The 57,671-nt window shown below is 39.4% G+C and carries 42 protein-coding genes, 6 tRNA genes and 1 pseudogene (2 of these 49 running past the window's edge); 14 read left to right on the top strand and 35 right to left on the bottom strand.

Annotated features, from left to right (window positions below):
- The 6 genes from D9O48_RS14025 to D9O48_RS14000 all read left to right on the top strand — a co-directional run.
- A protein-coding gene (locus tag D9O48_RS14025) for a TonB-dependent receptor plug domain-containing protein (protein ID WP_126973602.1) crosses the window boundary here: on the top strand, positions 1–425 show its 3' end. The gene continues 1,642 nt to the left of window position 1, outside the view; the window shows 425 of its 2,067 coding nt (coding positions 1,643–2,067); its start codon lies beyond the left edge, outside the window; it ends in the stop codon at positions 423–425.
- Positions 422–1,576, top strand: coding sequence for a YncE family protein (locus D9O48_RS14020; RefSeq protein WP_126973601.1), 1,155 nt, complete (start codon positions 422–424; stop codon positions 1,574–1,576). The genes D9O48_RS14025 and D9O48_RS14020 overlap by 4 nt, the downstream gene beginning before the upstream one ends.
- 37 nt (positions 1,577–1,613) lie before the next feature.
- Complete coding sequence (locus tag D9O48_RS14015; RefSeq protein WP_126973600.1) at positions 1,614–3,086, top strand: PKD-like domain-containing protein; 1,473 nt, start codon at positions 1,614–1,616, stop codon at positions 3,084–3,086.
- 46 nt (positions 3,087–3,132) lie between these two features.
- The gene (locus D9O48_RS14010) at positions 3,133–4,068 is read left to right on the top strand and encodes a DUF4465 domain-containing protein (protein ID WP_126973599.1); all 936 of its coding nucleotides are present in this window, start codon (positions 3,133–3,135) and stop codon (positions 4,066–4,068) included.
- 76 nt (positions 4,069–4,144) lie between these two features.
- Positions 4,145–5,662, top strand: coding sequence for a hypothetical protein (locus tag D9O48_RS14005; RefSeq protein ID WP_126973598.1), 1,518 nt, complete (start codon positions 4,145–4,147; stop codon positions 5,660–5,662).
- Positions 5,663–5,743: 81 nt separating this feature from the next.
- Positions 5,744–7,090, top strand: coding sequence for a DUF5074 domain-containing protein (locus D9O48_RS14000; RefSeq protein ID WP_126973597.1), 1,347 nt, complete (start codon positions 5,744–5,746; stop codon positions 7,088–7,090).
- Positions 7,091–7,212: 122 nt separating this feature from the next.
- Here the strand turns inward: D9O48_RS14000 and D9O48_RS13995 are convergent, their stop codons facing one another.
- The 4 genes and pseudogenes from D9O48_RS13995 to D9O48_RS13980 form a co-directional block, all read right to left on the bottom strand.
- A complete protein-coding gene (locus D9O48_RS13995) occupies positions 7,213–7,515 on the bottom strand; it encodes a hypothetical protein (RefSeq protein ID WP_126973596.1) in 303 nt (100 codons plus the stop codon).
- Between the two features lie 95 nt (positions 7,516–7,610).
- Complete coding sequence (locus tag D9O48_RS13990) at positions 7,611–8,681, bottom strand: serine hydrolase domain-containing protein (protein ID WP_126973595.1); 1,071 nt, start codon at positions 8,679–8,681, stop codon at positions 7,611–7,613.
- Positions 8,682–9,251: 570 nt separating this feature from the next.
- Positions 9,252–9,440: pseudogene (locus D9O48_RS18970) on the bottom strand (transposase); the annotation flags it as partial.
- A 314-nt stretch (positions 9,441–9,754) separates the two neighbouring features.
- Positions 9,755–9,828 (bottom strand) — tRNA-Asp (locus tag D9O48_RS13980).
- 251 nt (positions 9,829–10,079) lie between these two features.
- Here D9O48_RS13980 and D9O48_RS13975 point away from each other — a divergent pair.
- Positions 10,080–11,057 (top strand): acetyl-CoA carboxylase carboxyltransferase subunit alpha, encoded by a 978-nt coding sequence (locus D9O48_RS13975; protein WP_126973594.1) that lies wholly within the window; start codon positions 10,080–10,082, stop codon positions 11,055–11,057.
- Between the two features lie 312 nt (positions 11,058–11,369).
- Positions 11,370–12,260, top strand: coding sequence for a 4-hydroxy-tetrahydrodipicolinate synthase (dapA, locus tag D9O48_RS13970; RefSeq protein ID WP_126973593.1), 891 nt, complete (start codon positions 11,370–11,372; stop codon positions 12,258–12,260).
- 111 nt (positions 12,261–12,371) lie between these two features.
- Here the strand turns inward: dapA and D9O48_RS13965 are convergent, their stop codons facing one another.
- The 15 genes from D9O48_RS13965 to rplK all read right to left on the bottom strand — a co-directional run bounded on the left by D9O48_RS13965 (position 12,372) and on the right by rplK (position 37,462).
- Positions 12,372–13,277 (bottom strand): ribonuclease Z, encoded by a 906-nt coding sequence (locus D9O48_RS13965; protein WP_126973592.1) that lies wholly within the window; start codon positions 13,275–13,277, stop codon positions 12,372–12,374.
- 59 nt (positions 13,278–13,336) lie between these two features.
- Positions 13,337–14,170 carry a fructosamine kinase family protein gene (locus D9O48_RS13960; protein WP_158624900.1) on the bottom strand — a complete coding sequence of 278 codons (834 nt, stop codon included), beginning with the start codon at positions 14,168–14,170 and terminating at the stop codon, positions 13,337–13,339.
- Between the two features lie 205 nt (positions 14,171–14,375).
- A complete protein-coding gene (locus D9O48_RS13955) occupies positions 14,376–15,371 on the bottom strand; it encodes a bifunctional heptose 7-phosphate kinase/heptose 1-phosphate adenyltransferase (protein ID WP_126973590.1) in 996 nt (331 codons plus the stop codon).
- A gap of 1 nt (position 15,372) precedes the next feature.
- Entirely contained in the window at positions 15,373–16,812 is a 1,440-nt protein-coding gene (locus tag D9O48_RS13950; protein ID WP_126973589.1) for an APC family permease, read from the bottom strand.
- Positions 16,813–17,063: 251 nt separating this feature from the next.
- Positions 17,064–17,657 (bottom strand): OmpH family outer membrane protein, encoded by a 594-nt coding sequence (locus D9O48_RS13945; RefSeq protein ID WP_126973588.1) that lies wholly within the window; start codon positions 17,655–17,657, stop codon positions 17,064–17,066.
- A gap of 104 nt (positions 17,658–17,761) precedes the next feature.
- Positions 17,762–22,054, bottom strand: a complete 4,293-nt coding sequence (gene rpoC, locus D9O48_RS13940) for a DNA-directed RNA polymerase subunit beta' (protein WP_126973587.1) — start codon at positions 22,052–22,054, stop codon at positions 17,762–17,764.
- A gap of 134 nt (positions 22,055–22,188) precedes the next feature.
- The gene (rpoB, locus tag D9O48_RS13935) at positions 22,189–25,992 is read right to left on the bottom strand and encodes a DNA-directed RNA polymerase subunit beta (RefSeq protein ID WP_126973586.1); all 3,804 of its coding nucleotides are present in this window, start codon (positions 25,990–25,992) and stop codon (positions 22,189–22,191) included.
- 257 nt (positions 25,993–26,249) lie between these two features.
- Positions 26,250–27,263 carry a LacI family DNA-binding transcriptional regulator gene (locus D9O48_RS13930; protein WP_126973585.1) on the bottom strand — a complete coding sequence of 338 codons (1,014 nt, stop codon included), beginning with the start codon at positions 27,261–27,263 and terminating at the stop codon, positions 26,250–26,252.
- A gap of 75 nt (positions 27,264–27,338) precedes the next feature.
- Entirely contained in the window at positions 27,339–29,630 is a 2,292-nt protein-coding gene (locus D9O48_RS13925) for a GH92 family glycosyl hydrolase (protein ID WP_199750580.1), read from the bottom strand.
- Positions 29,631–29,687: 57 nt separating this feature from the next.
- A complete protein-coding gene (locus D9O48_RS13920) occupies positions 29,688–31,307 on the bottom strand; it encodes a RagB/SusD family nutrient uptake outer membrane protein (protein ID WP_126973583.1) in 1,620 nt (539 codons plus the stop codon).
- A 28-nt stretch (positions 31,308–31,335) separates the two neighbouring features.
- Positions 31,336–34,335 (bottom strand): SusC/RagA family TonB-linked outer membrane protein, encoded by a 3,000-nt coding sequence (locus D9O48_RS13915; protein ID WP_233589248.1) that lies wholly within the window; start codon positions 34,333–34,335, stop codon positions 31,336–31,338.
- Between the two features lie 848 nt (positions 34,336–35,183).
- Positions 35,184–35,558, bottom strand: a complete 375-nt coding sequence (rplL, locus tag D9O48_RS13910; RefSeq protein ID WP_126973582.1) for a 50S ribosomal protein L7/L12 — start codon at positions 35,556–35,558, stop codon at positions 35,184–35,186.
- Positions 35,559–35,687: 129 nt separating this feature from the next.
- Entirely contained in the window at positions 35,688–36,218 is a 531-nt protein-coding gene (gene rplJ, locus D9O48_RS13905) for a 50S ribosomal protein L10 (RefSeq protein WP_126973581.1), read from the bottom strand.
- A 64-nt stretch (positions 36,219–36,282) separates the two neighbouring features.
- The gene (gene rplA, locus D9O48_RS13900; RefSeq protein ID WP_126973580.1) at positions 36,283–36,975 is read right to left on the bottom strand and encodes a 50S ribosomal protein L1; all 693 of its coding nucleotides are present in this window, start codon (positions 36,973–36,975) and stop codon (positions 36,283–36,285) included.
- 43 nt (positions 36,976–37,018) lie between these two features.
- Positions 37,019–37,462: a 50S ribosomal protein L11 gene (gene rplK / locus D9O48_RS13895; RefSeq protein ID WP_126973579.1), complete on the bottom strand. Its 444-nt coding sequence runs from the start codon at positions 37,460–37,462 to the stop codon at positions 37,019–37,021.
- 342 nt (positions 37,463–37,804) lie between these two features.
- Here rplK and D9O48_RS18775 point away from each other — a divergent pair, with 342 nt between their 5' ends.
- Positions 37,805–38,815, top strand: a complete 1,011-nt coding sequence (locus tag D9O48_RS18775) for a histone protein (RefSeq protein ID WP_158624899.1) — start codon at positions 37,805–37,807, stop codon at positions 38,813–38,815.
- A 171-nt stretch (positions 38,816–38,986) separates the two neighbouring features.
- On the opposite strand, the gene D9O48_RS13880 is transcribed toward D9O48_RS18775, so the two are convergent.
- From D9O48_RS13880 to D9O48_RS13865, 4 genes are all read right to left on the bottom strand, one after another.
- The gene (locus D9O48_RS13880) at positions 38,987–40,462 is read right to left on the bottom strand and encodes a SusD/RagB family nutrient-binding outer membrane lipoprotein (RefSeq protein ID WP_126973578.1); all 1,476 of its coding nucleotides are present in this window, start codon (positions 40,460–40,462) and stop codon (positions 38,987–38,989) included.
- 41 nt (positions 40,463–40,503) lie between these two features.
- Positions 40,504–43,737, bottom strand: a complete 3,234-nt coding sequence (locus D9O48_RS13875) for a SusC/RagA family TonB-linked outer membrane protein (RefSeq protein ID WP_126973577.1) — start codon at positions 43,735–43,737, stop codon at positions 40,504–40,506.
- A 46-nt stretch (positions 43,738–43,783) separates the two neighbouring features.
- Entirely contained in the window at positions 43,784–44,857 is a 1,074-nt protein-coding gene (locus D9O48_RS13870) for a FecR family protein (RefSeq protein WP_126973576.1), read from the bottom strand.
- Positions 44,858–44,920: 63 nt separating this feature from the next.
- A complete protein-coding gene (locus D9O48_RS13865) occupies positions 44,921–45,463 on the bottom strand; it encodes an RNA polymerase sigma factor (RefSeq protein ID WP_126973575.1) in 543 nt (180 codons plus the stop codon).
- A 300-nt stretch (positions 45,464–45,763) separates the two neighbouring features.
- On the opposite strand from D9O48_RS13865, the gene D9O48_RS13860 reads away from it, so the two are divergent.
- From D9O48_RS13860 to D9O48_RS13850, 3 genes are read left to right on the top strand one after another with little or no spacing between them, the layout of a single operon-like run.
- Positions 45,764–46,636: a TraB/GumN family protein gene (locus tag D9O48_RS13860; protein WP_126973574.1), complete on the top strand. Its 873-nt coding sequence runs from the start codon at positions 45,764–45,766 to the stop codon at positions 46,634–46,636.
- Between the two features lie 20 nt (positions 46,637–46,656).
- Complete coding sequence (locus tag D9O48_RS13855; protein WP_126973573.1) at positions 46,657–47,163, top strand: RNA polymerase sigma factor; 507 nt, start codon at positions 46,657–46,659, stop codon at positions 47,161–47,163.
- Positions 47,153–47,767, top strand: a complete 615-nt coding sequence (locus tag D9O48_RS13850) for a hypothetical protein (protein ID WP_126973572.1) — start codon at positions 47,153–47,155, stop codon at positions 47,765–47,767. Before D9O48_RS13855 ends, D9O48_RS13850 begins: the two co-directional genes overlap by 11 nt.
- A gap of 128 nt (positions 47,768–47,895) precedes the next feature.
- Here the strand turns inward: D9O48_RS13850 and nusG are convergent, their stop codons facing one another.
- The 11 genes from nusG to rpsU all read right to left on the bottom strand — a co-directional run bounded on the left by nusG (position 47,896) and on the right by rpsU (position 52,905).
- Complete coding sequence (gene nusG / locus D9O48_RS13845) at positions 47,896–48,462, bottom strand: transcription termination/antitermination protein NusG (RefSeq protein ID WP_126973571.1); 567 nt, start codon at positions 48,460–48,462, stop codon at positions 47,896–47,898.
- Positions 48,463–48,468: 6 nt separating this feature from the next.
- Positions 48,469–48,657: a preprotein translocase subunit SecE gene (secE, locus tag D9O48_RS13840; RefSeq protein ID WP_126973570.1), complete on the bottom strand. Its 189-nt coding sequence runs from the start codon at positions 48,655–48,657 to the stop codon at positions 48,469–48,471.
- Positions 48,658–48,756: 99 nt separating this feature from the next.
- Positions 48,757–48,827: transfer RNA gene (locus tag D9O48_RS13835), tRNA-Trp, on the bottom strand.
- Positions 48,828–48,893: 66 nt separating this feature from the next.
- Entirely contained in the window at positions 48,894–50,081 is a 1,188-nt protein-coding gene (gene tuf, locus D9O48_RS13830; protein ID WP_126973569.1) for an elongation factor Tu, read from the bottom strand.
- 315 nt (positions 50,082–50,396) lie between these two features.
- Positions 50,397–50,468 (bottom strand) — tRNA-Thr (locus D9O48_RS13825).
- A 70-nt stretch (positions 50,469–50,538) separates the two neighbouring features.
- Positions 50,539–50,611 (bottom strand) — tRNA-Gly (locus D9O48_RS13820).
- Positions 50,612–50,689: 78 nt separating this feature from the next.
- A tRNA-Tyr gene (locus D9O48_RS13815) sits at positions 50,690–50,772 on the bottom strand.
- 32 nt (positions 50,773–50,804) lie between these two features.
- A tRNA-Thr gene (locus D9O48_RS13810) sits at positions 50,805–50,877 on the bottom strand.
- Between the two features lie 405 nt (positions 50,878–51,282).
- The gene (locus D9O48_RS13805; protein ID WP_126973568.1) at positions 51,283–51,582 is read right to left on the bottom strand and encodes an HPF/RaiA family ribosome-associated protein; all 300 of its coding nucleotides are present in this window, start codon (positions 51,580–51,582) and stop codon (positions 51,283–51,285) included.
- 150 nt (positions 51,583–51,732) lie between these two features.
- Entirely contained in the window at positions 51,733–52,638 is a 906-nt protein-coding gene (locus D9O48_RS13800; protein WP_126973567.1) for a tyrosine-type recombinase/integrase, read from the bottom strand.
- Between the two features lie 75 nt (positions 52,639–52,713).
- Positions 52,714–52,905 carry a 30S ribosomal protein S21 gene (rpsU, locus tag D9O48_RS13795; RefSeq protein WP_126973566.1) on the bottom strand — a complete coding sequence of 64 codons (192 nt, stop codon included), beginning with the start codon at positions 52,903–52,905 and terminating at the stop codon, positions 52,714–52,716.
- A 100-nt stretch (positions 52,906–53,005) separates the two neighbouring features.
- Here rpsU and D9O48_RS13790 point away from each other — a divergent pair, with 100 nt between their 5' ends.
- Positions 53,006–53,593, top strand: a complete 588-nt coding sequence (locus tag D9O48_RS13790) for a riboflavin synthase (RefSeq protein ID WP_126973565.1) — start codon at positions 53,006–53,008, stop codon at positions 53,591–53,593.
- A gap of 21 nt (positions 53,594–53,614) precedes the next feature.
- The gene (locus D9O48_RS13785) at positions 53,615–54,724 is read left to right on the top strand and encodes a glycosyltransferase family 39 protein (protein WP_126973564.1); all 1,110 of its coding nucleotides are present in this window, start codon (positions 53,615–53,617) and stop codon (positions 54,722–54,724) included.
- A gap of 25 nt (positions 54,725–54,749) precedes the next feature.
- On the opposite strand, the gene porU2 is transcribed toward D9O48_RS13785, so the two are convergent.
- A protein-coding gene (gene porU2 / locus D9O48_RS13780) for a putative type IX secretion system sortase PorU2 (RefSeq protein ID WP_126973563.1) crosses the window boundary here: on the bottom strand, positions 54,750–57,671 show its 3' portion. The gene runs 2,190 nt beyond the window's last position; the window shows 2,922 of its 5,112 coding nt (coding positions 2,191–5,112); the start codon falls outside the window, past its right edge; the stop codon is at positions 54,750–54,752.

The following is a 57,671-nucleotide window of genomic DNA, read 5'->3' as shown; positions in this document are numbered from 1 at the left end:
ACGTATTTGCTTTTTCATCTGATCTGTTGCTGAACCTTCGACTTGCTTATACCTATCAGCAGGCACAGGATTTTACAAAACGCAGAAATCCGGAACTACAAAAAGTTACTTATGGAGGACAGATCCCATATATCCCCTGGCATAGCGGTTCAATCATTTCAAGCATACAATACCGGTCATTGCGTTTCAACTACAGTTTTATTTATGTAGGTGAACGTTACCATAATTCAGCCAATATACCGGAAAATTATGAACAACCCTGGTATACCAGTGATGTTTCCGTTTCAAAAGAGATTCAACTCAAAAAATTCCGTTTTAAAATTTCGGGAGAGTTGAACAATGTTTTTAGCCAGGATTATGAAGTAGTGATGAACTATCCGATGCCGAAAAGAAATTACAAAATCATTTTATCTGTTGAACTATGAGAAAATATTTTTTATTCTTCATAGTGCCGTCATTATTGGCTTTGCTGATAACTTCCTGCCGGAAAGATGTAGAAGTTTTTGTTAACGAAGATATTTCTCTGGAGTCCCCTTCCGATGACGGCTTCTTTGGCTTCTATCTGTTAAATGAGGGAAATATGGGAAGCAATAAAAGCACATTGGATTATTTCAATTATGCTACCGGTACTTTTCAAAGAAATATTTATGCAATTACTAATCCAACTGTTCCAAAAGAATTGGGCGACGTAGGAAATGACCTCGCCATTTATGGCAGCAGGCTCTATGCTGTCATAAACGCTTCCAATAAGGTAGAAGTAATGGAGGCGAAAACAGCACGAAGAATCGGTCAGATTGAAATTCCCAACTGCCGCTATATAAAATTTCATAACGGATTTGCTTATATCACTTCTTATGCCGGCCCTATTAAAATTAACCCAAACTATACACAGAAAGGATATGTAGCTAAAGTAGACACGGTAACATTAACAATTGTTGATCAGTGTATCGTCGGTTTTCAACCGGATGAACTGGAAATATCAAACGGAAAAATATATGTAGCCAATTCAGGTGGTTATATGGGGGCGGGAAATACGGAAAATTATGAAAGAACTGTTTCTGTAATTGACCTAGCTTCTTTTAAAGAAGAAAAGCGTATTGATGTTGCTTACAACCTGCATCACATAAAAGCTGATCAACGCGGAAATTTATGGGTCACCTCAAGAGGAGATTATAAACAACTTCCTTCAAGACTTTATTTTATTGACAAAGACCAACAGAAAGTTACAGACACACTACCGCTTGCTGTGAGTAATTTTTTTCTGGACGGCGATTCACTTTATACCTACAGCACTGAATGGAGTTATGTTACTTACTCGAATATTATCACCTATGGTATTGTGAATACATTAACCCGTGAAATCGTTAGCCGCTCATTTATTACAGACGGTACCGATAAAGAAATTGAAATTCCGTATGGAATTCTGGTACATCCTGTTACCAAAGACATTTATGTTACCGATGCAGGTAATTATGTATCTCCGGGAATGTTATACTGTTTTAATAAAAACGGAAAAAAGAAATGGAGTGTACGAACAGGTGATATTCCGGCTCACTTTGCCCTAATACCATACTAAAACAAAACATCCTTCAACAACTCAGAATACAAAACATATGAAAAAAAGCATTTTGCTGCAACTGCTGACTGTTCTACTCTTCTTTTCTTCCGCTTGCAGAAAAGAACAATACCTGGCTCCGAATATTTCAGGAGTCGGAGATGATAAAATCATTTTAAACATTGGAGATAAGATGGTTCTTGCACCCAGCATCACCAATCTGAAAGGGAATAGTTATACCTGGCTGATAAACGGAAAAGAAAGTGCATCCGATCAGATTCATTATACTTTTGAAGCCAAACAGCCGGGTGATTTTGAAGTCACTTTTAAAGTCACCAACAAAGGGGGTACTGACCAGCAGTCTTTCAAAATTTTCGTAGAAGATCCGATTCTGATTTCAATAGCTGATCACCTGCAGGTATCAATGTCGAATGTACTTGAAATTACTCCTGTCATTACCGGTCCTGACCGTGATGATTATCAATATGAATGGTTAGTTGAAGATTCAGTGATCGGAAAAAAACTTAACCATAGTTTTATTTCACCTCTTCCGGGAACTTATGAACTCACACTCCGCGCAACTGCCGGCAAACAAACTGCCACCGCTTCGCGTATGATCACTGTAAAAGAAGAGCAGTACGTTAAAAATGCCTATACATTATTAGAATATGCGCCGTCACCTGCAACGAATCATAACTGGTCTATTATAGGATATGCAGAATCATGGAAGTATGGAGGAGAATACGCCCTTCCTTACAATGATTTTTTAGTGAAAGCTGCCGAAGTAAGAAAAGAAGACTTTACAGCGGCCCTGGTAATCGGCTCATGGGGCGGATCAGCTACTTTTAAATTTGACCACACCGTTGCCAACGTACCCGGTAAAACAGACATTGAGCTTTCTGCTACTTACTCTAACCGTGACTTACCGGCCGTTTTTGTGGCATATGACCGTAACAAAAACGGTATTGCCGACGAAGACGAATGGTATGAAATTAAAAACGGTGATTTCGGATTAGAAGATATGCCGGAATATGAAATGACGTTCACTCACATTAAAACGGAAACAGACGACAGAAGGATATACACTCACTTCACCTGGAAAGATAACCAGGAAGAACCGGCACAAGGTGAAGTAAACATCAATAAAACTTTCACAAGTGCTCAGACCACCGCCGGTGTAATTTCTACCAGAGGATTATTCCCCGGTATTAACATGATTGATTTTAGTACTAAAGAAATCGCCTTATTACAAGGATGGTCAAACTCTTTTTCACGCAAAGGAAAAAGAATCACCAGAAATCTCTCCGGAGCGCCCGCTTTTTCTCAAAAGTTGAATATTGATATTGGTTTGGCAGTGAATGAAAAAGGAGAAAGTATTCAATTACCGGGGATCGATTTTATAAAAATTCAAAAGGTAATCTATCCTTTTCACCAGGATCTGAGTACCGGAGGAATACTAACAGACTACAACATGGATGAGAAACGAATGTTACACGTTTCTTCAATAATTGATAAGCACCTCCCCAATTAAACGAAAAGCCGGGTAAACGAATTTAACTAACCAAAAAATCAGACTAATGAAAAGAACACTTTTTAGTAAAACGCTAATGGTCGCTGTCATTTGTCTTCTTGCGGCAGCTTCATGTTCCCGACAAAATGATTTGTTGTCAGATCCGTATTCACAGATGGATATGTTGAAAGACGGACAATCAGCTAACAAAATGTTAGCCACCTACACCATCACTTTTGAAGGTATAGGACGTAGTTATATGGCTGATACAACTTCGTATGCAGACAATGCTTATGCTGCTTACGGCGGTACACAAATTCTACCCTACGTTCATTCTCCAAGCAACCTGAGATTCGCCATCAAAGGTGCCGGCAGTGGTCCCGCTTATAATTATTGGGATGGAGGTTTTATTATTTCAGACTGGAATTACAAATCAAACATTCCCGGAGAAACCGGAGACTGGTGGTATTCTTATCTTAACCAGGCCAGCGTTTATTCAGGTACTGACGGAGCAAAAAACGGTGGTTACGATAGCAGCAATAATTTTGCTGTGATGTTTGGCTACGTAGATGATTACAATTCATTTTATGCTACACGTCCGACCCTCAACTTTACTTCAGGAAGCGGAGTGGTAGAAAGCATGTATGTATGTCTTTCTTCCTATACCTACGGAGTAATTGAGTATGGTAATACATTCGGCCCATTGGGTGTAGCAACTCCACTCAAAAATATCGACAACGGTAAAGGATATTTAAAACTGCTGGCTTATGGCTTCAACGGCAGCACCCCTACAAACGGTGGTGATCCTGTTGAAATAGACCTTGCCAGATATTTTAATTATTTACCTGTAGTGGCGCCTTTAACCACATGGACTCTTTTCGACTTGTCAGACTTAGGTACAGTGACACGCATTGAGTTCAATTTTGAAGGTAACGATACCGGCGACTACGGTCTCAATACACCGGCTTACGTATGTATTGATAACGTTACGGTAACCCTGTAGGGTATTATCAATTTCGTACCCGGCTTTTCTTATTTCACAGCTATTCACCAATAATAGCACTAATTAATTTGATAACATGAACAACAGATATCACCTTCTCACTTACTTAACCGGTATTATATTTTTAATTGCCAGCTGTAAAAAAGATGCGGAGCAACCCGATGCTGCACCAGTTATTTCAGGACTGGAAACTGAATATTATGTATTGGTACGGGAAGCATTAGTGTTTAATCCTACCATTGAAAATAAGGTAGACTCTCTTGTTTGGATCATTAACGGCCAAAGAGTAGCCAATGCTTTACAATACACATTTCAGGCACCGGCCGACCCCGGAAATTACAGCATGATCATTATGGCCTATAATGCCGGTAATATTTTTCAAAAAGTGGTACAAATCACAACAGGCCGATACGTTAACTGGTCAACTACCACAAATACTATTTTAACGATCGAAGCCTCAGATAAATTTACCAACAATACAGATTTACATTGGGAAGTATTATCCGCTCCATCTGAACTTTACAGGCTTTCCGCAAGCAATAGCCAGGCTGCATTTGCGGCTGTTGATCGTGGTACTTATCAGGTAAAAGTATCTTCCGGTAACCTGGTGGATACCTTATTGATCACTGTCAGAAGACCAGACCATCTGCAATCTCCTTATATAGCAAAAGTTTTTGATTACCTGCCGGCGCCGGGTCAGTTTGTGAACGAACTACCTAAATATACGGCAGGCGATACCTACGAAACAATGATTGCCAAAGTGAGTAAAGAACTCGTAGGTGAAGATGCCAATATGATCACCTTAGGTGGTTGGGGAGGTTATGTGGTAGTAGGATTCGATCACACAATTGTAAATGTACCGGGCAGACGTGATTTTCGTATTCAGGGAAATGCCTTCGGAGCCAATGCCAACCCACGTCCGAACGCACCTTTTGGAGGCAGTTGTGAGCCGGGTGTGGTAATGGTTGCTTACGACAAAAACAAAAACGGTCAGCCCGATGAAGATGAATGGTATGAAATAAAAGGAAGCGGTAACTTTTCTGCTGAAAACGAACTCTGGTATAGTGTTGCTGTAGATAAGAACAACGACGTGCGTACCTTTCGTGATTATGAAATGATTTATCATCGCCCTGTAACAGAAATACCTGTCGGCGATCCGCAAAACCATATCAGTATCAGTAATTATATCCGCTGGACCGATAACCAGGGTCAGGAAGGATACAAGATCAAAAACACCTTCCATTCACAAAGCTATTATCCGGCATGGATAAAAGATGATAAAATTACTTACAAAGGAATTCGTTTGGCCGCTAATGGCGTGGAAGAAAGCGGACAAGGAACTTATTTCGTGCTCTATGCATTCAGATATGGTTATGTAGATAATTATCCGAATGCACACGATAATTCAGGCATTGACATCGACTGGGCAATTGATAAAAACGGTAACAAAGTAAATCTTCCGGGAATTGACTTTGTAAAAGTGTATAATGGAATCGATCAGGAAAACGGTTGGTTAGGAGAATCTTCTACAGAAGTCAGCCGTGGCGAAAATCTCCACTTATTAGGAACAAAAATAGAAACAATCAATCCTTAATCAATATTAAATAGCTTCATTGGCAACCAATAACAAAGTGAAGCATTCATTTGAAATAGTAATTCAATCAGTACTACAGTTATGAAAAAAAGTGTTTTAGTAATTGGGGCGTTTATTGTCCTTGCAGCAGTATCCTGCTCAAAAAAAGATACCATTGAACCCGCCGGGCCTGAAGTAGAAATCTTTAATGAACTTGCGCAGAATAGTATCATGCAGGAAGATACTTTAGTATTCAAAGTAAAAGCAACACCGGGCAGCAGTTTTACCTGGGCTGTAAATGGTAAAGATGCGGGCGCTACAGACAGCATTTTTAAATTTGTTTCAAAGAATGTGGGTGAATATACGATTGCCGTAACAGCACTTTTGAATGATCAAAAAGCATCTTCAGAAGCCACCATAACCGTATATGGAAAATACAAGTATGGTACTTTTATACTGAATGAAGGCAATATGACATCAGAGAACGGAAGTTTAGTTTTCATAAGCCCTAAAGGAGTTATTACCGACAGTGTTTATTTTAAAGTAAACGGAACAGAGCTGGGAAACGTTACGCAGGACTTATTTATCCGTAACAACAAAATGTATATCATCGCGCAGAACGGCAATACTAATGCGGTGGGAGAAACATTCAGCAATGACGGTATGCTGGTAGTGGCAAATGCAGAAACATTACAAAAAGAAGCATCCTATAATGCTGAACTGACAACACTTAGCTGGCCTACCCATATAGCTGTACTCAATGACGAAAATGTGATTATCCGTGATAACAAAGGCTTGTATCGATTTAATACGATTACAAAAAACCTGACTTTTATTAAGGGATCCGGTAGCGCAGAGAAGCTGACAATGGCCGTTTCAAATAACAAGATATTTGCTGCTGCCGGTAAAAAAGTTTATGTGATAGAAGCCAATAAAGACACACTCACTTATGCTTTGGAGATGGAAGCAACTGTGAGTGGTGTAGTAAAAGCAAGTGATGGCAATATATGGGTTTCTACAACCGGAGCTCCACATAAAATTTCTAAAATCAACCAAAGTGATTATAGCGTCGTTCAGACTAACTCTATTAGTGCAGGCAGTGTAAGTTCGGGTTGGGGAGCTACGCCAGGTATTACTGCAAAAGGCGACACCCTGTATTTTAGCGGTGCAGGTACTAATATTTACAGACATATATTCACAACCGGAGCCACAGAATTTATGCTAGATGCAAAAACAAAAGTTCAGGATGCTAATATTGTTTATAATAATATAACAGTTCATCCGCTAACGGGGGAGGTTTATATGAATACAATAAAAGGTTACGGAACCAATTATCTGATTAACAACCTGAGTGTATTTAATTTTGATGAAGAAGCCAAATTAAGTGCTAATTATCAGAATCACACCAGCTTTCCTGCGGGGATTTTCTTTACATATAGTTTTGAGTAATTTCAATATAAGTACTTATAATAAAGGTTGCCGAAAAGCAGCCTTTATTTTTTTATAAATAAAAAAACTTCCCTCCTATTTATAAAAAAGTTCTAAATAATATTTACGAGTTCAATATATTCTTAATAATTGTCACCACTCACATCAACCCAGGTACCCACAAATTCTTTTGATAATTTCTTATTCAATGCAATTGTTACGGGGTTTTCTGACACTATCTCAATTATCAGCGGTTCATTACCTAATAGGTTGTCATGTTCCAGAATATACATTTCTCCATCTTCTATAATTTTATACTGGGTGCGTGTTTCCAAATTGTTATTAACCATAAGCGTGGTATCTCCTACAAACCTGTAGTAAATACCTTCATCCGTTGATCTAAAAGTTTTATTTCTTATCAATTCTATTATCCTGGATAAACTCATATTTTTAAAATTTAAGTATTTACATAAATTATTAATTTAGTTCTGTATAAGAAAGTCAGGCAGATTTATTGTTACTTCATTAAACTTCTTCTCGTTTAATTTTCAATACTGGTATATTTACTTAGAACTATAGGAATAACATATTTCAACAATATTTCAAAAGGAAGTTTGCCTCTCCAGTTTCCATAATTGCTGCCTGTAAAAACAACCGTCAGATCATACGCCGGCAGGTACATCATATATTGGCCGCCATTTCCTGAAGCAAAGAGCACTTCAGTATCAATGTTTTTATATCTGAACCGTTCTTTATACCAGAAGAATCCATAACGTGCGCTTTCATATTCCGCATCCGGTATTCTCGTATATCGTGCAAAGGAGAAATCAATTACGATCTTACAATCGGTGGATTGTTCAACCCATTTCCTGCTCACCACCTGTTTTCCTTTCCAATTACCTTTATTCTTCACCAGATTAATGATCTTTAGCATATCCTCTGGCCGCATATAAAAAGAACCGGCTGTCATGCCCTGGCCTTTCGGAGAGATCGTCCATTTATAATCAGTGATTCCCAATGGCTGAAAAAGATTTTTTTTTGCAAAGTCCATCACGCTCATTCCGCTAGCACGTGCTATTATTTCTCCCACGAGCATGGGTTCATTCGAATTGTACGACCAATTTACGCCTGGTTTTCTGATCAGGTCAACTCCTAAACAGAAAGCCACCCAATCGTCAGTTTCAACCATTGCATCTTCACATACAGGACCAATATCATAAAATTCTTCACAAGCCAGTCCGGATCGCATTTCTAACAAATTCCGTACTGTGATACGTCGTTTGCCTTCGTGTTTTAACTCAGGAAAAAAACGCCCCAGTGTATCATTCAGTGAAATCAATTGTTGATCCACTGCAATTCCGGCCAGAAGGCTGGTGATTGATTTGAAAGAAGAGCGGGTATCGTGTGTTGTATTCTTTTTAAATCCGTTGAAATATTCTTCCAGAATAATTTTATCAGCTTGCTGCACTAAAATACCATCAATTCTGGGATAGGTTTTATCCGCAATTTTTGATCTCAGCTCTTTTATCAGGAATGATTCAACGACCTGTGCCTGACAGCCGGTAATAAAGAATGTTGTTATGCACAAAAGTATGGTTCTGATTAATTGCATGTTACCAATATACACAATAATATTATCGATGCAAGAGTGATAGCTTCTTTCAGGCCTCTTTAGAAAAATTTATTCGTTTCTAGAAAATTTCATTCAACGTTGACATACTTATATCTAATTCATCTTATCCGGGTGAGCAGGTATACGCATAACCGGAAGCGTATTATCAGACGATTTTTTAAAATTTCTCTTACAGCCTTATATGCTTATAATCAGAAGAGATGATATCCGCATCGACAAGATCTATCATCTTATATCTGAACCCACCATACTTTAAAATGTTTCTCAATAAACTTATTTTACCGGCTATATCCATTTGAATTTAATCCCGAAGGTGGCCAACACTTACTGATCATATGCTCCATAACCTCTAATCCCGAAGGGATTAAACATTTATAAAAGATCATCAAATAGATACTCTTCTTTATAGTCAATCTGATACTCTTTCAGAACACTCTTATACTCCTGTTTGAATGATTCTTTTTGATGGTGTTCTTTTTGATTTTTTATATAACGGATTACATTATTTAAAGCAGAATGGCTGTAAGAAAACGCTCCATACCCCTGTTGTCATTGAAATTTACCTTTTGCAAAACCTTGCTCTTTAATATAAGAATCAGATGATTTTTTGATTTCTCTAACAAGGTCACACAAACAGCAATTTGGTTTCATTCCAATTAAAAAATGAATATGATCAGGCATACCATTAATTGCTAACATCTTCTGCCCTTTGTTGCTGACAATACCCGTAATATATTTATATAATTCATTTTCTCATGTGGCATGTATTAATGCCTTTCTGTTTTTAACTGCAAAAACCACCTGAATATAAATTTGTGAAAATGTTCCTGCCATGTTTTTATTTTATACGTCTATAAATGTTGGACCTCTTCGAGGTCCGGGGAGAGGAGTAATTACTGATTTATTATTATACGTAAATCAGCATAGGATTAGATGAACTTGCAGTAAAAAGATTATCCGGACAATGGGCTATGTTTTAATGAATCAGGGATATCCGGGCTGCAGAAAAATAATAAAACAAAAAGCCCCAAGCGTTTAGCTTGGGGCTTTTGCGGACCGGACGGGACTCGAACCCGCGACCTCCGCCGTGACAGGGCGGCATTCTAACCAACTGAACTACCGATCCAATATGAGTCTTTCGACCCTGAACCGTCAACACTATTACCGTGTTTTGGGATTGCAAAGATAGAGAAAAAATGATTCCTACCAAATAATCTTCAATATTTTTTTCGCTAAGTATTGATTTTCTAATAGATGTAAAAGTTGAAAGTTATTACTACTTTTACCGCCCGAAAATAAGAAGCACTGATTTTTCAAGTTTTTTGGGTAAAAAACCCCGTGATCCTTATTTTTACAAACTTATTCATTTTATTGACTATGCCGCAAGATAAAAACCGTCAATTCCTTGAGTTTGAAAAACCTATTAAAGACCTTTTCGAACATATTGAGGAATTTAAGACCAAGGCCGAGAAAAGCAAGGTGGATCTTTCTGACACCATCCGGGAACTGGAGCAAAGAGTGATTGAAACCCGTCGTGATATTACGTTAAACCTGACCCCTTGGCAAAAAGTACAATTAAGCAGACATCCTGATCGTCCTTATACACTCAAGTACATTGAGAAAATGACCACAGATTTTGTGGAACTGTACGGAGACCGTAATGTAAAGGATGATAAAGCAATGGTGGGAGGTTTCGCTAATTTAGACGGAATGTCTGTGATGTTTATCGGCCAGCAAAAAGGGATCAACACCAAGGCCCGTCAAATGAGAAACTTCGGGATGGCCAATCCGGAAGGCTATAGAAAAGCACTTCGTTTGATGAAACTTGCCGAAAAGTTCAACAAACCGATCGTTACACTTATTGATACGCCGGGCGCTTATCCTGGTCTGGAAGCAGAAGAACGCGGACAAGGCGAAGCCATCGCCCGTAACATTTATGAAATGATGCGCTTAAAGGTTCCTGTAATTTGTGTAATCATCGGTGAAGGTGCTTCAGGTGGCGCATTAGGAATCGGCGTTGGAGACAGAGTATTCATGTTACAAAATGCATGGTACACCGTTATTTCTCCCGAAAACTGCTCTTCTATCCTTTGGAGAAGCTGGGCTCAGAAAGAAATTGCTGCCGAGCAATTAAAACTGACTTCCGACTATATGAAAGATTTCGGGCTGATCGATGAAGTGGTTCCAGAACCGCTGGGCGGCGCACACTGGGATTACCAGGAAGCTGCTGATAACCTGAAATCATACCTGATAAAAACACTCAGAGATTTACAACAAATCCCTGCCGACCAAAGAGTCGGGCAAAGAATCGAAAAGTACAACAAAATGGGATTCTGGGACGAAGTAAACGCTTAACATATTCTAACCCCGACATTTACTCTGTCGGGGTTATTTTTGTACGTTTCTACTCATTCGTCCTCTTTTTGCAAGATTCTGCATCCACCCCCACTCAAAAAATATTTTTCTTTTTTTTTGGTTGCAAAAAAAATGATAATTAATTTCGTCGCATGACAATGATAAAGAAATACAACAAGGTATCTAAGAAGCGTTCCATATTGCAGGAAGGTTAAGAACTTTGTATGTGTTTCCAAATCACATAAACTTATTGAGACCTTCCCAGTGTGGAAGGTCTTTTTTTTATTTCACCATACTAAATTAAAAAAACAAATGTCGCTCAGACAAACGCTTAGAGGAACAGGTGTAGCACTGGTAACACCATTTGATTCAACCGGAAATATTGATTACCCGGCATTGGATCAATTAATTCAGGAAGTTATTTCTAATGGAGTAGAATACGTAGTAACGCTCGGAACTACCGGCGAAACCCCTACTCTTTCTAAACAGGAAAAGAGCGATATCATTCTATTTACCTATAAAGCCGTGAATCATCGCGTACCCGTTGTTGTAGGAGTAGGCGGATTTAATACCCAAGCGGTTATTGAAGAATTAAATTCATTACCACTTGACCAGGCTACAGCAATTTTAAGCGCAAGCCCTTACTATAACAAACCATCACAGGAAGGAATTTATCAACACTATGCAGCGATTGCTGATGCTTCTCCTAAACCGGTTTTATTATACAACGTACCCGGAAGAACAGGAAGAAACATGACAGCTGCTACCACCTTACGTCTGGCTAACCACGCCAATATCGCCGGTATCAAAGAAGCCAGTGATAATATGATGCAGGCGCTCGCTATCCTGAAAGACCGTGCCGATGATTTTCTGGTTGTAAGCGGCGATGACGGACTCTGCTTACCTCAAATTCTATGTGGTATGGATGGAGTCATTACCGTTGCAGGCAATGCTTTTCCTAAACAATTCAGCGATATGGTTCGGGCTGCCCTTGAAGGAAATGCAACACAGGCATTACAGTTAAACAATCCACTTTTAGAAGCTTACGATTTGATGTTTGAAGAAAATAATCCGGCAGGTATCAAAGCATTCTTATTCGAGCAGGGAATTTTGCAAAATGAATTAAGATTGCCGATGGTTCCTTTAAGCGAAGGTGTGCATCAAAGAATTAAAGCTTACCTGGAAGTGCATCAACCGGCATAAAAGAAGATGGTGAAATAGATCCGTATAACTGTTCATTCAATAGTACGGTTATACGGTTTTTCTACCGTTTGACACTGAATGATTACTAAGGAAAAAGAGAAAAGGGTATTGTTATTTTACAGAAAACACAGCTCCTTCACGAGCAATTTCCGTTTGTTCAAATACTTCCCGCGCTTCTGCTTCAAATGGTTCCAGCTCTGTATATTTAGAACTGAAATGCCCGATAATTAATTTACCGACATTTGCTTTCAAAGCAATTTGTGCCGCTTCGTGTGTGGTAGAATGAAATCTTGAACGGGCTCTTTCCGATAAATCTTTCAGATAAGTGGTTTCATGATACAGAATATCCACTCCCTGAATATGTTGAATTAACTCTTCGTCATATAATGTATCAGCAGTATAGGCATATGATTTTGGAGCCGTACCGGGAAAAGTTACTGTTTCATTTTTGATCACCTCACCTGATTTGGTCGTATAATCTTCTCCCATTACCAACTTACTGTAATAGGCAGCCGGAATTCCTTTTGCAATGGCTGCTTCCGGATTTAATTTCCGCGGTGCTTTCACTTCTTCGAAACAAAATCCCCAACAGGGAATTCTATGTTTGGTAGGAAAACATTTTACGATAAATTTTTCTGTTCTTAACAACTCACCGGCATGTTCAATCGCATGAAAGTGTAACGGAAATGGTAAGATGGTATTTCCCGCTTCGAGAATAAGATCCAGAATCGGCTTTAAAGTGGCCGGAGCGTAAATATGTAAAGGTGTTTCGCGTTGAAACAAGCCCATTGAATTAATGAGACCCGGTAAACCGAAATAGTGGTCACCGTGAAGATGAGAAATAAAAATATAGTTGATCTTACTCCAACGGATTTTATACCTGGTTAGTTGAACCTGTGTGTTTTCACCGCAGTCAATTAAAATTTGCTGTTCACCAATATTCAATACCTGCGCCGTCGGATGACGATCGTGTGTGGGTATAGCACTATTATTTCCTAAAATCGTGATAGACAGCATATTCAAATAAAATCAGGCTATAATATTAAGACATTTTTCGAACTTATTCTTTGTAAACGTTAAACAAAGCTGTGAATTGTATCGGCGATGCCGGAATAATACGATTTTCCGAATAAGTTTAAATGCATTAACAATGGATAAAGATTTGCTATTTCCCATTGTTCACGATAATTAGGTGCTACGTCCGCTTCACTGGTATAAACATCATAAAATCTTGAATCAACTCCTCCGAACAGCTGTGTCAGGCCTAAATCTGCCGCAGCATGCCCATAATGAATAGCAGGGTCAATCAGCACCGGATCTCCTTTCAGGTCAAAAAGGATGTTCCCATGCCATAGATCGCCGTGAACGAGCTGTGGTTGCGTGTGAGGATAGATATCAGGCAAACGGTTGAACAGCCGCTGTAAACCTAACAAGTCTTTTTTCTCTAACAAATCCTGGTCATACCCGATTTTCATCTGAGGCACTAACCGGCATTCAATAAAAAAATTCGACCACGTACTCATCTGCTGATTACGCTGTTCCATATTACCCATATAATTATCTTCGAACCAACCGAAATTCGGGAACGTACAATTGTGTAAGCCCGCCAGCTGAAGGGCCAGCTTTTCCCAACTCAGCCCGGTGGGCGTTGTCGTATCTATCCACTCCATCAAAAAAATCTGATGAGTTTCCGTATATAACACATCAATTATTGCAGGTACCCGGATTTTTTTTGTCATGGAAATATACTCCAGCCCTTTCGCTTCTTTTCTGAAAAGATCAGGCAAAGTATCCCGGTCATTTATTTTACAAAAAAACCTATCCTTTCCATATTGTATTCCGTACGCATCGTTAATCGAACCTCCTCTTACCGGTATTACCTGAAACGGATAATAATGTTTTGTATACATACATAGATACTGCGATATCGTATGTTGTAATGCACTGTTCATATATTTTCTATATCCAAGAGAATGCCAATTAATAAAAAAGTGGCCCCCAACTTTGTCAGAGGCCACTTTTTTAATCTCTCTATCTATAAAATATACGATATTTTTCCATTCTGCTCAATCACCTGAATAAACTGTTAATTTTCAACTCATAACACTTTACCTGTTAAGCTAATAACAATTTACATTCTTCTAACAAAACAGATTTTTTTATCGCTGCCGTGCCTACTTCCTCACAAACTAATCCTCCGGCGATATTAGCCATTTTAGCCATCAACAACTCATTTCTGGTGGTAGCATATACTAATGATGCTACTGCAATCACTGTATCTCCGGCACCTGATACATCTGCAATGTTTCTGATATGCGAAGGAATCAGGGCACTTTTATCAGGGCATTGATAGAACACGCCTTTTTCTGAAAGTGTGATAAACGAAATCTGATGATTCAATTTATCTCTTAACTGTTCATGTACCGTTTCCATCGATGGTAAATCAATTTTGTCAAGTGCAATATTCAAGCCTTCCTTCACCTCTTTCAGATTCGGTTTGAAAATGGTTACATCCTGATAACTGAAGAAGTTTTTCTTTTTAGGATCCACAGCAGTCAGTACATCATATTTTTTGCACAATGAAATGGTTGACTCAATCACTTTCTGTGTTAGTACTCCTTTATTATAATCTTCAAAAATCAGAACGTGCGGTTGAACGGTCTGCAGATATTGTTCTATTTTTTCGAGAAACAATAACTCAAGTTCGGCAGAAAGATCATTCGTTATTTCGGTATCAAGGCGCATCATCTGCTGATTTCTGCTGATCACTCTCATTTTATTGGTCGTGAGTCTGTTTTCATCTTTCAATGAAAAAGAAGTATCAATATGATTGTCGTCGAACAACTTTGCTAATGTCTTAGCATCATCATCATTACCGGTAACAGTTATCATGTTTACCTGTGCGCCTAATGCCGCCAGGTTCAAAGCAACGTTTCCGGCACCACCGATTCTGAATTCTCTTCCTGTAATAGCTACAATAGGCACGGGCGCTTCCGGTGAAATTCTTTCAACATTTCCCCAGCAATAGGTATCTAACATCACATCACCCACCACACCAACTTTGATGGAGGTAAACTGTTCAAATAATTGATCTAGTTCGAAGCCTTTCATTTTAAGAATTACTTTTCTTTTTGTTTGCTAACACACCATAATAGATCGGAATTCCTAATAACATAATTCCTAGTCCCCAAATGGTATATTTTGTTTTAAAGATCAAAAGTAAGACACAAAAACTAATTCCCATCAAGATATAAATAGCAGGTAATACCGGATAACCGAATGCTTTATACGGGCGATGCATATCCGGGCGTTTTTTACGAAGAATAAAGATACCTATGATCGTTAAAACGTAGAATACGACTACCACAAATGAAATCATATCAAGTAAATTACCGTAACTACCGCTTAAGCATAATATAGACGCTACCACACACTGTACCCAAAGGCTCCAGGCCGGTACTGTATTTTTATTTAATTCGCCGGCTTTTCTGAAGAATAAACCATCTTTCGCCATGGTATAATATACTCTTGATCCGGCAAGAATCAATCCGTTATTACAACCGAAAGTGGCTACCATAATTAACACGGCGATAAAGTATTTTCCAAAATCACCACCAAACATTCGTTCCGCAGCGGCCATCGCCAGGCGATCATCCTGTGGATAAGCAATTTCATTAAACGGTACTACGTAGATATACATTAAATTGGCAGCGATATAAATAATGGTGACCATTAAAGTTCCGAGAAATAATGCCAACCCGATATTTCGCTGAGGGTTTTTGATTTCACCTGCAATGAAAGTCACATTATTCCAGGCATCTGAGCTGAATAACGAACCTGTCATCGCTGCAGCAATTGCACCCACCAGTGTAATACCTGCAATTTCTGTCCAGTCAGTCGGAATTTTTCCCGCTCCACCCACGCCTAAGTCCTGACGGGCAGCAAATCCTAATTGCCAGTTTTCAGACCAGAAACTGGTTTCTACAAGAAAGTAACCAAGTATTGTTAAGCCGAAGAGGGCAACTAATTTAGAAACAGTAAAGGTTGATTGGATTATTTTTCCTTCTTTCACCCCTTTTGTATTGATAAAAGTTAGCAATACGATCGAGCTGATGGCAAAAACCTGTGCAGCTGATATATTCAGTTTTCCTACACTAAAGAGGATATTAGATTCGGAGAGGGAGGGGAAAATATAAGCGGAGTAACGGGCAAAGGCAACACCTACTGCTGCGATTGTGGCTGTTTGAATAACGGAGAAAAAGCTCCAGCCATATAAAAAGCCCATTAACGGATTATATGATTCTCTAAGATAAACATACTGGCCACCTGCTTTAGGGAACATTCCGCTCAGCTCACCATAGCTTACTGCGGCTACAATCGTCATTATACCGGTAATCAGCCAAACCAGTAAAAGCAGTCCCGGAGAACCTACATTACGGCCTATATCGGCACTTACGATAAATATACCGGAGCCAATCATCGAACCTGCTACAATCATGGTAGCATCAAATAAACCTAACTGGGGTTTAAATGTTTTTGAATTATCATTCATATGGATGTAAAAAAGGGTGTTAAGCCTTGAAGATACATATTTTTTGAAGAGAACAAAACAGTGTCAGGATAAGCGGAATAAAAAAACAGGCGGGCTTCTGACACATTAAAAATAGATTGATTGTGTTGATTTTATAAGTTGCAACACTACTCTGAAATTGTTTTCAAGATGCAATGGAGGGTTGGAGGCAGCGCATAAAAAAAACAGTCCTCAACACTTGTTGAGGACTGTTTTAATTGAGTATCTTAAAATTATTTTTTCGGTTTAGCCGGATACTTCGTGTTCAAACCTTTAACCAAATCGCTGGTGATATCGTAAACGCTATCTTTATAATAAACGATGTAGCCTGGTTCGTATGAAATGATGTAAGCGAATTTTTTGTCTTTATTATATTCCGCTAAATACGCTTCAATCTGTGTACGAAGTTCTTTCATAATTTCAACCTGCTCGCCTTGTAATTTTTCCATTAACTGAGACTCGCGGGTTCTGTAGCTTTGATCCATCTGAGCTACTTCTCTTTGGGCAGCTTCGCCCTCAGCGTAGGTCATGGTGTTCGCTTTATCCTGCAATTGTTTAATACGGCGTTGATAACGGTTTTTCAGATCCTGTAACTCGTTAGCAGCAACAGTTTCTTTGTCTTTCATTTCTTCTAAAGAAGATTTGTAATACTCATAATGAGCTTGTAAAGAATCTATATCAAAATGAGCAATTCTGAAACCGGCACCATCTCCCTCCACTACACTTGCTACTTTATTTAACTCTTGTTTATTGGTAAAATGTAATACTAATAACACAATTCCTAACGCTAATGCGATCGTTGCTATAATTGTAGAGATATTTTTCATGCAGAGCGAAAACTAATATGTTAAAAAAAAATATATTTTAATGATTCAAATGAAAAAGTAGGAAGGGCTACTTCCTACTTTTCTTTTCGCGGATAAGCGAAATATTATTCATCGTCATCGAAGCTCATTGCTTCGCGAGTGGTTTGTAATAATTCGTATTCTTCTTTACTACCTACAACCATATTCTCAAAATCTCTCAAACCTGTACCTGCAGGAATTGGGTGACCGGTAATAACGTTTTCTTTCAATCCGAGCATATCATCAGATTTACCCATGATAGCAGCTGAAGATAATACTTTAGTAGTTTCCTGGAACGATGCAGCTGAGATCCAGCTTTGCGTACCTAAAGATGCTTTGGTAATACCCAATAATACCGGTTGAGAGGTAGCAGGATTGGCATCTCTGAATTCTACTAATGCTTTATCAGAACGGCGTAATACGGAGTTTTCTTCACGAATTTCGCGCACGCTTACGATCTGACCGGCACGAAGTTTAGTACTTTCTCCGGCTTCAGTAATCACTTTCTTGTCGAAGATCCAATCGTTCTCTTCGTTAAAGTCGAAACGATCTACTAAATCTTCTTCTAAGAAACGTGTATCACCCGGATCAACGATCTCCACTTTTTTCATCATCTGACGAACGATTACTTCAATGTGTTTATCGTTAATTTTTACCCCTTGCAAGCGGTAAACCTCTTGAATTTCATTTACTACATACTCCTGAACGGCGAATGCACCTTTAATTGATAAGATATCGCTTGGAGCAATCTGGCCATCAGATAACGGAGCACCGGCTTTGATAAAGTCACCGTCTTGTACGAGGATCTGGCGGGTAAGAGGAACTAAATATTTCTTCACTACGCCGTCTTTAGCCTCAACGATGATTTCTCTGTTACCGCGTTTAATGCTACCGAAGGCAACAACACCATCGATTTCACAAACCACGGCCGGGTTACCCGGGTTACGAGCTTCAAACAACTCGGTAACTCTTGGAAGACCCCCGGTAATATCTCGTTGGATACGAAGGTTACGAGGAATTTTTACTAATACCTGACCGGCTTTAACTTCGTCAGTTTCATCAACTGCGATGTGTGAACCTACCGGTAAGTTGTAAATTTTCACTTCTTTACCTTCTACCAACATTGTTGGAATTTTGTTTTTATCTTTTGTTTCGATAACCACTTTTTCGCGGTGACCGGTTTGTTCGTCGGCCTCTTCACGGTAAGTGATACCATCGATTACGTTTTCGAAACGGATAGAACCAGGAATCTCAGCGATGATTACGTTGTTAAACGGATCCCATGTACAGATCACATCTCCTTTCTTCACTTCCTGACCGTCTTTTACGATCAAAGTAGAACCGTAAGGAATGTTGATTACGTTTAACAAGCGATCATTTTTCAGATCCATATTTCTGATCTCACCTGTACGACCGATTACCACCTGGATTTTTTCACCTTCGTTGTTTTCAGCAGTTACAGTACGCAGACCGTCGAATTGTAATGTACCATCGAATTTAGCGTAGAGAGCTGATTCTACTGAAGCAGAACCGGCCACACCACCCACGTGGAAGGTACGAAGTGTTAACTGAGTACCAGGCTCACCGATTGATTGTGCAGCGATAATACCTACTGCATCCCCTTTCTGTGTTAAGTAACCTGATGCTAAGTTTTTACCGTAACATTTCACACACACACCGCGTTTGCTTTCGCAGGTTAATACCGAACGAATTTCAACGGTTTCAATACCTGCGTTTTCGATTTCTTTACCGAGATCTTCGGTGATTAATCCGCCGGCAGCGATGATTAATTCTTCAGTGTGCGGATGATATACATCATGTAATGAGGTACGTCCGATGATACGATCATATAATGGTTCAACGATGTCTTCGTTGTCTTTTAATGCACTGGTTGCAATACCACGTAAGGTTCCACAATCTTCTTCTGTGATTACCACGTCTTGTGCCACGTCTACTAAACGACGGGTTAAGTAACCCGCATCGGCTGTTTTTAACGCGGTATCCGCAAGACCTTTACGGGCACCGTGGGTAGAGATGAAGTAATCCAATACGTTCAGCCCACCTTTAAAGTTCGATAAGATCGGATTTTCAACGATCTCAGAACCTGTAGATCCTGATTTTCTTGGTTTAGCCATCAGACCTCTGATACCACAAAGCTGTTTGATCTGCTGTTTAGAACCACGCGCTCCAGAGTCAAGCATCATATAAACAGAGTTAAACCCTTGCTTATCTGTACTCAATTCACGGATCAGCGTTTCAGTGATTCTGGTATCGACTCTCGACCAGATATCAACGATCTGATTATAACGCTCGTTGTTGGTAATAAGACCCATGTTATAGTTGTCCCATACCTCAGCAACTTCACCTTTCGCGTTTTCCAGTACTGATTCTTTAATAGAAGGAATGATCAGGTCATTAATAGAGAATGACAAACCTCCTTTGAACGCTGTACGGAAACCTAATTGTTTAATATCATCGAGGAACTTCGCTGTTTTTGGAATATTGGTGATATTGATGATATCTCCAATGATTTCACGCAAGTTCTTTTTAGTCATTAATGCGTTGATGAAACCAACTTCTTTAGGTACGAACTGATTGAACAGGATACGACCTACAGTAGTTTCGATCAATTTATATTCTAATTCACCTTTGCTGTTACGAACATCTACTTTCACTTTAATGAAAGCGTGTAAGTCTACACGTTTTTCATTGTACGCGATAATTACTTCTTCTGCAGAGTAGAAGGCTTTACCCTCACCGCGAAGCGTTTCTTTATCGTCGGTACGTTTACCTTTAGTGATGTAGTACAGGCCCAAGACCATGTCCTGAGAAGGAAGGGTCATCGGAGCACCGTTTTGCGGGTTAAGAATGTTGTGAGAAGACAACATTAATAACTGAGCTTCCAATACAGCAGCGTTACTTAACGGAACGTGTACCGCCATCTGGTCACCATCAAAGTCGGCGTTGAACGCAGAACACACTAACGGGTGTAACTGGATCGCTTTACCTTCAATTAATTTAGGTTGGAATGCCTGAATAGATAAACGGTGAAGTGTCGGGGCACGGTTTAACATTACCGGGTGACCTTTCAGCACGTTCTCCAGGATATCCCAAACAACTGCTTCTTTTTTATCTACCAGCTTACGAGCCGATTTTACAGTTTTAACGATACCTCTTTCAATCAGTTTACGGATGATGAACGGTTTGAACAATTCCGCAGCCATATCTTTAGGTAAACCACACTCGTGTAACTTCAATTCAGGACCTACCACGATTACAGAACGACCGGAGTAGTCAACACGTTTACCTAATAAGTTTTGACGGAAACGACCTTGTTTACCTTTCAATACATCAGAAAGAGATTTCAACGCTCTGCCACCTTCCGCTTTAACAGCATTTGATTTACGGCTATTGTCGAACAGAGAATCAACAGCTTCCTGTAACATACGTTTTTCGTTACGTAAGATTACTTCAGGAGCTTTGATTTCTAATAAACGTTTCAAACGGTTATTACGGATAATTACACGGCGGTATAAGTCGTTTAAGTCAGAAGACGCAAAACGGCCACCGTCTAAAGGTACAAGCGGACGTAATTCAGGTGGAATTACAGGAATATATTGCATTACCATCCACTCAGGGCGGTTAGTAATACGTAAGTTAGCATCACGGAAAGATTCTACTACACTTAAACGTTTTAAAGCATCTGCTTTACGTTGTTGTGAAGTTTCAGTTGCCGCTGCATTTCTTAAATCAAATGATAATTGGTCTAACTCAATTCTTCCTAACATGTCATGAACCGCTTCAGCACCCATTTTAGCAATGAATTTCTGAGGGTCTTCGTCAGGTAAGAACTGGTTATCTTTCGGAAGTGTTTCTAATAAATCAAGATATTCTTCTTCAGTTAAAAGATCTCCCATTTTCAAACCTTTATCCTCACGGATACCGGCCTGAATAACCACGAAACGCTCATAATAAATGATCGTTTCTAATTTTTTAGAACTAACACCTAATAAGTAACCGATTTTGTTAGGTAAGCTCTTGAAATACCAGATATGTACAACAGGAACCACTAATTTGATGTGCCCCATGCGCTCACGACGTACTTTTTTCTCAGTAACTTCTACACCGCAACGGTCACAAACGATTCCCTTATAACGAATTCTTTTATATTTTCCACAAGCACATTCATAGTCTTTAACCGGACCAAAAATACGCTCACAGAACAAACCGTCTCTTTCAGGTTTGTAAGTACGATAGTTAATCGTTTCAGGTTTTAATACCTCGCCATAGCTACGTTCTAAAATAGAGTCTGGTGATGCCAAACCGATTGTAATTTTAGAAAAGGTCGCTCTAGGACGATTCTCTTTTTTAATAGCCATATTCTAGATGAGCTTTTATGCTTTTATCTCCTCACCCAACTTTGTTGGGAATCGGGGACTGAATATTTGTTTTACAAGAACAGAAATTACTTCTTCCTTCATCTCAATATCGATGAAGGAAGAAGTAAATATGATTAATCGAATTTAAGATCAAGTCCAAGACCTCTCAACTCATGTACTAATACGTTGAACGATTCCGGAATACCTGCTCTCGGGATATTGTCGCCTTTCACGATTGCTTCGTAAGTTTTCGCACGGCCTACGATATCATCCGATTTAATAGTTAATAATTCTTGCAAGATGTTAGACGCACCGTATGCTTCCAATGCCCAAACCTCCATCTCACCGAAACGCTGACCACCGAACTGTGCTTTACCACCTAATGGTTGCTGTGTGATCAAGCTGTATGGCCCGATAGAACGTGCGTGCATTTTATCGTCTACCATGTGGTGTAGTTTAATCATATAAATAACACCTACAGTAGCCTTCTGGTCGAAGCGGTCACCTGTTTCACCATCATAAAGGTAAGTATGTCCGAAGCTTGGAAGTTTAGCTACTTCAATTTGCTCAGCGATTTCATCAGGAGTAGCTCCGTCAAAGATCGGTGTAGCGAATTTGCAACCTAATTTCAAGCCGGCCCAACCTAATACGGTTTCATAGATCTGACCGAGGTTCATACGTGAAGGTACCCCTAACGGGTTCAATACGATATCAACCGGTGTTCCGTCTTCTAAGAACGGCATATCTTCCTGACGAACGATTTTCGCAACGATACCTTTGTTACCGTGGCGGCCCGCCATCTTATCACCCACTTTCAACTTACGTTTAACAGCCAGATAAACTTTCGCCAGTTTCAATACACCTGCAGGTAACTCGTCACCGATAGAGATATTGAATTTCTCTCTCTTGTAACGGCCTAACTCTTCGTTATACTTGATGTTATAGTTGTGTAACAAAGTGTTGATCTGATCGTCAATTGAGTTATCGCCTGTCCATCCCAAAGGATTTACGTTCAGATAATCGATTGTAGACAGGTTCTTAGGATTAAACTTCGTTCCTTTAGGTACCTGCACTTCACCGAAGTTGTTGTTCACTCCTGATGAAGCTTTATCTTTCAATAAAGTTTGCAGTTTTTCTAATAACAACTCTTTTAGATCGTCGGTATTTTTTTCGTGAACTTTTTCCAGTTTTTCCAGCGCTGCTTTTTCACGCAGTTTTGCGTTTTTATCTTTCTTGGCACGTTGGAAAAGTTTTTTACCGATTACAACACCTTCTACTCCGTTCGGAGCCTTCAGAGAAGCATCTTTTGCATCACCGGCTTTATCACCGAAGATTGCTCTTAATAATTTCTCTTCCGGAGTCGGATCAGATTCACCTTTAGGAGTGATTTTACCGATCAGGATATCACCTTCTTTGATCGCTGCCCCTAAACGGATAATACCGTTTTCGTCAAGGTCTTTGGTAGCTTCTTCAGAAACGTTCGGGATATCCGGAGTCAGTTCCTCTTCACCTAATTTAGTATCTCTCACTTCTAATTCATACTCAGAGATGTGAATAGAAGTAAATAAGTCTTCTTTAACTACTTTTTCGTTAATTACGATCGCATCCTCGAAGTTGTAACCTTTCCATGGCATGAATACCACTTGTAAGTTACGTCCTAATGCTAACTCACCGTCCTGAACCGCATATCCTTCAGTTAAGAAGTCACCTTTAATCACGCGTTGTCCTTTACGAACAGCAGGTTTTTGGTTGATACAGGTTTCCTGGTTGGTTTTGATAAATTTAGTCAGTTTGTAGATTTTTAAATCTTCTTCAAAGCTTACTAAACGATCAGCATCGCTACGGTCATAACGAACGTGAATTTCACTTCCGTCAACATATTCAACCACACCTTCACCTTCTGATAAGATCTGAACACGGGCGTCTCTTGCAGCCTTTCCTTCCAATCCGGTTCCTACGATAGGATTCTGAGGGCGGATCAGCGGTACAGCCTGACGTTGCATGTTCGATCCCATTAACGCACGGTTGGCGTCATCGTGTTCCAGGAACGGAATCAGCGATGCAGACAAACCTACGATCTGGTTAGGTGCTACGTCCATGAACTCCACTTCTTCTCTTTCAAGAATAGGGAAATCACCTGTTTGACGTGAAGGAATTCTATCATCTACGAATTCACCATTCTCATTTAACGCTACCGAAGCCTGCGCAATTTTTGCGATATCTTCTTCTTCCGCACTTAAGAAGGTTAATTCTTTAATGTCTACTCTACCATGCTCAACTTTGTGATAAGGCGTTTCAATGAAGCCCATCTCGTTGATTTTTGCGTGCACACATAAGGTCGAGATCAAACCGATGTTCGGACCCTCCGGTGTTTCAATCGTACACAAACGACCGTAGTGGCTATAGTGTACGTCACGCACCTCGAAACCTGCACGCTCACGGCTTAAACCACCTGGCCCTAACGCTGAAATACGACGTTTGTGTGTAATTTCAGACAGCGGGTTGGTTTGGTCTAAGAACTGCGATAACTGCGATGTTCCGAAGAATGAGTTGATAACGCTCGACAAAGTACGTGCATTGATCAGGTCAACCGGTGTAAATACCTCATTATCACGAACGTTCATACGCTCACGGATGGTACGCGCCATACGGGCCAGACCCACTCCGAACTGAGCATATAATTGCTCACCCACAGTTCTTACACGACGGTTGCTTAAGTGGTCGATATCATCAATCTCTGCTTTACCGTTGGTTAAACGTACCAGGTATTTAATGATTTCGATGATATCTTCTTTGGTTAACGTTTTTTGGTCAAGCGGTAATTCTAAATTCAACTTACGGTTGATTTTATAACGACCTACTTCCCCTAAATCATAACGTTTATCAGAGAAGAATAATTTATCGATAATACCTCTTGCAGTTTCATCATCAGGGGCATCAGCACCACGCAACTGGCGATAGATATGCTGAACCGCTTCCAACTCACTGTTAGAAGTATCTTTATTCAAAGTATTGTAAATAATGGCGAAATCTCCACCAACATCTGTTTTTTGAACGAAAACGCTCTTCACGTCCATATCCGCAATCATATCAACTGCTTCTTCGTCCAAAACGGTGTCACGCTCCATCACGATTTCATTACGCTCGATAGAAACCACCTCACCGGTGTCTTCATCCACGAAATCCTCCACCCATGTTCTTAACACACGGGCAGCCAGGCGTTTACCTAAATGTTTTTTCAAAGACTTAGCATCACCCGGAACTTCATCAGCCATGCCGAATAATTCAAGGATGTCCTTGTCGGTTTCGTATCCGATCGAACGCAATAAAGTTGTTACAGGGAACTTCTTTTTACGGTCGATGTAAGCGTACATTACGTTGTTGATGTCGGTCGCGAACTCCATCCAGGCTCCTTTAAAAGGAATTACTCTGGCAGAGTAAATCTTAGTTCCGTTCGGGTGAACAGACTGACCAAAGAACACGCCCGGAGAACGGTGTAATTGAGATACCACTACACGCTCCGCACCATTGATTACAAAAGTACCTCTGGGTGTCATGTAAGGAATATTCCCTAAAAACACATCCTGTACAATTGTTTGGAAATCAACGTGCTCTTCATCGTTACAACTTAACCTAAGCTTTGCCTTTAAAGGTACCGCATAAGTCAATCCACGCTCCATACACTCTTCGATGGTGTAGCGCGGGGGATCAATGAAGTAGTCTAAGAATTCCAACACGAAGATGTTACGAGTGTCAGTAATAGGAAAATTCTCCTTAAACACTTTAAACAATCCCTCAATGTTACGCTTATCAGGCGTAGTTTCTAGCTGGAAAAACTCTTTAAAAGACTGAATCTGTACTTCGAGTAGATCAGGGGCATCGGCCAAGTTCTTAGTCTTGCCAAAGTTTACCCTGGTTTGCAGTTTTGTTGAAGACATATTAATTAAAACCGGTTTTTTAAGTTGTTCGAACTTCAATAATCGTCTATAGACATACCAATCTCTGGAGAACTTACAGGTTCTCAGTGCACTGAATATGAGGCAGTTATGTTATAATGGCCATTTTTAACATACCTCGCTAATTAGCTTTTAAAATTAGGACGGCAAAGGTAAGTAATAAATTACAAAAAATAAATATTTTTTTGCAGTTTGCTAATTTTACCCTTTACTATTTAAATTAAATATCTTATATTTAATCAGGTAGACCCCCTTAATACCGTTTTTCCCGGCAAAATATATTCCAGCTTACGTCCTCCTTTTTTGATTCCAAGCCCCTGCAATAATAAATTTGCCGCAGATTCCGCCATTTGTGCGGTCGGTTGTTCAATTACGGAGATTCCACCCGGATACAATCTAAATAAATCCTGGTCATCAAAAACCACCATTCCGAGATCATTCGGCATATTCCACCCCAAACGTTGCAATACTTCAACACCTAACACGCCCAAATAGTTCGCCGAGAAGATCACACAGTCGGGCCTGTTCTTTTGCTGTAACCAGGTACTTAATGCTTTTAGTTGCGCTTCACGGCTTTTTTTCATTGCCACCGTGTGAATATAAGTTTTCTTTAAAGGCATGCCCAGTTCGATCAACCCTTGCTCATAACCGCTCAAACGGTATTGAAGCTGAGCGTGCGGGTGATCACTGGTTACCATTCCTATCCGCTGATAGCCTTTTTGCACTAATTGATGTACCAACTTGATAATTGATTGTTCACCATCCACTCTTACTACCGGCAGTTCCAGGTCCTCAAAATTCATATCTAACAATACTACCGGTTTTTCGTCTTGCAGTAACCGGTCTAATTCTTTCCGCATCCCATTGTGAGGCATGAGGATATACCCTTCCACGGCCTGTTCTCTTAACATTTGAATGACCTGGCGGGTTCTTTCGGGTTCATTTTCTGTAGCGGCATATATAATACGGTAACCGTAAGGTGCTAACGACTGCTCCACTATCGGGGCCAGTGTACTGAAAAAATTACCGGAGATAGTATCTACAATAATTCCAATCAGCTTTGATTTCCCCGTTCTTAAACGAACTGCCATCTGATTGGGAACATAACCTGCCTCGTCAGCAGTTTTAACAATCATTTCGGCAACCTCGTCACTAATACGCATTTGCTTTGCCCGGCCGTTCAGTACTAACGATACCGTGGTTATAGAAGTACCGGTCATGGCAGCAATGTCTTTTAGCGAAGCTTTTTTCATTTATTTTATTAGTGGTTTAAGCTAAGATAACACCTTATCGGTTTCCTGAAAACGATTTCACTAATTTCTTTCCGTTTATGGTTTCACGGAGTACGAATATGGGTAGGCAGATTTGGTTATGCCTCTTTTTTTATTCGGTTGTTCGCCCATTTCAAACTTTAAACGGCCACCTTTCAGTAATTCAAAGTGCTCAAGATAATTTTTGTCATAGCTTTTACCATTCCAGTTGACTGATTGTACATACGGATGCTCCTCATAATTATTAGCCGATTCTATTTCAAGCGTTTTACCGTTCGGGAAATGAACTTTTACCTTGTTGAAGATCGGGCTTCCCATCACATATTGAGTGGTTCCGGGGCATACCGGATAAAAACCTAAAGCACTGAATACATACCAGGCGCTGGTTTGCCCGTTATCCTCGTCACCACAGTAACCGTCAGGAGTAGGGAAATACAGTTTTTTCATAATTTCTCTCACCCTCGCCTGTGCTTTCCACGGCTGAGAGCCATAATTATACAGGTATACGACGTGCTGGATCGGCTGATTACCATGCGCATACTGTCCCATATTCATGATCTGCATCTCACGTATTTCATGGATAACACCGCGGTAATAGCTCTCGTCAAAATGCGGTGGCGTTTCGAAAATAGTATCCAGCATTCTGTTAAATACCGCATCTCCGCCCATCAGGTTCTTTAATCCTTCAATATCGTGAAATACACTCCATGAATAATGTAAACTGTTTCCTTCAGTAAAAGCATCCCCCCACTTTAATGGGTTAAACGGATACTGAAATGAACCGTCCAGGTTCTTTCCCCGCATTAATTTAGTAGAATCATCATACAGTTTTTTATAATTCTGTCCTCTCTGATAATAGTAGTTAACATCCTCGGGTGATTTCTTCAACGCTTTTGCCAGTTCGGCAATAGTAAAGTCATCATAGGCATATTCTAATGTTCGTGCAGCATTTTCTCTGATGCCTACATTGTAAGGCACATAACCGATTTCATTATAATATTTCGCTCCCTTTCTACCCACTGCATCCAATGGTCCCTCTTCATGGGCTCCTTTTACCAATGCCTGCCAGAGCGTTTCGATATCATAGCCTCTCAAACCTTTGATATAGGCATCGGCCACCACAGATGCGGAGTTATTTCCTACCATTACGTTTCTGAAACCAGGGCTTGACCATTCCGGTAAAAATCCGCCGAACCTGTACGCATTTACCAAGCCTTTTTGCATTTCAACATTGATTTCGGGATATACGAAGTTCAACAATGGGAATAATGCCCTGAAAGTATCCCAGAAGCCGGTGCCGGCGAAGAAATAACCGTCTTCTACCTGGCTGCTGTACGGACTGTAATGTTTTATATTTCCGGCAGCATCTACTTCATAATGCTTCTGCGGAAATAGTAAAGCACGGTACAAGCAGGAATAGAAGGTTGCTTTTTCAGCAGGAAGATGTGTATCCACTACTTCAATTCTGCCTAACATTTCATTCCATAGTTTCTTTGATTGTGCTCGGGTAGTATTGAAATCATTTTTGCCGATTTCACGTTGCAGGTTTAATTCGGCCTGTTCAAAACTGATAAAAGAAGAAGCAGTTTTTACATTCACCACCTGCTCTTTCCTGGTTTTAAAAGCTACCACCACTCCGGTATGACGCGAGGTATGTTCTTTCTGATTACTCACTAGCAAAGAGTCATTCCAGATCCAGTTGTGTTGAAAAGGCTGATCGAGTTGCACTACAAAATAGTTTTTGAAGTTTTTACCGACGCCACCGCTGTTGCGGGTTGAATAACCAATAATTTTATTTTGCTCGGGAATTACTTTAATATATGAGCCTTTATCTAAAGCATCAATAATTAAAAAAGCACTATCTGTTTCAGGATAAGTCAGTCTGAATTGGGCTGCTCTTTCTGTAGTTGTAATCTCAGTTACTACATCGGCATCGGCAAGATAAACCTGGTAATAATCAGGTGCGGCGATTTCCGCTTTGTGCGAAAACCAGCTGGCTCTCTGATTTTCATCGAATACGAGTTTACCAGTTGCCGGCATGATCACAAAATTACCATAGTCGTTCATCCACGGAGAAGGTTGGTGTGTTTGTTTAAATCCACGTATTTTATCGGCACTGTAAGTATACATCCAGCCGTCTCCCATTTTACCGGTTTGCGGGCTCCAGAAGTGCATTCCCCAGGGAACAGCCACTGCAGGGTAAGTATTTCCATTAGACAAGCTATACTTTGAATCTGTTCCCATCAAAGTATTAACATAATCTACCAGTGTCTTTGATTTTTTTGATACCTGAGCCTGGGTAGTGGCACTGCTTGCTAACAGTACCAAAGCAAGAAAAAGAAATCTCATCATAAACATTTTAAATAGTAGAATCGTGACTGAAGGCAGTCACGATTCTATGATTGATTAATTATAACCCGGATTTTGTTTTAAGTTAGGATTAATTACAATCTGACGGGTAGGAATCGGTAAAATTTCTTTGTGTGGGGCCAGCGTTGGTTCATGATCCCACCAAGATCCTGTCAGGAATTTTCCAAAACGGATAAGATCCTGTCGTCTGAATCCTTCAAAGATAAATTCTCTTCCACGTTCTGCCAGTAATTCATCTAAGTCGAGTGTAGCAGTTGTGTAAGCGTGGGCAGACCAGTCAGCCGGATCAAAAGCCCTGCTTTTTGTAGCATTGATCAGATCAACAGCCGCCTGAGTAGAAGCGCCATTGTTCAGTCGCATCAGCGCTTCGGCTTTTGCAAAATAAATCCAGGTAAGGCGATAAATAGCCCAGTCTGAACTCATATAATTTGCATCATTCTGACGGCCGGGTTTGTATTTATTAAAACGAACACCGCTGTTTTCTTCACCCTGCGTCATATCCGAGTCTGTTTTATTTTCACTGGTACGTTCAATTTTATCTACAAAAACAAGCGGGCGGCCTGAATATTCTTCTGTTCCCATTACCGGATTGGTTGTTCCGTAATAATATTGGGGTCCTTCCAGTATCCATTCTCTTTTGCGTTTATCTTCATCGTCGAAAGTATCAAATACACCCGGTATTACCACTACTCCATTATTTCCATTGTGTATACCATCGTAGATGAATCGTTGTGCAAAGTGATAGAAATCTCCGTTCCATTGCGGCTTCCAGCTATTAGCAGCTTTAAAGTCGTAAACAATAGAGAAAATCACTTCTTTTGACAGATGATTATCCGGTACATAGGTATCAGTAATATTGGCGTCGAGTTCCATTGTTCCATTCTGAGCACCACCTTCGCCGTTAATCAGTTTATCGGAATAGGTAACTACGTCATTCCATCTGGGAGTGCCTGTCCATTTTTCAGCATTCAGGTATAACTCTACCAGCATGGCATAACCTGCAGCTTTTGTAGCTCTGCCCATCATCGCAGATGACAATGGAGCAGCTGCATCTACACTCGCTAAGATTTCACTTTCAATAAAGTTAAACACATCAGCTCTCGGACGTGTAGCCGGAGAAGGTTCTCCAACAAATGCGATGATCGGAATATTACCGTAAATATCCATCAGGCGGAGATAGTGAAATGCTCTTAACAATCTCATTTCTGCGATGTAGGCATTTTTTTCCGCTTCGGTAATACCCATTTGCTGAATGGTTCTTTTTTCAAGGTTTTCGATCGGGTCAGAACACAACCCTAATCCCCACCACATCAATCTCCAGGGGCCCCAGATTTCATTCCCGTCTTCCTGCCATTCGTGATAGTGGTCGCGAATCCACTGACCACCGTCTTGTCCGTGACGGCCTTTTACCGGCCATGCCAACTGATCGGCAGAAAGTTCAGAAACTCTCCACCAACCATTTTGCCCCGGCGTGATCCAGGCGTTGGCGTGTGTATAAGGACGAAGTACGGCTGATAATACTTCATCTCTATTATTGTAATAATTATCTGTAGTGAATTGACTATATACGTTTTCATCGAGTTTGGTACAACCCTGAAACGACAGCGCACCCAAACAGCCGAAGGTTATGGCAGCAATGTATTTTTTAAATTTCATAAAGAAAGTTTTAAGAGTTAATGGAGTGTTAGAAACCAAGGTTTAATCCTACAAGGAATGATCTGGTATTAGGATAAACACCTCTTCCATCCATTCCGGCAGCCAAACCGGTATCATTGATAAAGTCGGGATCATTTCCTGAGTATTTCGTCATCAATACCAGGTTAGACCCGCCTACATAAACTCTCATATTTTTAATCCAGTCGTTTCTCATTTTAAAAGTATATCCTATAGTTACTTCATCCAGTTTGAAATAATCACCTCTCTCTATGTAATAATCAGAGTACTGATAAGAAGGTGATCCGGAACCGCTATATAAAGGAGCGTGTTTTTCAAAAGTGCTGGTGAGCAAATTGGTAGGAGTTCTTGTATTGGTATACGCCATTTCAACAAGGTTCAACACATCATACTTGAACTTACCTCTGAAGAAAAGGTTCGCATCAAAATTTTTATAACGGAAAGAATGATTCCATGACAAATAGTAACGTGGAATACCATTACCGATTACTGCAAGGTCAGTTACGTCAGGGTCGTTAGAAGTATTGATCTGGCTGGAAGGGATCGCTTCGTTTTTTCTGTTATAAAATAACCAGTCGCCATTTTGATCAACACCTGCAAAACGTTTTCCATAAAAGTTACCCAGCTTTCCACCTTCTACTAAACGAACGGCATTACCGAGTGCTCCGTAACCACCGATACCTCCATACTCTTTAAAAGTACCTTTGAACATATCATTCGAGAAGGTGACCATTCTGTTACTCATGGTGCTGGCAGCAACGGTTGATTTCCACTCAAAATTTTTAGAATCAATAATAACACCTGTTAAAGTCAGCTCGATACCTTTATTTTCCATGGTACCAACATTTGCATATACAGTTTCAGTGATGAAACCCGGTAACTGGGAAGTATAAGTATCTAACAGGTCTTCTGTTGTGCGTTGATAAACATCCAGCGAACCGGTCAATCGCCCTTTGAGGAAGCTATAATCCAAACCGATATTAACTTCTTTTTTTCTTTCCCATCTCAGGTTTGGATTCGGGTTTCTGTTAGGACCGTAAGTTTGGCGCCACTGGCCGTCGGGATACAAATAAAATCCACCTCCGCCTAAAGTAACCAGAGAGGCATAGTTTGCAAATCCGGTATTACCGGTTATACCGTAACCAACACGTAGTTTAAGGTCATCTACCCAGGTAACGGTACTCATAAAGTCTTCCTGGCTCAGATTCCAACCAACAGAAACTGCCGGGAAATTTGCCCATTTATTATTGGCCCCGAATCTGGAAGAACCTTCTCTTCTCATAATTGCCTGTGCGAAATAACGGTCATTGAAACTATAAGTAACACGGCCGAAGAAAGCAATTAAAGTGTTATCGAATTTATTGCTGGCCATATAACCTTTACCGGCTTCAAGATATCTGCCCGCTCCCATGTTATTGTTTTCATACAGGTCATTCACATAACCGGTATTGGCCATTCCGAAAGTTTCTTCCACTTCATAGCGGTAGCTATAGCCGGCGATGGCCGTAACGGTATGATTGGAGAAATTAGTTCTGTATTCAATGGTAGGTTCAAAAGCGTAGTTGTTATTTAAGAAGGCAGACTTATAAGCATACCCGTCTCCTGCCGGCGTAACGTTGTTAATTGTACCGATCATAGAAGCTCTGGACGCTTTCGATTTATATTCATTATCTATATAAGAATTACGTTGAATAGCGCCAAAAAGGTTTGCTTTCAATCCTTTCAGTAGTTCCAGGGTAAACTTTACGTCGAGAGAGGTGGTTTGCTGATCTCTGTTATATTTTTCCTGATTCAGCATCGCCACGTAGTTAGGCGGTGCGCTCACGTTGGCATCTTCGTAGAAAGAACCGTCGGCATTATAGATAGGTTGTGTCGGGAGGCGTGTAAGAACACCTTCCCAGTTAATATTGTTTCCTAACAAATTAGCCTTATTATAATTGGTCGTAAAATTCACAGAGGTAGAAAGCCGATCGTTGAAACCTTTATGATTAAGATTAAATCTTGCACCATAATTATTTCTTGCATTTTCTAATGCAATACCTTCCAGTACCTGATAGTAAAGGCTGGCGCGGTAGTTCATATTTTTAGATCCTCCTGAGATAGCCAGGTTATGGTAGTGCGAAAGATTCTCTTTATTGAGAACGGCATTAAACATATCGGTAGATGCGCCACCCCATGCCGGGTTATCTAAAGTAGCTGCCAGTTTACCTTCACCGATGAGTGAACGGATTTGTTCGGCAGTGAAGAAATCCAGTCTTTTATTCACGATATCTCTTCTCGCATAAGTGTTATAATTATATTGAGCAATTCCGGCCTTACCTCTTTTGGTAGTAACGAGAATAACGCCACCGTTACCGCGTGTTCCATAAATCGCAGCAGCAGAACCATCTTTCAAAACGTCGATTGATTCCACATCATCCTGTTGCAAAAGGTCGAGATTACCACCGGGAATACCATCGATAACGATGAGTGGTGAAGTACCTGCTGTGAGCGAGTTAACACCTCTGATCTGGATATTCACGCCGGAGTTAGGGTTTGTAGAACTTCTGGTGATTTGCAAACCGGCCACTTTACCTTGTGCAAGGTCGAGGGCATTTCTGGCACCGGATTGTCTGAAGTCTTCCGGTTTAAGAGAAGCAACAGCTGAAGTAATTTCTTTTTTCTGCAAGGTGCCATATCCTACAACAATGGCCTGAGATAAAGATTCTGCAGAAGGTTCGAGCGCAACGTCGATAATTGCCAGATTGTTGGCTCTGTATTCCTGGCTAACATATCCGACAAAAGAGAAAGTCAGTACCTCTCTGCTATCGTTAATAACGATAGAATACTTACCTTCTCCATTGGTTTGGGTAGTGGAGGCAGCATTTCGGAGAGAAACTGTAACTCCGGGAAGCGGAGTATTCGTTTGTGCATCAATAACAGCACCGGTAATGGTGCGTGATTGAGCGAAGCTGCTGAGTGTGAGCAGCATTAGTCCTATAAAAATCATAGGACGTTGAGTCATTCGCATAAGCATCGTTTTTGTTTTTAAAAATTTCAAGATTAAGGTTTGAACAAGTCGGAAAGACGGGTTTTAAATCGGTTATAGTTTTGATTCAGAGAGGTCTGCAATTTTCATAAGGCTGAATGACACAAGCATTTTTTCATATTAAATAAATTGCACCGGCAACATAAACCATTCATTACTAAATCGTTTTAGCAAAAATTAAAAAAAATATATCCTTAATAACTTTATCCTTTCATGTTAGTAATATGATCTTCCTGCCTCATTTTCAGGGCAATACAATCTCTTTCGCTAAATCGTTTTAGCAATATGACAAAAAAATATCGTCTTTTTGTAGGCTATATTTTGTCAGTTACTTCATAATACATTATTAATTAGTGAATTGCGCGACTGTACTAAATCGTTTTAGCTATTTGACACAAAAAAAAACGAACTCAACTCCATCTGCATCTTCTGTTTCTGCACACGCAGCGGGCTTCTGACACACCGCCTGGAGTTTCTATCGGTTTATTAATCAAGGGGTTCGAAATTAACCTCACCGAAAAACTAAATCGTTTTAGCGATTCGGTATAAAAAAATCCTCTGGAGAGGAATACTTTTGTAATAATACAAATATTTTAACAATTTGAAAAAAATTACTCTGTTTCTTTAATCAAAAAACACACTTTTTAATGTTTTTTTGAACTCCTTCTATCAGGTGACGGTTAAGAATCTTTTTCGGAAAGACACTTAACCTTACATTTACCCTCGCGGAAAGCGGGTGTTTTCTCTTTAACTTACTCCTAATCATTACTTAAAAGAAAAAGGGCTGTTTCCGAAGAAACAACCCTTTTATAAGGTATAGAAAGTTAAAACTATTTGATTTCAACTTCAGCACCAGCTTCTTTTAATTTAGCAGCTAAATCATCAGCTTCAGCTTTGCTTAAACCTTCTTTTACAGTTTTAGGAGCTCCGTCAACTAATTCTTTAGCTTCTTTCAAACCTAAACCAGAAAGGTCTTTAACGATTTTAACAACGTTTAATTTGTTAGGACCACCGCTTTTTAAAACAACATCAAAAGCTGTTTTTTCTTCAGCAGCAGGACCAGCAGCAGCAGGACCAGCAGCAACTGCAACTGCAGCAGCAGCAGGCTCGATACCGTACTCATCTTTTAAAATAGTAGCTAACTCGTTAACTTCTTTTACAGTTAAATTCACTAACTGTTCTGCGAATGCTTTTAAATCTGCCATTTTTGTCAAATTTCTTCCGTCTTCATTGCCTGTGCTCCGACGGAGTGTTTTTAAAAAAATTTGTGTATATAACTCTCAGGCATTGAGTTATTAGTTGAATACCTGTTAGGGTATTATTTTAAAACTTGATTAGTTAGCAGCTCTTTCTTCTAAAGCTTTCACTAAACCAGCTAATTTATTACCAGCGTTTAAGCCGCTAATAACGTTTTTAGCAGGTGATTGCAGTAATGCAATGATATCTCCGATAAGATCTTGCTTGCTTTTAAGAGTTTTAAGAGCCAATAATTGATCATCACCGGCAAATACATCACCATCAACGAAAGCAGCTTTTAAAACCGGTCTTTCGATTTTAGATTGCTCTCTGAAAGTAGAGATGATTAAAGCTGGTTCTTTAGCACTTTCGCTAAATAATAAAGCGGTAACACCGTTTAAAGCATCATAAACACCTGAGAAGCGTTCTGCATCAAGGCTTTCTAATGCTTTCTTAATTAAGGTATTTTTAGCCACTTTCATTTCAACATTCTTGTCGAAACATACGCGGCGTAATTTACCGATTTGTTCTACAGTTAAAGATTCTGTATTTGTGATATAGAAATTGTTGTATTGAGAGAATTTTTCTTTCAACACCTCAATAACGTCATTTTTTTCTTGCTTAGTCATAACGCAAAATTGTTTTATGTTTCGCTAATAACCAACGAGTTGGTTACCATCGCGTTATTGAAAATTAGTTGATTAATGTTTTGGTATCTACAGGAATACTAGGACTCATTGTAGAAGCCATATAAACGCTCTTTAAGTAAGTACCTTTAGCAGTAGCAGGTTTAGCTTTTACTAAAGCGTTGATTAACTCTGCACTGTTTTCAGCGATTTTCTCAGGAGAGAAGCTTACTCTACCGATAGAAGCGTGAATGATACCAGCTTTATCTACTTTGAAAGCGATTTTACCACCTTTAACATCGGTAACAGCTGCTGCTACATCATTTGTAACAGTACCGGTTTTAGGGTTAGGCATCAGGTTACGAGGACCTAAGATTTTACCTAAACGACCGATTTTAGGCATTACAGATGGAGTAGCGATGATTACATCGATATCTGTCCAACCGCCATCAATTTTTTGAACGAATTCATCTAATCCAACGTAGTCAGCACCTGCTGCAGTTGCTTCCGCTTCTTTGTCAGGAGTACATAATACCAATACGCGTTTTGTTTTACCAGTTCCGTGAGGTAAACTTACAGTACCACGGATAGCCTGGTCAGCTTTTTTAGGATCTACGCCTAAACGGATATGTAAATCTACAGAAGCATCAAACTTTGTAGTGTTTACGTCTTTTACCAATGTAGAAGCTTCAGATAATGTATAAAATTTATTCTTATCTACCTTGGTATCAACTGCTTTTCTTTTTTTAGCAATTCCCATTGTCATTCAGTTTTAAGTGCCTAACAACTTAGGCAGTAAAGAATTAATTTTCCCAAGGAGCTTTACCATCAACGGTAATACCCATAGAACGAGCGGTACCTGCTACCATGCTCATAGCACTCTCAAGGGTGAAACAGTTCAAATCAGGCATTTTGTCTTTTGCAATAGCCTCAATTTGGCTCCAATTTACTTTACCTACTTTGTTACGGTTAGGCTCTTTAGAACCTTTCTGTAACTTAGCAGCTTCCATTAACTGAACTGCAGCAGGAGGCGTTTTAATAACAAATTCGAATGATTTGTCAGAATAAACAGTGATTAATACTGGAAGTACTTTACCAGGTTTATCTTGAGTACGCGCGTTGAATTGTTTACAGAATTCCATGATGTTCACACCTTTGGAACCTAACGCGGGACCCACCGGAGGTGCAGGGTTTGCCTGACCACCTTTCACCTGAAGCTTAACGAAGCCGGTTACTTGTTTTGCCATTTTTTAAATATTTTTGGTTCAAACGTTTCTCTAATCAAGCTTAGAGAGAACTCCCAAATTCTCAAGCCCCTCTTAAAGGGGTATATCAAGAACATACAATTGGGGACGCAAAATTACGTTTTTTTCCATTCAAAGCAAATTTCTTTTAATTTTTAACGTTATTACCCCCAAATAACTGTTTTCAGGCCATAAACATTATTTTTTTATGTTCTGAACAATGTTATTCTCAATTTAATTTTTGATTTTTACCTTTGTCTTTATAATATTGATTTTTTTACGTAGCTTTTACTGAAAATACGTTGACAAATCCAAATACCAGACTCATTAAATTAATTTTATACCATGGCGAAAGCATCTAAAAAAGCAGCCCCCCCAAAGAAAGCAAGCGCTGCTTCTAAAAAATCAAGCACAGCAAAAAAAAGTACTAAAGCTCCAAAAAAGGCCGCTAAAAAAGTAGCTCCCAAAAAAGTAGCGAAAAAAGCAGCCCCTAAAAAAGCTACCAAAGTAACTAAAAAGGCTGCTAGCGTGAAAAAGGCTGCTAAAAAAGCTGCTGCGCCAAAAAAAGCTGCTCCTAAAAAAGCAGCGAAAAAAAGTACCTTAAAGAAAGTTGCCAAAAAGGCCGCACCTAAAAAAGCAGCCAAGAAAACAGCGAAAAAAGTAGCTCCGAAAAAAGCTGCAAAAAAAGCTGCCCCTAAGAAAGCTGCAAAAAAAGTAGCTCCAAAAAAAGCAGCAAAGAAAGCAGCTCCGAAAAAGGCAGCGAAAAAAGCAGCCCCTAAAAAAGCAGCAAAAAAAGCAGCAAAAAAAGCGGCTCCTAAGAAAGCGGCTCCTAAGAAAGCAGCTCCTAAAAAAGCAGCCAAGAAAGCAGCTCCCAAAAAGGCAGCAAAAAAAGCAGCTCCGAAAAAAGTAGCTCCAAAAAAGGCAGCAAAGAAAGCAATTGAAGCTAAAAACAAGAAAATTATCAATCAACCAATAGCTGTTGAAAATGATGATTTACTACAAGAAAATATTATTCTGGAAGCCACTCCGGTTGGTGAAATCGAAGAAACACTCATCGTTGAAAACATCTATCCTGTTGAAGAAGAAACTGAAGATACAGACGAAGTGATTGAAGAAGACGAGGAGGATACAGAAGTATTTGAAGAAGACGAAGAAGATAACGACGATAGCGACGACGACGACGACGACGACGACGACGATGACGATGACGATGACGATGATGATGATGATGACGATGCGGAAGGATTCAAAATAGAGGAAGATGAAGAAGACGCTTTATTGGAAGATGAGGAGGAAGAGGATGATTTCTCTGATGATGATGACGATGATGATGATAATGATAACGATCGTTTCTAAAAACATAAAAGCCGGCATATAGCCGGCTTTTTTTATTAACCTGATCTCTTTATAATTTACTACCTGGTTTCACCTGCTGCGTCTCAATGGATTCTTTCTTAGTATGAATATTGCTGGTTTATTCAACGATAAGTAAACCCCAGCACCAGAAGGCTCCGGTATTTTATACGATTATTTTTCCCACCATACTTTAGTCATCACATCATCGCCTCCGATTCTTTCTGCAGCCATTCTATAGTTATTCGCATTAAAGCGTCTTACATCTACATGATACATAAACCGGGTAGGCATTACTCCGTTATGCCACATGTATGGTGTTTTCGGTAACTGAGGATACCCGGTACGTCTATATTCAAACCATTGCTGATAGTCATTGAATACAAGAGCAAGGTATTTCTGTGTCAGCACCTGTTCCATCGATCCATTAAAAGCGGCCTCCTGATTATCAAAATAGTTAGCCGGCATTACACCATTTTTCCATTGTGTTACAGCTGCCGTTACTCCCTTTTTGTAAGCTTCTTCAGCTGCTACCATATTGGCATCTAATAACGCTATTTCGGCCTTAATGAACTCCACCTCAGCATAACTCATAATCACTTCTATAATTTCTGTACCTAAAGCCGTGTGCACCATCAAATCGCCGTTAGGTGTACTCGGATTATAGTTAAACTGTGATTCATCGCCCGAATGCGCACTAGGTATTCCAACATATCCGATGTCTTCTAATTGATTATTTACCAGTCTTGACCCTTTTGTCATAAACAAAGCCCTGCGCGGGTCTTCCAGTTGATTCAGCATATCCACAAAATAACTACTCATCGCATGAAAGTTTACATAATCCTGACGACGTGCCCAGGCATAATCATAAGGCGATTGCCCGGATATTTTTACCAATGCGGCTTGTGCATTGCTGGTAAATACCGGATACTCTGCCGGGTCAGCAATAATACTTCTCAATTCGGTCAATGTGTTTAACTCTGTACGCTTCGACAATCTTAATAACATACGCATCAAAAGAGAATTATTAAAACGTCTCCAGCTTTCAACATTGTTATTATATAATAAGTCATTACCTGTCATTGTACCGCCGGCTTTATAAATCTGATTCGCAGCTTTCAGTTCGTTAATCAATGACACATAAATAGATTCCTGCGTATCGAATACCGGCTGTGTAATGCCCTCTTCTGCACTAAGTGCCTGTGAAAAAGGAATATCACCGAATGAGTCTGTTAAGATTCCGGCTATATAAGCTCTGAGCGTACTGGCTACCGCTTTGTAAACAGGAGCATTATATACATCAGCCGCCAGTTCCATTTCTGTGAGGTTACGTAACCATTTGTAACAGGTATTCCAGGTTCCGTTTCCGGCTGACTCTGTTACTTCATAACGGTGTACACCACCCGTACTTCCCTGATAATTTCCGTATGAAAGGCCCACCTGCATAATTTCCCAGGTAAAGTCATAACTTCTTATAGTAAAGTAATTACTCATTCCATAAATGGTGGGAGTTAATAAACTACCCGGAGTTACTTTGTCGATTTTATTCGGATCTGTGTTCAATTCGGTAAAACCTTTCGTACAGCCTGCAAAAGCAATGATACCTGCGGCTACGAATATCACAGAAAATATTTTTCTTACATTAATCATAACGTGAGTGTTTGTATGATTGACTAATTAATTCGTTGTCTTTAAAATTTCACTGATATGTTTATACCCATTGTACGCGGAGTAGGCATCTGCCCCATTTCTACTCCGGGAACAATACTCGCTCCATTTAAAGAAGCTGTTTCCGGATCAAAAACCGGGAAGTTTGATATCACGGCCAGATCACGGCCGTAAAGTGCAACACTGGCACTGTTCAATCTTAATCTGTTTACAAACTTTGCAGGAAGTGCATATTCAAAACGTAATTCGCGTAACTTGATATAAGAAGCATCAAAACTATTTGTTTCTACATTTGCCCTTCTGTAATAATCTCCGTACCATGAGTTTACTGCTACCTGTTTTGTATTCACTTCATATTTTCCTTCTGAATTCAATACCACTCCGTCACCGATAACAAACCCTTCTTCTCTGCCTTTTAATGTATGTTTCAGTTTTCCCTGTTCACTCATTTTATGGTGTGTTTGTGAATAGATCATACCACCATATTGCCCGTCAAGTGTAACTGCCAAACGAAATTGTTTGTAACGGAACTCATTTACAAAACCAGCTCTCCAGTCAGCGTAAGCATTACCTATTTTTGTGATATCAGCAGGGCGAACAGCCATACCGGTATTGGCATCAAAGATTACTTTTCCTTCTTCATTTCTTACTAAACCGAATCCCCAGATATCGCCGGTTGACCCGCCTACCGTGGCAATGATAGAAGCATTTCCACTTGATGCTATAGGTTGCTCATCACCATCAAGATCATCACTTAATCTTAATATTTCGTTTTCATTCTTTGCCCAGGTAGCAGTTGCCGTCCAGGTAAAGTTTTGCGTTCTGACAGGAGTACCGCTCAGCATTACTTCAATACCTCTGTTACGAACTTTACCGGTATTGATATATTTAAAACTATAGCCGGTAGTTATATCTAAAGGCACAGTAATTACCTGATTGGTAGTAATGTTATTATAGAAGTTTACATCTGCATTAATTCTGTTATTCAATAAAGAGAAGTTTAATCCTGCTTCCCATGAATCTACCATTTCAGGTTTCAGATCTGCATTGTATAAAATGTTCGGTGCATCAGCAGAACCCGGGAAAAGTGAAATATCATAATATTTACTCGTTCTGTACGGTTTTGTATCGATACCTACTCTTGCCCATGATAATCTTACTTTAGCAAAAGAGATTGCCTGTGGCAACGTCATCAGATCACTCAATATAAAACTTGAACTCACAGACGGGAAGAAATAAGAAGCTGAAGATGCCGGTAAAGTTGAAGACCAGTCATTACGGCCTGTTACATCTACAAAGATTTTATCTTTCCATGAAAAATTCACCAATCCGAACAAGCTGTTCATTTTTTGCTGTTCAAGTAAATTTCTTTCAGCCAATGCCTGGTTTGAAGCGTTCGATAACTTATATACACCCGGCAATAATAATCCCCGTACTACCGCATTACTCTGTTTATAAGTTTCTGCACGTTGATTTCCTCCTACCGAAGCACGTATTTTAATATCTTTCCCGATTTTATCATTAAATGATAATAAGAAATCATTATTCGTCTCTAAGAAAAATACGCCCTGTTCTTTATAGTATCCCTGTGGAAAGTTTGCAGTGTTCCATGGTCTTCTTTGTTCTCTCTGATCCTGACGCATTGCCAAACCGGTACGCACCATCACATCAAATTTTTTACTGATGTTATAGATAGCCTGTAAATTACCGTCAACATTATTATTGTTCAGGCTATTCGTCATTTCATACGCAATCAGATAAGGGTTTTCGATATATGAACTAAAAGGATGTATCTGTTCAATTTGTTCCTTCCCTTTTTTCCAACGGGGTTCATACCAGGCCAGATCTACATTCGGATTCTGGAAAATCATAAAATAAGAAATTGATTGGTTGTTGTAACCGGTTCCGGGAAGGTTATCACTTCTTTTATTGGTATAGGTAACTTTGGCATTAATTTTCAGATTCTTTGAAAGCTGTGTACTGCTATTAAAAGAAGCCACTAATCTTTCAAAACCTGTATTCGGCATAATCCATTCATTTTTTGTATGCGTAACCGATGCCCGAGCCGAATAATTTTCACCGCCGCCATCAAGAGCAACACTATTCACCACATTGGTACCGGTTTGCCAGAAACCTTTTACATTATCTTTATAAGCCACCCATGGCCTTCTCTCAGTAGACTGTGTTTCAGTTTCCGGATCATATTGAAAATATTCCTGTCCTTGAAATTTAGGGCCAAACGCACTCGATGTTGAACCTGTATTAGCGCCATCCGGTGATAATCCATAAGAATAATACAACTCTCCATTTGCATTTCTATTATTATTACCCTGTCCGTATTCATATTGCCAATCAGGCCATTTCAATACATCACTGATACTAACATTTGAATTAATACTAACCCCGATTCCTTTCTTTTTACTACCGCTTTTAGTGGTAATGATTAAGGCTCCGTTACCAGCTCTGCTTCCATATAACGCAGTGGCGGCAGCGCCCTTTAATACAGTTACTGACTCAATATCGTCAGGGTTGATATCCGAAAGTCCGTTACCAAAATCAATCGGAATATCTTTATCACCTGACACGCCTGCCCCATATGCCATTTCAGTTCCGGATCCACCTCTCCCGCGTGAGTTAATCATCGGCACACCGTCTACTACAATCAAGGCTTCATTATTATCAATATCCATTGAACGATCACCTCTTAAATTGATTCTGGTAGAGTTAATAGGTCCAGACCCTGCCTGCACCAGGTTCAAACCCGCTACCTTACCTTTTAATCCGTCACTCCAGTTCAGAGGCATTGCTTCTGTCAGGTCTTTACCTTGTACAGTAGTAGTGGCAAAACCCAATGCCTTTTGTTCACGCTTGATTCCTAATGCGGTAACCACCACTTCTTCCATGTCTTGATTATTCGCCTTCATTCTGATTAACAGCGAATTGTTTTCTCCCGGTTTTGCAGCAAATCCATTCAGTTGATACGTATCATAACCAACATAACTAAATGCCAGGTCATATTTCACTTCCGGTTTTAAATTCTCCAGAATAAAAACACCATTTGTATTGGTGATTACCTGTTGTGAATTTGATTGTCCCTTTTCTTTAATACTAATGGTTACTCCGTAAAGAGGCTCACCGTCTTCATTCAGCACGGTACCTCTCACAACAGGATTCTGTTGTGCAAAAGCAATTGAAAAAGACATACATAACATTACCATCAGGCAATGCATTCTTTTCAACCCTGATAACTTATTCATGTTGTTTTATTTTATAAATTGGTATTACTCTTATATGTACAACCTATTATTCCTGTTCGGCTTTCTTTTTTCTGATAATCAGTTTTCCTTCTAAATATTCGAATTCTAATCCGGAGGCAATACAAACAATAGCGATGTTCTTACGCAGCGAATCGGCTTTCATCAGGTTACCGGTAAAATGTACCTGATGCATGATGTCTTTATTATATTCTATATTAAACTGATAATACCCGGATAATTCATCCAATAGCTGATCTAAAGGTTTCTTGTAATAATCCCAGGCAATCGGGGTAACTTTTTTAACAGCTGTTTTAGCGTGTTTGGGGGTATTCTTTTGCTCTTCTGTATTTAAAGTAATTACCTTAAAATTACTGAGCGTTGCTTCCATGGTACGTTGATCAATAAAACATTGTTGCCCTGGTTTTAATAAGATCTCCGTCATGATCACTTTTTCATTTTCACTTCTCAATGCCACTTTACCCTCTAAAAGCTGTACTAATATTTTCTCTTCTTTCACTTTATGATCAACATAAAATTCAGTTCCGAGAGCTGTTGTGGTAATATCTTTCGTTTGTACAACAAATGGATGTTCGGGGTTTCCTGCCACTGCAAATAACACCCTTCCTTCATTTAGAAAAACTCGTCTTTCTCTTGAAGAAAATACACTATCATAACTGATAGAAGCACCTTTCTCCAGTGTTACAACTGAACCGTCAGAAAGCGTTATCAGTTTCAGATATTCACCATTATTAATTACATTAATTTTTGCAATGCTGAGATCATTCTGCACATGCGTAACGGCTGAAGTATTCAACTGATAAAACAGCCAGCCAGTCACAGGTAATAATAGCAGGCCGGCAGCTACCAGTAATTGTTTCATAGAGAAACGTTTTTTCTTTTTTTGTTCAGAAGGAAAATGTTGGGTGATATTCTGCCATACTTCTTCAGCAACATTTACCGGCATTAATGTTTCCGGTTGAAAACTATTCCACTCCGCTTCACTAAAATATTTTTCAACTTCTTCCGGATGTTCGGAAAAATATTGTGCTAATAAATCAGCTTGTTCTGCAGAACAGGTTCCCTTCAAAAACTCCGCAACAAGTTTGTCTATATTACTCATTTCTTCAGCTTGTATATCAATAGTTCGTTCTAAAACTGAAGTACCCTAGTAAGTAACAATTTGTTAATAATTAATAAAGAGGATAGATAAAAGCAGGAGCGTTTTACGCAATTCGCTTAATACTTTTGAAATATGGTATTCCACTGTTTTTACAGAGATAGATAACTTTTCTGAGATTTGCTGATAGGTGAGTCCATGCTTACGGCTCAATAAAAATACATCCCTGCTTACAGGTGACATTTGTTGGAGTGATACATCTAATTTAGCAGTAAGTTCTCTCACGGCATAGGTTTGCCAGGTAGTATCGTCAGATTCTTCTAAATGAGGTAATAAGGAAATATTTTCTTTCAGGCGTATCTGACGCCTTAATTCGTCAATCATTAATGATCGGGCTATACGAAACAATTGAACATTTACACTCAATTCTTCATTTAATGAAGATCGTGATAACCACAATTTACAGAATGTCTGCTGCAACAATTCCTGTGCTAAATAGGAAGAACTTGTTTTTTTCAGTAACCAGAAATACAGTTTATCCTTAGAGGTATTGTAAACATCAGAAAATGCCTTTTCGTTGCCTTCTTTTATTGCTGTAACAATATTCACCCGTACAGTTTTGGAACATTAACTAACAGCCAGCAAAATTAGAACCGGCAGGTTAAGCCAGTATTAACAAAACCGTACTCATTGTTAACTTTATATTATTATCCATTCAATTATCGCGAACGACCGCTTCGCTCCTGCCGTCTTTATCTTTGTAATTTTCTCAGTCCGTTCAGCTTCTTAATTTCTGTCAGACTGATGTTTATTTATTTTTTCAAAAAAATAAATAAATCTGTAACGAATGAATACCTGCCTGTACTTACTCTATAAATACAACATTTTAAACTTTTATAAGATAAGTATATGAAACAATTCATCACCTTTACCGTAGCATTGGTAATCACATTGACGACTGTATGTGTAGCACAAAACAAACAACATGCAGCTGCTCCCAATTCTTTACTTTGGGAAATTACAGGTAATGGCCTGGTACAGCCCTCTTATTTATTAGGTACTTTTCATATGATGTGTGCCAGCGACTATAAAATGAATCCTAAAGTGCTGCAAGCCATCAACAAAGTTCAAAAACTTGTAACAGAAATTGACTACCTGAACCCTGAAGAAGGTTTAGCCATGCAAAAAATGATGATGGCCGATAAAAAATTAAGCGAACAACTCTCTCAAGCTGAAGCAATAGACCTCGAAGAAGTACTAAAAACATACGGTACTTCTCTCGCAGAAATAGATAACTATTCACCACAAGCGTTGTTTTCTTTGCTAGGCAGAAAAGCCATTCCATGTGCACCCGCTGAAGTGGTTGCATATGAAGCTGAGCTGATTACCGCTGCTTTAAAAAGCGGTAAAAAGACAGGTGGGCTGGAGACGGTGAATGAGCAGTCAGACTTTTTAGCCAGGTCGTATCACCTCAAAGAAGCTATCAGACAATTAAAAGCTGGTGATACCTACGCAATATTATCAAAAGAAATGATTAAAGCGTTTAATGAAGAAAACCTGACGGTATTAGATCAACTGGTAAAAGACAAGCGTTTTATGAATGCAGAACAGAGAAAGTGGATGTTATCTGTAAGAAATGAAAACTGGGTAAAAATGATGCCTGGGATGATGCAAAAAGAAAGTATTTTATTTGCAGTAGGAAGTGGTCACTTGTGGGAAGCAGATGGTGTCATCCAATTACTACAAGCCCAGGGATATACAGTAAAACCGGTTTTACAATAATTATTATAGCTGATAAAGAAGTGGAACACTCAACAGAACAAAGATTTCTGACACTCGTAGAAGCACACAAAGGCATTCTGCACAAAGTAGCAAAGCTGTATATTGATACACCCGAAGACCGTGAAGACTTACATCAGGAAATTATTATCCAGCTATGGAAGTCATTCGGCAACTTCAAAGGAGAAAGCGAATTTTCTTCCTGGATGTACCGGGTAGCGATCAACACTGCTATTTCTTTTTTCAAAAAAGAAAAACGCAGAAATGATGTAATCTCCTACGATCAGGTAAAAGAACCCGAAAGCGAAAATTATGATGGTGAAAAAGACCGTCAACTTGAAATTTTTTACCGCGCAGTTCATCAATTAACCGCAGTAGAAAAAGCTTTGATATTTTACTATATGGAAGGACTTTCTCATCAAACCATCGGTTTGCAGCTCGGTATCAGTGAAGGTAATGCCCGGGTAAAGTTGAACAGAACAAAAGAAAAATTACAAAACATTATAAAAAAAACTGGTTATGAATCTTGATAACTTAAAATCTGCGTGGAATGCAGAAAAAACAGACGATGTACGGGTGCCGTCAAAAATAGAACAGCTCAAAAAAGCACAGCACCCGTTAGACTCGTTAAAACGAAAAATGAAAAATGAGTGGTATATACAGTTATTCGCAATTTTATTCTTAGGTTTAGTACCACAGTTATATGATATTCATTCTTCTTTATATGTGATCTATTATGTTGCTTATGCAATGCTGGTAGTGATATCAGGATATTATTTCAATTTGTTCCGAAACTTTTATGTGCAGATCAATCACTATACAGCGGATACAAAGGACAGTTTAACAGAAATATATTATGAGTTCAGGCTCAATATAGAACGTTATCATTCATTTGGTTTTCTCTTACTACCATTCGTATTAACCTGGTTGGGCACCTATTTATACAGCCGCTTAATGGAGGAAGGAAAAGGCTTTTCCTCACTTTCACAAAACACAAAGTATTATTTAATTATTGGCACTTTACTGATCAGCTTACTGTTTATAGTGGCAATATTGGGGTGGACAAAGTACTACTATGGGAAATATGCCAAACAATTAAGAGAAATTTTAGATGAGTTGAGAGAAGAAAACTAAGAGAAATGAAGAATTGAAAATGGATAATTAAAAATGAACAGTGGAAGTGTTGCAGCAGAAAAGACAACTAAAGCATCAACAAAAAAGCCTAAGCGATATGCTTAGGCTTTTTAAATATTTGAAATCGGTTAAACGATTTTTTCTACTTGCATGTAGTTCAGTTCTACCGGTGTTGAGCGACCAAAGATTTTTACTGTTACTTTCAATTTTTTCTTTTCGTCGTTTACTTCTTCGATAATACCGTTGAAATCGTTGAAAGGGCCTTCAATAATCTTAATGGTTTCACCAACGATAAATGGTTCACTCATAGTAACACCTGAAGTTTCTGTCATTTCGTCGATCTTACCGAGCATTTTATTTACTTCGGCTTTACGAAGAGCGATCGGATTTTCTTTACCCAGGAAGTGAATGACGTTAGTAGTACCGCTGATGGTATCTTTAATGTCATCAGATAATTTTCCATCAACTACCTCAATCATTACATAACCCGGATAATAGTTGCGCTCGCGCATTACCTTCTTACCATTCTGCACTTTATAAACTTTCTCTACAGGGAGAAATACTTGTTTAACATAGTCACTCCAACCGCTACGAGAAATCTCTTTATCGAGATACTCTTTCACTTTGCGCTCTTTACCACTGACCACGCGCAACACATACCATTTAGTTTCCTGTTGATTAGTTTGATTTTCCATTTTATATTATATGGAGTAGATGAAATTAAGAACAGTTTGAGAAATTAAGTCCAGCACCCATACCAATAAGGTAATAATAATAGTACCGATAAGAACAATTACAGTTGATTGTTGTAATTGGTTCCAGTTAGGCCAGGTTACTTTCTCAGTCAATTCTTGCCATGAATTCTTAAAATAGTTGGCAACTTTGCTCATATGAAAATGTATTTTCTAGGAAAAAAAGAAAGAATTAGCGTAGTTTCAAAAATACGAAAATTCTGCTAATTCTTTAATACTTTACCTATGTTTTGTTAGCACGGGCACTAGGATTCGAACCCAGATCGAAGGTTTTGGAGACCTCTATTCTACCGTTGAACTATGCCCGTATAAAAAGCCATTAGCAAAGTTTTGCTTACACTAATGGCTTTTATATAATGTGATCTTACTGAAGATTATTTAACGATTTCAGTAACCTGACCAGCACCAACTGTTCTACCACCTTCACGGATAGCGAATTTAAGACCTTTCTCCATCGCGATCGGTTGGATCAATTTAACAGTTAATGAAGTATTATCGCCAGGCATAACCATTTCAGTTCCTTCTGGTAAAGTACATTCACCAGTTACGTCAGTTGTACGGAAATAGAACTGAGGACGGTATTTGTTGAAGAATGGAGTGTGACGACCACCTTCTTCTTTAGATAATACGTAAACTTCTCCTTTGAATTCAGTGTGAGGAGTGATAGAACCAGGTTTTACGATTACCATACCACGACGGATATCTTTTTTATCGATACCGCGTAATAATAAACCTGCGTTATCACCAGCTTCACCTTCATCTAACAATTTGCGGAACATTTCCACACCTGTTACAGTAGAAGTTAAAGGTTTTTCCATTAAACCTACGATCTCAACACCTTCACCAACTTTGATACGGCCTCTTTCGATACGACCAGTAGCAACAGTACCGCGACCAGTGATAGAGAATACATCCTCAACAGACATCAGGAAAGCCTGATCAACCGGACGAGGAGGTAATGGAATATATTCGTCAACAGCAGTCATTAATTCTTCTACTGCTTTAACCCATTTTTCGTCACCAGCTAATGCACCTGTAGCAGAACCTTTGATGATAGGAGTATTGTCACCATCGAAACCGTAGAAGCTCAATAAGTCACGGATCTCCATTTCAACTAATTCTAATAACTCAGGGTCATCTACTAAGTCAACTTTGTTCATGAAAACAACCATACGAGGTACACCTACCTGACGAGCCAAAAGGATGTGCTCTTTAGTTTGCGGCATAGGACCGTCGGTTGCAGCCACAACTAAGATAGCTCCGTCCATCTGAGCAGCACCAGTAATCATGTTTTTCACATAGTCAGCGTGACCAGGACAGTCAACGTGCGCATAGTGACGATTATCGGTTTGATACTCAACGTGGGCAGTGTTAATGGTAATACCTCTCTCCTTTTCTTCAGGAGCAGCATCAATTTCATCATATTTTCTTGCCTGCGCGAATCCTTTAGCTGAAAGGATGGTAGTAATTGCAGCAGTCAAAGTGGTTTTACCATGGTCAATGTGGCCAATGGTACCAACGTTAAGGTGAGGTTTATCCCTCTTAAAGGTCTCTTTTGACATCGTTATCTGTTTTTAGTTGCGGTTTTAAATTTGTTTAACTTCCTCCCACACACCCTATCTCTTTTTGTAAGTTGCGTGAGTTTTATATGGTAGCGTGCTGCCGGTCTGCTTTTCAGCTGCCGTTGCGTCGCACACTGCATCTGCGCGTCTTCCTTTCAGCAGGATACCTTGCGCTCACTCGAAACTCACGGTGCCTCCTGAAATACTCCTCAGAGTGGTAAAGAACTAGTTTTAGATGAGCGCTACCCTATTCCCTGCAAAAATGATTCTTACAGTCTTAGAGTTGCACCTCATCACATCGAAATTATAATTCTGAGCCGTTGATGAGAATTGAACTCACGACCTCTTCCTTACCAAGGAAGTGCTCTACCACTGAGCTACAACGGCTGGTAAAGTCTGTGAGTTCTAAGCTGATTCGTTACCTTATCAACCAGTACAATAACCCAGAACTTTTTTGAGCGGGAGACGAGGCTCGAACTCGCCACCTATAGCTTGGAAGGCTATCGCTCTACCAAATGAGCTACTCCCGCTTGTCCACCAAAGCGCCGCAAAGGTGGTATCGTTCCTTTCAGGAATTTTCAATCCCTGACCCCTTTATAGGGTTTCTGTGGGCAGGAGAGGATTCGAACCTCTGAAGTCGAAAGACAGCGGATTTACAGTCCGCCCCATTTGGCCGCTCTGGAACCTGCCCCCAAAATTGGTCACGCTTAACCAATCTTAATGAGCCACTTATCGGATTCGAACCAACGACCTACTGATTACAAATCAGTTGCTCTACCAACTGAGCTAAAGTGGCTTATTTTTAAAGATCTACCCAAACTTCCGAACCGTTCCGTTTAATTTGGGATGGCAAAGGTAATATCATTTTGTTAATTCCAACAAATTTTTCTCAATTTTTTTTTCGGATTTTTTTTCCTTAACAATTTGAAACTCAATCCGAACCTAACTCATTCATTTACCCGCCTTTCAAAAAACTTTCGCAAAAAACATACATTTTTCGATCATAAAAAAATATTTCCTTCAAGTTTTTTACTTTTTTTTATTCCGCCACCGCCCCCTTTTATCTTTTTCAGACTGGCTTAAAGCCTTCAAATTCAATCCTATTTTGACTTCTATCAAATACATAACTATAACCTATAACCGATATATTTTTTATAAAAAAAATCTCCCCCCAGCTGCGCCGGGGGGAGACATTTAGCCTTTATGCTGATAATTTTTCTTTTTTACGTTTAATCTGATTCACCACCGAATCCATTGCACTGTCAAAACTTTCTTCAAAACTTTTTGATGATACCTTTACAAAAAATTGTTGTCTCGGTACCTGAACCCTAATTTCGGCGACTTTATCTTTAATCGTGTGAACTACATTATCCAGTTTCAAAAAGACATCTATCTGAGTGATCCTGTCATGAAAAGTATTCAGCTTTCCTATCTTCTTCTGTACATAATCCACTAATTTCTGATCTGCACTAAAGCGCACGGCTTGTATATTAACGTTCATAATTCATCGCATTTTTAACAGTAAAAAAATAATTTAAACCCGGAATTTTCATTTCACTTTTACATAGGCAAATTTGTTTTTTGTTTCTACTTTAAATTAAGTCAAAAAACACAATTTTCCAAATGATTCAGCCAAAATTTACTGTTAAAATTATCCGCGCGGATGTGCCTTTTTATGCACCTCCTTCAACTTATCAATCGTATTGTGCGTGTACACTTGTGTTGCCGCCAGGCTACTATGCCCCAGCAACTCTTTTACCGCATTCAGATCTGCTCCCTGATTCAATAAATGTGTGGCAAATGTATGACGCAATACGTGCGGTGAACGCTTCTCCAACCCCATTGCTTCCCCTAATGCAGCTTTTGCCGCCGCATATACATCTTTCTGCGCAATCGGCTTCCCGTTTTCTTTCACCAGCAACTTCTCACGGTTCACCGCTACCTCCAGCCCTGTCTTATCTGATATATAATTCTTTATTAAACCGGCAATCTTTTCTGTCATCGGCAATATCCGCTCCTTCCCCCCCTTCCCGTACACCCGGATGATTTTATTCGAAAAGTCAACCTGCGACTCCTTTAACCCCTGCACTTCCGACGAACGCATCCCCGTTGCGTAAAGTATATTCACCAGCAAATGCGCCGTTTTACTCATAAAATCCTCCCCCCGCTCTTCCAATACCCGGTTCATCTCCCCTTCTTTTGCAAATACAGGAAGACGTTTAGGAATTTTTGGCGCTACAATACCCACCATCGGCGTTTCTTTCACCAGTTGCTGACGAAGCATAAATTTATAATACGACTTTAACGTGCTGATTTTCCGGTGTAAAGTACGCGCACCCGCGTCTTCACCCCTCAGATAAACTAACCAGTTACGCACTTCAATACTGCGTACCTGTGCAGGATCAAAATGAGTATACCCCATTTCAATAATCAGATAGTCAACAAATTGCTGTAAATCATCGGAGTAAGAGCGCACCGTATGCGGAGAATAACGCTTCTCAAACTGGAGAAAACGTATAAAAGCCTGTATGCTGGGGATTTCCTGAATTTGAAACATACAATAAATACAAAAAGGTAGATACAAAGTTAAAAACTTTATAACTACCCTTGTATATCTTTTTTAAACAAAAGACTAAAGCTGACCGCTTTCTAACTTTTGTTTGTAAATCGCTTTCAATTTCTGCGCTCTGCGAGTAATAGAAGGCTTCGTGTAAGATTGACGTTCTCTTAATTGAATTAAGATTTTCGCTTTCTCAAATTTCTTTTTATACTTTTTGAGGGCCTTGTCAATATTTTCACAATCTTTAGAATCAATAATTAGCATGTTAATATACCTCCTTTTAATGCTTTTTATTAGGGTGGCAAAGATAGTATTTCTTTCTAAAATGCAAGGATTTTTTTTATTTTTTTACGACATTTGGGGCATGTTTACAGGAATTATCGAAAATTTAGGAGAAGTTATTGAAGTTGAGCAGAATGGTTCGAACAAGTCCTACTGGATTTATAGCGAAATCAGCAACGAGCTCAAAATCGATCAGAGCGTATCGCACAGCGGGGTTTGCTTAACGGTTGATGCCCTGGCACCACAGATCCACCGGGTTACCGCCATCGACGAAACGTTACGTGTAACCAATCTGAACAGCTGGAAAACAGGTACCGTCGTTAACCTGGAACGTTGCCTGCGCCCTGATTCACTGCTTGACGGCCACATTGTTCAGGGGCATGTAGACGGAATCGGCAAATGCGAAAGCATCCTCCCCAAAAACGGCAGCACCGAATATACTATCAGTTTTCCTGATCAATTTGCCCACCTGGTAATTGAAAAAGGATCCATTTCCGTTAACGGAATCAGCCTCACCTGCTTCAATGTTACCAGAAATACTTTTACGATAGCTATCATTCCATATACTTTCCAATACACCAATATGCACCAACTCCTGAAAGGTCATCTGGTTAATCTAGAGTTTGATATTGTCGGAAAATATTTACAAAGAATGAACAGTTTAAAATAAAACGATTGTAAACCGATCCAATTGATTAAAACAACCCTCTTTAAAAACAAACAATCCCTTATCCAGCTTTGGGTAATACTGCTCGTATGGACTACCATGCAGTTTTTACTTTTTAAGAGATACGGATTAACATTGGAAGGAGAAAGTATAAAATATTTCAGAGAGGCGGAAAATTTTCTGTATCAGGGAACGTTCTCCTCTCCCAAATACTGGTTTTATTCTACTTATATATTCATTCATATCTTTTTCCGCCTGATAGGGTTTGAAACCATTGGAGTGTATCTTTTTCAAAGCCTGCTCAATCTTGCCGGTATTTTACTATTCTATAAAGCACTTACTAAACTTACCAGACATTCCTGGTTACCCTTTATTTCTTGTTTATACCTCTGTACTTTATTTCCACTACAGCAGTTTAACACCTATTTATATACAGAAAGTCTGTTCATCAGCCTGAGTACTTGTTGGATAGCAGCTATTATCTTTTCTGAAAACAACTACCGGAAAACATTACCGGTCATTTTGCTGTCTGCACTACTTTTATTTACCAGGCCCACCGGTATTTATTTTTGTGTGATTACATTGATATGGTTTGTACTGATTTTCTTCAAAGAAAGAAGGTTTCTGCCCGCCGGCATTTTATTAATAGCGGGCTCGTTGGTAACATTATTTGTTGTTAACAAGATAATGCAGGGCGGCGGTGAGCTCGACTTCTGGTTACCATTTGAAGAAAAACATATTCTATGCGGTGTTCCTACAGGAAATCTTCCGGTGGAGAAACAGAATTACCAGGGAATTGGTATCTTTTTCGACGTTTTTCAACAACAACCGAAAGCAATGTTTCAACTGATGCTTCAACGGGCAGCATCTTTCTGGAGCACTACAAGAGATTTCTATTCTGCTGATCATAACATTTTACATATGCTATGGTTCTATCCGCTTTTTCTGGGAAGTCTGATTTCTTTAAGGTTTGTAAGAAAAAACATATTGGTGCAGATCGTACTGATGAGTGCAATACTTTTCACTTTTAGTGTAATGCTCACCTGCGACGACTGGATGAACCGGTTTATATTGCCGCTTATTCCTCTGCTCATCGTAACTACAGTAATTGGCCTCAAAAAAATTAATAATTAATAATTAATTCTCAACTCTTAACTTATTAGCGCATGATATACATCTTGCCATAACCGTTCACAAAAAACTGATCGGTTTGTTCTCCTGAAGATCTGTATTTTTCAAGACGATTTCCATTTAAAGAAGTAACCACCCGGTACAGGTAAACACCGTTTGCCAGCTTTTGCCCGAACTGATCGGTACCGTCCCATTTAAATTCTGTAATATTACGGCCTATGTGCAATGGTCCTAACTCCTCACGGGTAATTTCGCGTACTATTTTTCCGGTGATCGTCAATATCTGAATCTTGAAATTCTTAGGTACTTCGCTACCCGTAAGTGTAAATACAAATGCCGTAGAAGTTGAGAACGGATTCGGATAATTCAGCATATTAGAAATCATCGATTTGGTAATCACCTTAAACGAAGTTCGATAATCAATCATTCCTGCCCGGTTACCACTTCTGTCTCTTCCTCTTACGATTAATTCATATTGATCACCTTCGGCGTTGAGCTGTTCGGTAAAGAAAGGCGTAAACTCTATAGTTGCTTCATTGTTTTCTATGTTCGTAGCCGGTACTAATCTCAAAGTATCTCCATTATTAAAGTAATAGTGTTTAACAGTACCATTCGGATGCTTCAATTGTACCGACACCAACGAAGTATCATTCAGTAATAAAAACTTCGAATCGTCGGTTAGTTTTATCTGAATCATCGGTTTAGCAGAAATGATATCTCCACTTAATATTCTAACCCCGTCAAATGTAACATCCAGCACCGGGCTTACCTGATCTCCTTTCACATAAAAGTCATGATAAATGAAGTTATTGAACAGGTACTGCTCAGGTTGTGAAGGTGATGGATTGATTTCTACCAACATGGTATTATTACCTGTTAATTGCTCGGTGGTAAAACTATAGTCTAGCAGAATCGTATCTCCAGATACCAAAGGTTTGAATTTAGGGAGATGCATCACATGGCTCACGTTGTTATTATCAATCACTGTAATTCGTGCCGTTAAACTATCAAAGCTTTCTTTGCTGATATTTTTGAAAGCCAGTTGAACCTGCATGCTCTCTCCGATTTCCAATGTGTCTTTTGCAAAAAATTTGATATTCGGAACAACAGCTCCTTCCGGAGAAGGCTTATAAATAACCCTCCAGTATTCTAACTGATAAGGAGTAACTTTCGCCGTATCACTGTTCAACATCTTAAACTGCATATAAGGATATTGAGCAGCATCTATCATTGAAATATCCAGATCCTGGTGATCTAACCCTAATGTCTGATATTTTGTTTTTACATTGTTTTTATCAATCAGATAGACTTCGAGTTTTACGCTATCGGCAGTTTCATTGTTTACCTGATGCCCACGCCATTCGATATTTGTCCAGGCAGTGGCGGGGCCTAATACCGGGCTTTCAATTGTTCCGCTGGAATGCGGTGCTTCAATAGGAACATTTAAAGAGATTCTGTCGAAATAAGAATCAGAGATTACCCATCTTGGAGCAAACTCCATATTTTTATTTTTCTTAAATACAAAGATGTAAGCTTTTCTTGAATTGATCTGATCGAGGTCATTAAAGCCGTAGCTCAATAATTTGTGATACAAAGATTTATTTGAACCATAGACCAATGTATCCATTTTCAGATTCTCGTAATACATGTTTTTAGCGGCAGTAGAGTCGAAGATATTTCTAACGATTATATAATGTCCGTCAGGAATCATATCCAGAAAATCCATCGCATATCTTCTTTTCACAGAATCCTGCGCAGTAGCCGCATAGTTAAACTGAAACTGGTTTTCTCTTCCTACACCACAAACATTATCACTATTATATTTACCGGTACTTCCTGAACTTCCGTTCACCCACGGCTTTAACGTCAGAGGATCCAGCACCACAAAATAGATACCCGCCGTTCCGCAAACACTACGGGCAGTGATATCATCATTTACATTCACCAGAAAGTCCTGCGCCTGAGAAGCCGCTGAAGGGAACACACCATTTCTGATAGCAATATTGTTGGTACGGATATCGAAGTTCCATACATTATTATTACTTAATTCGATTTTATCGGTTTGTGAATTCAGGTGCTGGTAATAATGCGATTGATTAAACCCGCTTGAGCCACCGCTTTTATAAATGAATGAACTTTTACTCCATAAAGTGTCATTGTTCGGTGGAATTTCAGCCACCCTCCAATAATAAACTTTACCATCCTGATAACCCATTAAGGCATCGATTTCAACCAGGCCACCTACTGAACTAACTACTCTCTGCGCTTTCAAACCCGAATTAAAGGTCTCCGTCGTATCCATCTGCACCACGTACGATCTTAAAGTACTAAACGGATTAGATGTACTGGCATATAATTTTTGATCAGGTGTATTTACAATGGCATATTCATAAGGATATGCCGGACTGATTCCGTCTTCGAAAATGTAAATTTCCTTCTCTATGTAGTTATTATTATAATCAATCTCATCAATATCCCTGTCTGGATTGATGTAGACACGAATTTTATTCAGGCCTTTATCACGCGTTGCAACAATTGGTGCTGTCACCTTAAATGAATCGGCATAATTAACAGGCCTGATTTTTTCAAATAACAGCACACCCGTGGTACCATCCGGATAGATTTGTTCTACTTTTACCAATAATGAATCGGTAATTGCTTTTCCAAGATTATTAACCTTTACATCTATTTCAAAATTGAGTTCTGAAACTGAAATGTGGTTCGGATTTACCCTTATGGAAGAAGCTTCAATCGCATAATCAGGTTTTTTATCAGCAAATAACTTTACTGCCGGGTCACCGTGTAATGTAATTTGCTCTACGTGTAAACGACCCAGATAACTATTGGGTCCTGTTTGTACCAATAATTCTTTCAATGATTTTTGTAAAAGTTCACCTATGGTCAGAGAATCGGAATGTTTGGTAATATTCTGAGTCATACTTTCCATGTA

Source organism: Gynurincola endophyticus, assembly GCF_003991195.1.
Classification (GTDB): Bacteria; Bacteroidota; Bacteroidia; order Chitinophagales; family Chitinophagaceae; genus Gynurincola; species Gynurincola endophyticus.
The sequence above is the reverse complement of the archived record's forward strand: the minus strand, read 5'-3'. Positions and strand labels throughout refer to the sequence as shown.

What these genes read in the sequence shown, in the direction of transcription:
- D9O48_RS14020 (WP_126973601.1), top strand. Translation starts at nt 422, where the DNA reads ATGAGAAAATATTTTTTATTCTTCATAGTGCCGTCATTATTGGCTTTG.
- D9O48_RS14015 (WP_126973600.1), top strand. Translation starts at nt 1,614, where the DNA reads ATGAAAAAAAGCATTTTGCTGCAACTGCTGACTGTTCTACTCTTCTTT.
- D9O48_RS14010 (WP_126973599.1), top strand. Translation starts at nt 3,133, where the DNA reads ATGAAAAGAACACTTTTTAGTAAAACGCTAATGGTCGCTGTCATTTGT.
- D9O48_RS14005 (WP_126973598.1), top strand. Translation starts at nt 4,145, where the DNA reads ATGAACAACAGATATCACCTTCTCACTTACTTAACCGGTATTATATTT.
- D9O48_RS14000 (WP_126973597.1), top strand. Translation starts at nt 5,744, where the DNA reads ATGAAAAAAAGTGTTTTAGTAATTGGGGCGTTTATTGTCCTTGCAGCA.
- D9O48_RS13995 (WP_126973596.1), bottom strand. Translation starts at nt 7,515, where the DNA reads ATGAGTTTATCCAGGATAATAGAATTGATAAGAAATAAAACTTTTAGA.
- D9O48_RS13990 (WP_126973595.1), bottom strand. Translation starts at nt 8,681, where the DNA reads ATGCAATTAATCAGAACCATACTTTTGTGCATAACAACATTCTTTATT.
- D9O48_RS13975 (WP_126973594.1), top strand. Translation starts at nt 10,080, where the DNA reads ATGCCGCAAGATAAAAACCGTCAATTCCTTGAGTTTGAAAAACCTATT.
- dapA (WP_126973593.1), top strand. Translation starts at nt 11,370, where the DNA reads ATGTCGCTCAGACAAACGCTTAGAGGAACAGGTGTAGCACTGGTAACA.
- D9O48_RS13965 (WP_126973592.1), bottom strand. Translation starts at nt 13,277, where the DNA reads ATGCTGTCTATCACGATTTTAGGAAATAATAGTGCTATACCCACACAC.
- D9O48_RS13960 (WP_158624900.1), bottom strand. Translation starts at nt 14,170, where the DNA reads ATGTATACAAAACATTATTATCCGTTTCAGGTAATACCGGTAAGAGGA.
- D9O48_RS13955 (WP_126973590.1), bottom strand. Translation starts at nt 15,371, where the DNA reads ATGAAAGGCTTCGAACTAGATCAATTATTTGAACAGTTTACCTCCATC.
- D9O48_RS13950 (WP_126973589.1), bottom strand. Translation starts at nt 16,812, where the DNA reads ATGAATGATAATTCAAAAACATTTAAACCCCAGTTAGGTTTATTTGAT.
- D9O48_RS13945 (WP_126973588.1), bottom strand. Translation starts at nt 17,657, where the DNA reads ATGAAAAATATCTCTACAATTATAGCAACGATCGCATTAGCGTTAGGA.
- rpoC (WP_126973587.1), bottom strand. Translation starts at nt 22,054, where the DNA reads ATGGCTATTAAAAAAGAGAATCGTCCTAGAGCGACCTTTTCTAAAATT.
- rpoB (WP_126973586.1), bottom strand. Translation starts at nt 25,992, where the DNA reads ATGTCTTCAACAAAACTGCAAACCAGGGTAAACTTTGGCAAGACTAAG.
- D9O48_RS13930 (WP_126973585.1), bottom strand. Translation starts at nt 27,263, where the DNA reads ATGAAAAAAGCTTCGCTAAAAGACATTGCTGCCATGACCGGTACTTCT.
- D9O48_RS13925 (WP_199750580.1), bottom strand. Translation starts at nt 29,630, where the DNA reads ATGAGATTTCTTTTTCTTGCTTTGGTACTGTTAGCAAGCAGTGCCACT.
- D9O48_RS13920 (WP_126973583.1), bottom strand. Translation starts at nt 31,307, where the DNA reads ATGAAATTTAAAAAATACATTGCTGCCATAACCTTCGGCTGTTTGGGT.
- D9O48_RS13915 (WP_233589248.1), bottom strand. Translation starts at nt 34,335, where the DNA reads ATGCGAATGACTCAACGTCCTATGATTTTTATAGGACTAATGCTGCTC.
- rplL (WP_126973582.1), bottom strand. Translation starts at nt 35,558, where the DNA reads ATGGCAGATTTAAAAGCATTCGCAGAACAGTTAGTGAATTTAACTGTA.
- rplJ (WP_126973581.1), bottom strand. Translation starts at nt 36,218, where the DNA reads ATGACTAAGCAAGAAAAAAATGACGTTATTGAGGTGTTGAAAGAAAAA.
- rplA (WP_126973580.1), bottom strand. Translation starts at nt 36,975, where the DNA reads ATGGGAATTGCTAAAAAAAGAAAAGCAGTTGATACCAAGGTAGATAAG.
- rplK (WP_126973579.1), bottom strand. Translation starts at nt 37,462, where the DNA reads ATGGCAAAACAAGTAACCGGCTTCGTTAAGCTTCAGGTGAAAGGTGGT.
- D9O48_RS18775 (WP_158624899.1), top strand. Translation starts at nt 37,805, where the DNA reads ATGGCGAAAGCATCTAAAAAAGCAGCCCCCCCAAAGAAAGCAAGCGCT.
- D9O48_RS13880 (WP_126973578.1), bottom strand. Translation starts at nt 40,462, where the DNA reads ATGATTAATGTAAGAAAAATATTTTCTGTGATATTCGTAGCCGCAGGT.
- D9O48_RS13875 (WP_126973577.1), bottom strand. Translation starts at nt 43,737, where the DNA reads ATGAATAAGTTATCAGGGTTGAAAAGAATGCATTGCCTGATGGTAATG.
- D9O48_RS13870 (WP_126973576.1), bottom strand. Translation starts at nt 44,857, where the DNA reads ATGAGTAATATAGACAAACTTGTTGCGGAGTTTTTGAAGGGAACCTGT.
- D9O48_RS13860 (WP_126973574.1), top strand. Translation starts at nt 45,764, where the DNA reads ATGAAACAATTCATCACCTTTACCGTAGCATTGGTAATCACATTGACG.
- D9O48_RS13850 (WP_126973572.1), top strand. Translation starts at nt 47,153, where the DNA reads ATGAATCTTGATAACTTAAAATCTGCGTGGAATGCAGAAAAAACAGAC.
- nusG (WP_126973571.1), bottom strand. Translation starts at nt 48,462, where the DNA reads ATGGAAAATCAAACTAATCAACAGGAAACTAAATGGTATGTGTTGCGC.
- secE (WP_126973570.1), bottom strand. Translation starts at nt 48,657, where the DNA reads ATGAGCAAAGTTGCCAACTATTTTAAGAATTCATGGCAAGAATTGACT.
- tuf (WP_126973569.1), bottom strand. Translation starts at nt 50,081, where the DNA reads ATGTCAAAAGAGACCTTTAAGAGGGATAAACCTCACCTTAACGTTGGT.
- D9O48_RS13805 (WP_126973568.1), bottom strand. Translation starts at nt 51,582, where the DNA reads ATGAACGTTAATATACAAGCCGTGCGCTTTAGTGCAGATCAGAAATTA.
- D9O48_RS13800 (WP_126973567.1), bottom strand. Translation starts at nt 52,638, where the DNA reads ATGTTTCAAATTCAGGAAATCCCCAGCATACAGGCTTTTATACGTTTT.
- rpsU (WP_126973566.1), bottom strand. Translation starts at nt 52,905, where the DNA reads ATGCTAATTATTGATTCTAAAGATTGTGAAAATATTGACAAGGCCCTC.
- D9O48_RS13790 (WP_126973565.1), top strand. Translation starts at nt 53,006, where the DNA reads ATGTTTACAGGAATTATCGAAAATTTAGGAGAAGTTATTGAAGTTGAG.